Origin of the sequence: Paractinoplanes aksuensis, assembly GCF_024137025.1 — a bacterium.
Taxonomy (GTDB): Bacteria; Actinomycetota; Actinomycetes; order Mycobacteriales; family Micromonosporaceae; genus Actinoplanes; species Actinoplanes aksuensis.
On sequence record NZ_JAMYJR010000033.1, the window covers coordinates 168,434 to 224,314 of the forward strand.

At 70.8% G+C, this 55,881-nt stretch carries 53 protein-coding genes (2 of these 53 only partly in view); 24 read left to right on the plus strand and 29 right to left on the minus strand.

Translation table 11 applies throughout. The features are described 5' to 3' along the window. The 4 genes from M1L60_RS48565 to M1L60_RS30960 form a co-directional block, all read left to right on the plus strand. A protein-coding gene (locus tag M1L60_RS48565) for a hypothetical protein (protein ID WP_438862169.1) crosses the window boundary here: on the plus strand, positions 1 to 107 show its 3' portion. The gene continues 115 nt to the left of window position 1, outside the view; the window shows 107 of its 222 coding nt (coding positions 116–222); its start codon lies beyond the left edge, outside the window; it ends in the stop codon at positions 105 to 107. Between the two features lie 53 nt (positions 108 to 160). Further along, positions 161 to 1,300 carry an NAD(P)/FAD-dependent oxidoreductase gene (locus M1L60_RS30950; protein ID WP_253241068.1) on the plus strand — a complete coding sequence of 380 codons (1,140 nt, stop codon included), beginning with the start codon at positions 161 to 163 and terminating at the stop codon, positions 1,298 to 1,300. Next, complete coding sequence (locus M1L60_RS30955) at positions 1,297 to 2,154, plus strand: RNA polymerase sigma-70 factor (RefSeq protein ID WP_253241069.1); 858 nt, start codon at positions 1,297 to 1,299, stop codon at positions 2,152 to 2,154. The genes M1L60_RS30950 and M1L60_RS30955 overlap by 4 nt, the downstream gene beginning before the upstream one ends. 94 nt (positions 2,155 to 2,248) lie before the next feature. Further along, positions 2,249 to 2,533: a DUF885 domain-containing protein gene (locus tag M1L60_RS30960; protein ID WP_253241070.1), complete on the plus strand. Its 285-nt coding sequence runs from the start codon at positions 2,249 to 2,251 to the stop codon at positions 2,531 to 2,533. 1 nt (position 2,534) lies between these two features. Here the strand turns inward: M1L60_RS30960 and M1L60_RS30965 are convergent, their stop codons facing one another. Together M1L60_RS30965 and M1L60_RS30970 are read right to left on the minus strand one after the other, a co-directional pair. Further along, positions 2,535 to 2,927 (minus strand): TIGR03668 family PPOX class F420-dependent oxidoreductase, encoded by a 393-nt coding sequence (locus M1L60_RS30965; RefSeq protein WP_253241071.1) that lies wholly within the window; start codon positions 2,925 to 2,927, stop codon positions 2,535 to 2,537. After that, entirely contained in the window at positions 2,924 to 3,754 is an 831-nt protein-coding gene (locus tag M1L60_RS30970) for an LLM class F420-dependent oxidoreductase (RefSeq protein WP_253241072.1), read from the minus strand. The genes M1L60_RS30965 and M1L60_RS30970 overlap by 4 nt, the downstream gene beginning before the upstream one ends. 85 nt (positions 3,755 to 3,839) lie before the next feature. On the opposite strand from M1L60_RS30970, the gene M1L60_RS30975 reads away from it, so the two are divergent. Beyond that, positions 3,840 to 4,022 carry a hypothetical protein gene (locus M1L60_RS30975; protein WP_253241073.1) on the plus strand — a complete coding sequence of 61 codons (183 nt, stop codon included), beginning with the start codon at positions 3,840 to 3,842 and terminating at the stop codon, positions 4,020 to 4,022. 58 nt (positions 4,023 to 4,080) lie between these two features. On the opposite strand, the gene M1L60_RS30980 is transcribed toward M1L60_RS30975, so the two are convergent. From M1L60_RS30980 to M1L60_RS31005, 6 genes are all read right to left on the minus strand, one after another. Further along, on the minus strand, positions 4,081 to 4,332 hold the full coding sequence (locus tag M1L60_RS30980; protein WP_253241074.1) for a hypothetical protein: 252 nt from the start codon (positions 4,330 to 4,332) through the stop codon (positions 4,081 to 4,083). A gap of 75 nt (positions 4,333 to 4,407) precedes the next feature. After that, on the minus strand, positions 4,408 to 7,014 hold the full coding sequence (locus tag M1L60_RS30985) for an MGH1-like glycoside hydrolase domain-containing protein (protein ID WP_253241075.1): 2,607 nt from the start codon (positions 7,012 to 7,014) through the stop codon (positions 4,408 to 4,410). A gap of 39 nt (positions 7,015 to 7,053) precedes the next feature. Then, a complete protein-coding gene (locus tag M1L60_RS30990; protein ID WP_253241076.1) occupies positions 7,054 to 10,008 on the minus strand; it encodes a sensor histidine kinase in 2,955 nt (984 codons plus the stop codon). A gap of 205 nt (positions 10,009 to 10,213) precedes the next feature. Continuing rightward, positions 10,214 to 10,570: a hypothetical protein gene (locus tag M1L60_RS30995; RefSeq protein WP_253241077.1), complete on the minus strand. Its 357-nt coding sequence runs from the start codon at positions 10,568 to 10,570 to the stop codon at positions 10,214 to 10,216. Between the two features lie 114 nt (positions 10,571 to 10,684). Beyond that, entirely contained in the window at positions 10,685 to 11,500 is an 816-nt protein-coding gene (locus M1L60_RS31000) for a metal-dependent hydrolase (protein ID WP_253241078.1), read from the minus strand. Between the two features lie 59 nt (positions 11,501 to 11,559). Further along, positions 11,560 to 12,054: a DUF1707 SHOCT-like domain-containing protein gene (locus M1L60_RS31005; RefSeq protein WP_253241079.1), complete on the minus strand. Its 495-nt coding sequence runs from the start codon at positions 12,052 to 12,054 to the stop codon at positions 11,560 to 11,562. Positions 12,055 to 12,470: 416 nt separating this feature from the next. Here M1L60_RS31005 and M1L60_RS31010 point away from each other — a divergent pair, with 416 nt between their 5' ends. The 4 genes from M1L60_RS31010 to M1L60_RS31025 all read left to right on the plus strand — a co-directional run bounded on the left by M1L60_RS31010 (position 12,471) and on the right by M1L60_RS31025 (position 16,086). Then, positions 12,471 to 13,922: a sensor histidine kinase gene (locus M1L60_RS31010; protein WP_253241080.1), complete on the plus strand. Its 1,452-nt coding sequence runs from the start codon at positions 12,471 to 12,473 to the stop codon at positions 13,920 to 13,922. Beyond that, positions 13,919 to 14,593: a response regulator transcription factor gene (locus tag M1L60_RS31015; protein WP_253241081.1), complete on the plus strand. Its 675-nt coding sequence runs from the start codon at positions 13,919 to 13,921 to the stop codon at positions 14,591 to 14,593. The genes M1L60_RS31010 and M1L60_RS31015 overlap by 4 nt, the downstream gene beginning before the upstream one ends. A gap of 176 nt (positions 14,594 to 14,769) precedes the next feature. Further along, positions 14,770 to 15,819 (plus strand): glycoside hydrolase family 43 protein, encoded by a 1,050-nt coding sequence (locus M1L60_RS31020; protein ID WP_253241082.1) that lies wholly within the window; start codon positions 14,770 to 14,772, stop codon positions 15,817 to 15,819. A gap of 81 nt (positions 15,820 to 15,900) precedes the next feature. Continuing rightward, on the plus strand, positions 15,901 to 16,086 hold the full coding sequence (locus tag M1L60_RS31025) for a hypothetical protein (RefSeq protein WP_253241083.1): 186 nt from the start codon (positions 15,901 to 15,903) through the stop codon (positions 16,084 to 16,086). Here M1L60_RS31025 and M1L60_RS31030 read toward each other — a convergent pair. Next, a complete protein-coding gene (locus M1L60_RS31030; RefSeq protein WP_253241084.1) occupies positions 16,076 to 17,245 on the minus strand; it encodes a serine hydrolase domain-containing protein in 1,170 nt (389 codons plus the stop codon). The genes M1L60_RS31025 and M1L60_RS31030 overlap by 11 nt on opposite strands. Before the next feature lie 44 nt (positions 17,246 to 17,289). Further along, positions 17,290 to 17,742: a winged helix-turn-helix transcriptional regulator gene (locus tag M1L60_RS31035; RefSeq protein WP_253241085.1), complete on the minus strand. Its 453-nt coding sequence runs from the start codon at positions 17,740 to 17,742 to the stop codon at positions 17,290 to 17,292. Between the two features lie 67 nt (positions 17,743 to 17,809). Here M1L60_RS31035 and M1L60_RS31040 point away from each other — a divergent pair, with 67 nt between their 5' ends. The 3 genes from M1L60_RS31040 to M1L60_RS31050 all read left to right on the plus strand — a co-directional run bounded on the left by M1L60_RS31040 (position 17,810) and on the right by M1L60_RS31050 (position 20,146). After that, a complete protein-coding gene (locus M1L60_RS31040; RefSeq protein WP_253241086.1) occupies positions 17,810 to 18,745 on the plus strand; it encodes an NADP-dependent oxidoreductase in 936 nt (311 codons plus the stop codon). A gap of 70 nt (positions 18,746 to 18,815) precedes the next feature. Continuing rightward, entirely contained in the window at positions 18,816 to 19,631 is an 816-nt protein-coding gene (locus M1L60_RS31045; protein ID WP_253241087.1) for a DUF4142 domain-containing protein, read from the plus strand. Between the two features lie 29 nt (positions 19,632 to 19,660). Next, positions 19,661 to 20,146 (plus strand): hypothetical protein, encoded by a 486-nt coding sequence (locus M1L60_RS31050; RefSeq protein ID WP_253241088.1) that lies wholly within the window; start codon positions 19,661 to 19,663, stop codon positions 20,144 to 20,146. Here the strand turns inward: M1L60_RS31050 and M1L60_RS31055 are convergent. From M1L60_RS31055 to M1L60_RS31070, 4 genes are all read right to left on the minus strand, one after another. After that, positions 20,143 to 20,475: a gamma-glutamylcyclotransferase family protein gene (locus tag M1L60_RS31055; protein ID WP_253241089.1), complete on the minus strand. Its 333-nt coding sequence runs from the start codon at positions 20,473 to 20,475 to the stop codon at positions 20,143 to 20,145. The two genes, M1L60_RS31050 and M1L60_RS31055, sit on opposite strands and share 4 nt — an antisense overlap. Next, positions 20,475 to 20,831, minus strand: coding sequence for a rhodanese-like domain-containing protein (locus tag M1L60_RS31060; RefSeq protein ID WP_253241122.1), 357 nt, complete (start codon positions 20,829 to 20,831; stop codon positions 20,475 to 20,477). Before M1L60_RS31060 ends, M1L60_RS31055 begins: the two co-directional genes overlap by 1 nt. 83 nt (positions 20,832 to 20,914) lie before the next feature. After that, positions 20,915 to 24,562 carry a methionine synthase gene (gene metH / locus M1L60_RS31065; protein WP_253241090.1) on the minus strand — a complete coding sequence of 1,216 codons (3,648 nt, stop codon included), beginning with the start codon at positions 24,560 to 24,562 and terminating at the stop codon, positions 20,915 to 20,917. A gap of 388 nt (positions 24,563 to 24,950) precedes the next feature. Continuing rightward, positions 24,951 to 26,618, minus strand: coding sequence for a bifunctional 3'-5' exonuclease/DNA polymerase (locus M1L60_RS31070; RefSeq protein ID WP_253241091.1), 1,668 nt, complete (start codon positions 26,616 to 26,618; stop codon positions 24,951 to 24,953). 54 nt (positions 26,619 to 26,672) lie between these two features. Here M1L60_RS31070 and M1L60_RS31075 point away from each other — a divergent pair, with 54 nt between their 5' ends. Continuing rightward, positions 26,673 to 27,536 carry an NAD(P)-dependent oxidoreductase gene (locus tag M1L60_RS31075; RefSeq protein WP_253241092.1) on the plus strand — a complete coding sequence of 288 codons (864 nt, stop codon included), beginning with the start codon at positions 26,673 to 26,675 and terminating at the stop codon, positions 27,534 to 27,536. Between the two features lie 4 nt (positions 27,537 to 27,540). On the opposite strand, the gene M1L60_RS31080 is transcribed toward M1L60_RS31075, so the two are convergent. Together M1L60_RS31080 and M1L60_RS31085 are read right to left on the minus strand one after the other, a co-directional pair. Then, positions 27,541 to 29,166 (minus strand): methyl-accepting chemotaxis protein, encoded by a 1,626-nt coding sequence (locus M1L60_RS31080; protein ID WP_253241093.1) that lies wholly within the window; start codon positions 29,164 to 29,166, stop codon positions 27,541 to 27,543. Between the two features lie 108 nt (positions 29,167 to 29,274). Beyond that, positions 29,275 to 30,132 (minus strand): aldo/keto reductase, encoded by an 858-nt coding sequence (locus M1L60_RS31085; RefSeq protein WP_253241094.1) that lies wholly within the window; start codon positions 30,130 to 30,132, stop codon positions 29,275 to 29,277. A gap of 109 nt (positions 30,133 to 30,241) precedes the next feature. On the opposite strand from M1L60_RS31085, the gene M1L60_RS31090 reads away from it, so the two are divergent. Then, a complete protein-coding gene (locus M1L60_RS31090; protein ID WP_253241095.1) occupies positions 30,242 to 30,937 on the plus strand; it encodes a hypothetical protein in 696 nt (231 codons plus the stop codon). Here the strand turns inward: M1L60_RS31090 and mgrA are convergent. Both mgrA and M1L60_RS31100 read right to left on the minus strand, forming a co-directional pair. After that, positions 30,934 to 31,923 (minus strand): L-glyceraldehyde 3-phosphate reductase, encoded by a 990-nt coding sequence (mgrA, locus tag M1L60_RS31095; protein WP_253241123.1) that lies wholly within the window; start codon positions 31,921 to 31,923, stop codon positions 30,934 to 30,936. The two genes, M1L60_RS31090 and mgrA, sit on opposite strands and share 4 nt — an antisense overlap. 350 nt (positions 31,924 to 32,273) lie before the next feature. Further along, positions 32,274 to 32,705, minus strand: coding sequence for a hypothetical protein (locus M1L60_RS31100; RefSeq protein WP_253241096.1), 432 nt, complete (start codon positions 32,703 to 32,705; stop codon positions 32,274 to 32,276). Between the two features lie 245 nt (positions 32,706 to 32,950). On the opposite strand from M1L60_RS31100, the gene M1L60_RS31105 reads away from it, so the two are divergent. Next, the gene (locus M1L60_RS31105; protein ID WP_253241097.1) at positions 32,951 to 33,628 is read left to right on the plus strand and encodes a hypothetical protein; all 678 of its coding nucleotides are present in this window, start codon (positions 32,951 to 32,953) and stop codon (positions 33,626 to 33,628) included. Then, positions 33,625 to 34,746, plus strand: coding sequence for a 5-methyltetrahydropteroyltriglutamate--homocysteine S-methyltransferase (locus M1L60_RS31110; RefSeq protein WP_253241098.1), 1,122 nt, complete (start codon positions 33,625 to 33,627; stop codon positions 34,744 to 34,746). Before M1L60_RS31105 ends, M1L60_RS31110 begins: the two co-directional genes overlap by 4 nt. Here the strand turns inward: M1L60_RS31110 and M1L60_RS31115 are convergent. Further along, positions 34,743 to 35,468, minus strand: a complete 726-nt coding sequence (locus M1L60_RS31115) for a Rossmann-fold NAD(P)-binding domain-containing protein (protein ID WP_253241099.1) — start codon at positions 35,466 to 35,468, stop codon at positions 34,743 to 34,745. The genes M1L60_RS31110 and M1L60_RS31115 overlap by 4 nt on opposite strands. 38 nt (positions 35,469 to 35,506) lie before the next feature. On the opposite strand from M1L60_RS31115, the gene M1L60_RS31120 reads away from it, so the two are divergent. Next, positions 35,507 to 36,721 (plus strand): AraC family transcriptional regulator, encoded by a 1,215-nt coding sequence (locus tag M1L60_RS31120; protein ID WP_253241100.1) that lies wholly within the window; start codon positions 35,507 to 35,509, stop codon positions 36,719 to 36,721. A gap of 5 nt (positions 36,722 to 36,726) precedes the next feature. Next, complete coding sequence (locus M1L60_RS31125; RefSeq protein ID WP_253241101.1) at positions 36,727 to 36,918, plus strand: hypothetical protein; 192 nt, start codon at positions 36,727 to 36,729, stop codon at positions 36,916 to 36,918. 52 nt (positions 36,919 to 36,970) lie between these two features. Here M1L60_RS31125 and M1L60_RS31130 read toward each other — a convergent pair whose 3' ends face one another. From M1L60_RS31130 to M1L60_RS31160, 7 genes are all read right to left on the minus strand, one after another. Next, positions 36,971 to 37,876, minus strand: a complete 906-nt coding sequence (locus tag M1L60_RS31130) for a carbohydrate ABC transporter permease (RefSeq protein ID WP_253241102.1) — start codon at positions 37,874 to 37,876, stop codon at positions 36,971 to 36,973. 18 nt (positions 37,877 to 37,894) lie between these two features. Then, on the minus strand, positions 37,895 to 38,803 hold the full coding sequence (locus M1L60_RS31135) for a carbohydrate ABC transporter permease (RefSeq protein ID WP_253241103.1): 909 nt from the start codon (positions 38,801 to 38,803) through the stop codon (positions 37,895 to 37,897). A 38-nt stretch (positions 38,804 to 38,841) separates the two neighbouring features. Further along, positions 38,842 to 40,278, minus strand: a complete 1,437-nt coding sequence (gene ngcE, locus M1L60_RS31140; RefSeq protein ID WP_253241104.1) for an N-acetylglucosamine/diacetylchitobiose ABC transporter substrate-binding protein — start codon at positions 40,276 to 40,278, stop codon at positions 38,842 to 38,844. A 52-nt stretch (positions 40,279 to 40,330) separates the two neighbouring features. Beyond that, on the minus strand, positions 40,331 to 41,272 hold the full coding sequence (locus tag M1L60_RS31145) for a carbohydrate ABC transporter permease (protein ID WP_253241105.1): 942 nt from the start codon (positions 41,270 to 41,272) through the stop codon (positions 40,331 to 40,333). Continuing rightward, the gene (locus M1L60_RS31150) at positions 41,272 to 42,264 is read right to left on the minus strand and encodes a carbohydrate ABC transporter permease (RefSeq protein WP_253241106.1); all 993 of its coding nucleotides are present in this window, start codon (positions 42,262 to 42,264) and stop codon (positions 41,272 to 41,274) included. The genes M1L60_RS31145 and M1L60_RS31150 overlap by 1 nt, the downstream gene beginning before the upstream one ends. Positions 42,265 to 42,333: 69 nt before the next feature. Then, entirely contained in the window at positions 42,334 to 43,647 is a 1,314-nt protein-coding gene (locus M1L60_RS31155; protein ID WP_253241107.1) for an extracellular solute-binding protein, read from the minus strand. A gap of 42 nt (positions 43,648 to 43,689) precedes the next feature. Beyond that, positions 43,690 to 44,673, minus strand: a complete 984-nt coding sequence (locus tag M1L60_RS31160; protein ID WP_253241108.1) for a MurR/RpiR family transcriptional regulator — start codon at positions 44,671 to 44,673, stop codon at positions 43,690 to 43,692. Between the two features lie 434 nt (positions 44,674 to 45,107). Between M1L60_RS31160 and M1L60_RS31165 the strand changes: the two genes are divergently transcribed. Further along, complete coding sequence (locus M1L60_RS31165; protein WP_308208569.1) at positions 45,108 to 45,395, plus strand: DUF4253 domain-containing protein; 288 nt, start codon at positions 45,108 to 45,110, stop codon at positions 45,393 to 45,395. Positions 45,396 to 45,493: 98 nt separating this feature from the next. Here the strand turns inward: M1L60_RS31165 and murD are convergent, their stop codons facing one another. Further along, positions 45,494 to 46,843: a UDP-N-acetylmuramoyl-L-alanine--D-glutamate ligase gene (gene murD, locus M1L60_RS31170; protein WP_253241110.1), complete on the minus strand. Its 1,350-nt coding sequence runs from the start codon at positions 46,841 to 46,843 to the stop codon at positions 45,494 to 45,496. A gap of 63 nt (positions 46,844 to 46,906) precedes the next feature. On the opposite strand from murD, the gene M1L60_RS31175 reads away from it, so the two are divergent. Together M1L60_RS31175 and M1L60_RS47990 are read left to right on the plus strand one after the other, a co-directional pair. Beyond that, positions 46,907 to 48,214: a MurL-like N-terminal domain-containing gene (locus M1L60_RS31175; RefSeq protein ID WP_498370529.1), complete on the plus strand. Its 1,308-nt coding sequence runs from the start codon at positions 46,907 to 46,909 to the stop codon at positions 48,212 to 48,214. Continuing rightward, positions 48,211 to 48,711, plus strand: coding sequence for a cupin domain-containing protein (locus M1L60_RS47990; RefSeq protein WP_308208568.1), 501 nt, complete (start codon positions 48,211 to 48,213; stop codon positions 48,709 to 48,711). The genes M1L60_RS31175 and M1L60_RS47990 overlap by 4 nt, the downstream gene beginning before the upstream one ends. Before the next feature lie 61 nt (positions 48,712 to 48,772). Here M1L60_RS47990 and M1L60_RS31185 read toward each other — a convergent pair whose 3' ends face one another. After that, positions 48,773 to 49,903: an FAD-binding oxidoreductase gene (locus M1L60_RS31185; RefSeq protein ID WP_253241111.1), complete on the minus strand. Its 1,131-nt coding sequence runs from the start codon at positions 49,901 to 49,903 to the stop codon at positions 48,773 to 48,775. 3,154 nt (positions 49,904 to 53,057) lie between these two features. After that, positions 53,058 to 54,203, minus strand: a complete 1,146-nt coding sequence (locus tag M1L60_RS31190) for a MalY/PatB family protein (protein ID WP_253241112.1) — start codon at positions 54,201 to 54,203, stop codon at positions 53,058 to 53,060. Between the two features lie 149 nt (positions 54,204 to 54,352). Between M1L60_RS31190 and M1L60_RS31195 the strand changes: the two genes are divergently transcribed. The 3 genes in view from M1L60_RS31195 to M1L60_RS31205 are tightly spaced (at most 19 nt apart) and all read left to right on the plus strand, a layout consistent with a single transcriptional unit that may run on beyond the window. After that, positions 54,353 to 55,018: a hypothetical protein gene (locus tag M1L60_RS31195; protein ID WP_253241113.1), complete on the plus strand. Its 666-nt coding sequence runs from the start codon at positions 54,353 to 54,355 to the stop codon at positions 55,016 to 55,018. A gap of 19 nt (positions 55,019 to 55,037) precedes the next feature. Further along, a complete protein-coding gene (locus tag M1L60_RS31200; RefSeq protein ID WP_253241114.1) occupies positions 55,038 to 55,676 on the plus strand; it encodes a dihydrofolate reductase family protein in 639 nt (212 codons plus the stop codon). Beyond that, a protein-coding gene (locus M1L60_RS31205) for a TrmH family RNA methyltransferase (protein ID WP_438862172.1) crosses the window boundary here: on the plus strand, positions 55,673 to 55,881 show its beginning. The gene runs 613 nt beyond the window's last position; 209 of the gene's 822 nt are visible here — the first part of the coding sequence; its start codon is at positions 55,673 to 55,675; its stop codon lies beyond the right edge, outside the window. Before M1L60_RS31200 ends, M1L60_RS31205 begins: the two co-directional genes overlap by 4 nt.

Here is a 55,881-nt window from a genome sequence, read left to right on the forward strand (position 1 = left end):
TGAGCGCGGCCGGCGGCAACCCGGAGGGACTGCTGCTCTTCTCGGGCTACGCGCTGGTCGCGCTGGGCGTGGCGGCCTGGTTCATCCGCCGGGACCTCACCGACTAGTGACCCGGGTCACTCGGGGTCACAGTCGTCGCCGCCGGTCCCGTCCCGCGGGCATGACTGACATCGTGATCCTCGGGGCGGGCTACGCGGGACTGGCCGCGGCGAGCAACCTGGCCGGTCGGGTCCGGCGGCGGGACGACGTACGCCTGACCCTGGTCAACCCGGACGGCCGGTTCACCGAACGGCTGCGGCTGCACTCGACCGGCGCCGGCCGGGCCACCGCCGACCTGCGCCTGCCCGACCTGCTGGCCGGCACCGGCGTCCACCTCGAGTACGGGTGGGTGACCGCGGTCGACGCGGACGCCCGCACGGTACGCCTCGACGACGCTCGTGAGCTGCGGTTCGACACGCTCGTGTATGCCCTGGGCAGCACCGCCGACACGGCGTCGGTGCCGGGCGCGGCCGAGCACGCCTTCACGATCGACAGCCGCCAGCACGCCGAAGCCCTCGCTGCCCGCCTCCCCACCGGCGGCTCTGTGCTGATCTGCGGCAGCGGGCTGACCGGGGTCGAGGCCGCGGCCGAGATCGCCGAGCGGCACCCCGGGCTCACCGTCCGCCTCGTCGGCCGGGACGCGCCCGGATCCGGGATGACGGCCAAGGCGCAGGCTCACGTGACCGCGGCCCTGCGCCGGCTCCGGGTCGGCGTGCGGATCGGCGAGATCAGGAAGGTACTGCCGGGCGCGGTCGAAATGTCTGATTCTCGGCTCGAAGCCGACCTCGTCGTCTGGACGGCCGGCACCCGGGTCGCGCCCCTGGCCCCGGCCCTCACCGTCGACGAGCGCGGGCGCATCGTCACCGACCCCAGCCTGCGGTCCATTTCCCATCCACACGTGTACGCCGTCGGCGACGCGGCCGCCGTACGCCAGAAATTCGGTCTTCTGCACGGCACCTGCCAGAGCGGCATGCCGACCGGAGTGCACGCCGCCGCGTCGATCGCCCGCCGGCTCGACGGCAAACCGCCGCGGCCGTTCCGCTTCGGCTACTACCACCGACCGGTCAGCCTGGGCCGGGGCGACGCCGTCGTCCAGTTCACCCGGCCCGACGACAGCCCTCGCCGCGCGTGCCTGACCGGCCGGGCCGCCGTCTGGTACAAGGAGACGGTGACCGCCTCCCCGTGGCCGACCTACGCCCGCATGCTCAAGGTCCCGTCGCTGGCCTCCTGGTGGCCGCGCGGCGGCCGGTACACGCGATGACGGTCTTCGACGAGCACCGCCGCCTGCTGTTCGCGATCGCCTACCGCATCCTGGGTTCGGCCGCCGACGCCGAGGACGCGGTGCAGGACACCTGGCTGCGCTGGTCGGCGGCCGACCGCTCGGCGGTGGCCGACCCCAAGGCCTACCTGGCCCGCATGATCACCCACCAGGCCATGGACCAGTTCCGCTCGGCCCGCCACCGGCGCGAGACGTACGTCGGCCCGTGGCTGCCCGAGCCGATCGTGACCACAGGTGAGGACGTCGCCGACGACGTGTCGCTGGCCATGCTGGTCGTGCTCGAGACGCTGAGCCCGCTGGAACGCGCGGTGTTCGTGCTCAAAGAGATCTTCGATTTCCCGTACGCCGAGATCGCCACCGCCGTCGGCCGGGCCGAGCCCGCCGTCCGCCAGGCCGCGCACCGGGCCCGCGAGCACGTGCGCGCCCGGCGCCCCCGGTTCCCCGCCGACCACCGCCGCCGGCGCGACGTGACCGAACGTTTCCTGGCCGCGGCCTCGGGCGGCGACATCAACGGCCTGCTCGAGTTGCTGGCGCCCGACGTCACCCTGTGGACCGACGGCGGCGGCAAGGTGCGGCACGCCCGCCGCCCGGTCGTCGGCGCCGAGCGGGTGGCGGCCTGGATGGCCGGCGTCAGCCAGGTCCCGTACGAGGGAGTCGCCCCGGCCGACATGCGGGCCGACCTGGTCGACCTCAACGGCAGCCCGGCCCTGGTCTTCACCGCCCCCGGCCGCGTGATCGCCACCCTGTCCTTCGACTTCGACGACGAGAACCGAATCCGCGGCATCTACAACATCGCCAACCCGGACAAGCTGAGGGCCGTCGCCGCTTCGAGTTGATTTTGACGGACCGTGCCCCGTCTCATGGGGTACGCCCGAAAGCACTGCCGAGAATCTGACGCCCCGGCGCCTGGCCGACACATACGTCAGCGAGGTGTCCGACCTCAATCCGATCACCGCCGTCCAGCTGGGTCTGCACCTCGACCGCGACGACCTGCCCGACCTGTCGCCGGACGGGCTCGAGGCGGCCGCCGGCCTCTCCCGCCGGACGCTGGCCCGGCTCGACGCGGATCGGCTCGGGCAGGTCGAAATGGGTGCCCTGCAGGTGGCCCGGGCGGCCCGCGGTTCCGGCTTCGACCTCAAGGCCTGGCCCATGGCCGCCCTCGCCCAGGGCTCCCAGGGCCTGGACGACCTCTACCAGGCCCTGGCCGCCCTGTAGGTCAGGCGTTCCACACCACCCACCGCTCGACGGTGATCACGACGAACGGGCCCGCCGGGGGCTGCTCGCGATATTGCGGGTAGCGCCCGGCCAGGGCTTCCACCCCTTTCCCGTACGCCGGAAGGACGCGCGCCACCCCGTCCGCGCGCACCCACCACAGCCGCGACCAGTCAGCCTCGTAATGGTCGGCCAGCACGCTGACCCGCGGGTTCGCCTCGATGTTGGCCAACCGGCGCAGCGCCCGCGTGCGCTTGGGCTTGTGGTCGACCGCCGACACGATCTCGTCCGCGCCGAGCACCGCGAAGACCATCGGCACCAGGTGCGGCGTCCCGTCCGGGCCGGTGGTCGCCAGCCGGGCCACCGGCACGCTCGCGAACAACTCCGCCGGCGTCACCGCCCGGTCAGCTCCGCGATGGCCGCCTCCCACTTCTCCAGGGCCGGCTCGACCACGCTCCACGGCCCGGACGGCAGCCACACCGAGACCCGGTCCACGCCGGCCCGCTCGCACTGCTCCAGGGCCTTCGGGTCGGGCGGCACACTCAGCATCTGCACCTGCAGGTAGCGGTCGGCCCGGGCCCGCAGCTCACCGATCCGCTCGAACACGTTCTCGTCGCGCCACTGCGGGAACCAGCCGTCGCCGTGATCGAGCACCCGGTCGAGCACGGTCGGCCCGCCCCCGCCGATCAGCACCGGCGGATGGGGCCGCTGGGCCGGCTTGGGCCACGACCAGATGCGCTCGAAGTCGACGTGCTCGCCGTGGAAGCTGGCCTCGTCGTGGAGCCAGATCTCGCGCATGGCCTTGATCCGCTCGGTCATCACCGGCACCCGCCGCCGCGGATCCGTGCCGTGGTTGCGCATCTCTTCCCGGTTCCAGCCGAGCCCGACACCGAACTCGAACCGACCGCCGCTGAGATGGTCGACGCTGGCCACCTCTTTGGCCGTGATGATCGGATCCCGCTCGGTCACCAGGCACACGCCGCTGCCGATGCGCAGGCGGCTGGTCGCCTCGGCCGCCGCCGTCAGGGCCACGAACAGGTCGTACGTGTGCCAGTACTTCTGCGGCAGCTGCGCCCCACCCGGCCAGGCCGTCTCCCGGCCGGCGGGGATGTGCGTGTGCTCGGCGAAGAAGATCGCACTGTGCCCACGCTCCTCGGCCCGCCGCGCGATCTCACCCGGCCGCAGCCCGTCATGAGTAGGAAAATATCCGACACCGAAGTCCATGGGCCAAGTCTATGAACCCATCCGCTCCGAAGGCCGTGTGTGGGGAAAGCGCTTCGTCGCTGAGAGCACGGACGGGAGAAGTCCCATGGTCATCGGCATCGTCATCGGTATCGCTCTGCTGACAGGTTTCCTGGCCGGCTTCGTGTGTTTCAAGAAGACCAACGAGTTCTGCGGTCGCTGCGGCATCACCCGGCAGTGCCCGGTCTGCCCCGAGCCCCGGGCCGCCGTCCCGTCCCGCATTCCTTGTCGTACCGCCTCCGCGGCATAGAAAAAACTCCCCGCGCCGGCGGTGGGGGCCGGCGCGGGGAGCGTAGGAGGAGCCGGGGTCAGCTCGCGGCGTTGAGCACGATGGCGCCCAGGATGACGCCGATCACGCCACCGGCGACACCGGCCGCGGCGGCGTACCAGCCGAGCGGGCGGTCGCCGAGATAGCCGCCGACCAGGCCCAGCACGATCGCGGCCGGAGCGAAGACGATCGGCGCGAAGAGGATGGCCACGGCCGCGAAGACGAACGCGAGGATCGTGCACACGCGGGCGCCGGTCACACTTCCGGTGCGGCGGGTCGTCACCTGAGTCATCGGAATTTCCTTTCCCCGTGGGAGATTCGCTGGCGTCCTTTGTGTACCCGCCACTCCCCCGGGGCTAAACCGCAATCAGCGCCGCAGGGTCAGAATCAGGTCGACGACCAGGGCGGTCCAGCCGGTCTGGTGCCAGGCGCCCAGGCCGGCGCCGTTGTCGCCGTGGAAGTACTCGGGGAAGACGATGAGATCTTTCCAGTCGGGGTGTTCCTGCAGGATGCGGTTGGCGCCGTAGATCGGGCGGTGGCCGTTCTCGTCCGGCAGGAACAGCGAGATCAGCCGCCGCGACAGGTCGTCGGCCACTTCGGCCAGCGGCATCTTCTGTTGCGCGCCGGTCGGGTACTCGGCCTTCATGTCGTCGCCGAAGAACTCGGCGTACTCGCGCAGGGCCTCGATGAGCAGATAGTTGACGGGCATCCAGACCGGGCCGCGCCAGTTGGAGTTGCCGCCGAACAGGCCGCTGGTGCTCTCGGCAGGCTCGTAGCCGACGGTGAAGTCCGAGCCGCCGAGCGAAACGGTGAACGGTTTCTCGAGGTGACTTCGGGACAAGGTCCTGATTCCGTACGCCGAGAGGAACTCGTCCGGGTCGAGCATGCGGGCCAGGATCCGCAGCAGCTGGTCCTGCCCGACCATCGACAGCAGGCGCTGCTGCACCCCTTGGGCCGACAGCCGCCGGGCGCTGATGATGTCGGCGTACTCGCCCTGCGACGCCTGCAGCCAGCGCAGCCGCGCGTTCAGCTCGGGCAGGCGGTCGAGGGTGGTCTTGGTCAGCCGCGTGGTGGCGGCCAACGGCAGCAGGCCTACCACCGATCGTACTTTCAAGGGCAGTTTGTGGCCGTCGGGCAGGCGCAACTGGTCGTAGAAGAAGCAGTCCTCGTCGTCCCACAGGCCCTGGCGGTACGCGGCCTCGGCGATGTACGCGAAGTGCTCGAAGAACTTCGTCGCCATGTCCTCGTAGGTGCGATCGTGCAGGGCCAGCCGGATCGCCATGTCGAGCAGGTTGAGCGCGTACATCGCCATCCAGCCCGTGCCGTCGGACTGTTCCAGCACCCCGGCCACCGGCAGCGCGGCCGAGCGGTCGAACGGGCCCACGTTGTCGAGCCCGAGGAAGCCGCCCTCGAACACGTTGTTGCCGCCCACGTCCTTGCGGTTGACCCACCAGGTGAAGTTGAGCAGCAGCTTGTGCATGACCCGGGCCAGGAAGTCGAAGTCGCGCCCGCCGTCGATCTCGAAGACGCGCAGCGCGGCCCACGCGTGCACGGGCGGGTTCACGTCGCCGAAGGCCCACTCGTAGGCCGGGATCTGGCCGTTGGGGTGCATGTACCACTCGCGCAGCAGCAGCACGAGCTGGGCCTTGGCGAACGCGGGGTCGACCCGGGCGATCGAGACACAGTGGAACGCCAGGTCCCACGCCGCGTACCAGGGGTACTCCCACGAGTCGGGCATCGAGACGACGTCGAAGCTGTTCATGTGCCACCAGGCGTTGTTGCGCCCGTAGCGCCGGCCCGGGGGCGGGGGCGCCGAGCCCGGATCGCCGGTGAGCCACTGCTTGACGTCGAAGTGGTAGAACTGCTTGCCCCACATCAGCCCCGCGATGCCCTGCCGGGCCACGGCGGCTTCGTCCGGGGTTGCGGACGGCGGGATCAACTCGGCGAAGTAGTCGTCGGCCTCGGCCCGGCGCCCCCTCATGACGTACGAGAATTCGTCGCCCAGATCGAGGCCGGCGATCGGCTCGTCGTCCTGGGCCAGGCGCAACCGGATCGTCCGGCTCTCCCCCGGTCCGAGCGTGAGCACGTAGTGCAACGAGCCCTTGGTGCCCTCACCGGCCGGGTTGACCGTGGGCGCGCCGGCCACGACGTGATCGTTGATGCCGTCCTTGGGATACAGGCTCTTGCCCGGCTGACCCCACAGGCGCTGCGCGTTGGTCTCGTTGTCGCAGAGCAGCGGGGTGGGCTCGCCCTCGCCTTCGAGCAGCAGGTGGCCGAGGGTGCGATGGGCGCCGGCGAGACGGCCGGGGCGCCCGGCGAGGGTGGGCACAGGCCGGTTGGGCAGCCCCCATGACCACGTGTTGCGGAACCACAGCGTCGGCAGCACGTGCAGGGTGGCCTCGTCAGGGCCGCGGTTGGCCACCGTGACGGCGATGCAGAGGTCGCGCGGGGAGGCCTTGGCGTAGTCGACGGTGACGGCCCAGTAGCGGTCGTCGTCGAAGACGCCGGTGTCGACCAGCTCGTACTCGGGTTCGGACCGCGAGCGCTGGCCGTTCACTCGCACCAGTTGGTCGTACGGGAAAGGATCTTGGGGGTAGTGGTAGCGCCAGCTCATCCACGAGTGGGTCGGCGTCGAGTCCTGGTACCACCAGTATTCCTTGGCGTCCTCGCCATGGTTGCCGCCGTCGCCGCCGAGGCCGAACATGCGTTCCTTGAGGATCGGGTCCTGCCCGTTCCACAGGGCGAGCCCGAAACAGAACGTCTGCCGCTCGTCGCAGATCCCGGCCATGCCGTCGTCGTTCCACCGGTAGGCCCGGGACCGCGCGTGGTCGTGCGGGAAGTAGTCCCAGGCGGTGCCGTGCTCGCTGTAGTCCTCCCGGACCGTGCCCCAGGCCCGCTCGGCCAGGTAGGGGCCCCAGGCCCGCCACGGCTGCTCGCCCGAGTCGGCCTGCGCCAGCCGTAAGCGCTCCGCCATGCCCTTGATTGTGCACGAGAACAGCAGGTCAGCTGATGGCTACCGAGGGTCGAGGTCGGGGGTCGGCAGGGTCAGCGAGAACTCCGTGCCGCCGCCGGCCGCGGGGCGGGCCGTGAGCGTGCCGCCGTGGGCGTCGATGATCGCCTTGGTGACGGCCAGGCCCAGGCCTGTGCCCTTGATGCCCGACTTCTGGGCGTTGCTGGCCCGGAAGAAGCGGCTGAACAGGTGCGGGTACTGCTCGGCCGGGATGCCGATGCCGGTGTCGCTGATGGTGATCACCACGTTGTCGCCGTGGTGCCCGGCGTCGATTGTCACCGTGCCGCCGTCGGGCGTGTACTTGACCGCGTTGGAGATCAGGTTGTCCAGGGCCTGGCGCAGACGCTGGGGGTCGGCCAGCACCTCCAGCTCCGGCTTGATGGCCGCGTTGAGCCGCAGGCCCTTGGCCGCCGCGCTGAGGTGGTGGCTGTGGAGCACCTCGTGCAGCACGCCGTCCGCGGCCATCGGGGCCGGGTCGATGCTGATGTGGCCGGCGTCGAGCCGGGCCAGGTCGAGCAGGTCGTCGACCAGGCCCTGCAGGTGCCGGGTGGTGCGGTCGACGACGGTGGCGTGCTTGCGTTCGGCGCCGGCCAGCCCGGGGCTGTCCAGCAACACCTCCGTGTACGCCTTGATGACGCCCACCGGGTTGCGGAGCTCGTGGATGACCAGGGCCGACAGCTCGTCCTTCATCCGGTCGAGCTGACGCAGCCGCTCGACCTGCTCGCGCTCCTGCTCGAGCAGGCGCTCGCGCCGCTCGGAGAGCTCGTGCCGGTCGGTCACGTCGGTCGAGAGCCCGTCGACGAAGAGCCGGTCGCCCTCGAAGCGCGCGGCGGCCCGGGTCCAGATCCAGCGGACCACGCCGTCGAGCCCGACCACGCGGCACTCCATCTCGGCGTGTTCGCCGGCGAGCAACGCCTGGTTGAACTCGTCCAGGATCCCGGTGTCGTCCGGGTGGACCTGGTCGGCCAGGGTGGTCGGCTCCGTGACGGAGACCGGGCCACCGAAGACGGCGGCGCTGTTGGGGCTGGTGTAAACGAGGCGCGGTCCCTCGCCGGCGACCGCCTCGACGGTCCAGACGTAGTCGTTGACCTGGGCCACGATCCGGTCGAAGTTGCGGCGGGACTCGGCCAGGGCCAGCGACATGTCCTCGGCCCAGCGGCGCTCGACGAACCGGCCCAGGTGGGCCGCGGCCGCGTCCAGCATCTGCACGGTGTCGTTGTCGTACGGCAGATCCTGGTCGGTGTAGAAGGCGAGCACGCCGAGCGTACGGCGCCCGGAGCGCACGGGGACGCCGACCGCGACCTGGATGCCGACCTCGTGCATCTCGGTCCGGCCCTCGTCGACCATGTCGGCCGGCATCGCGCTGGTGTCCCACCACACCTCGCGGTTGCGGGCCCAGACGAGACCGGGCAGGCCTTCCCCGAGCACGAAGGTGAGCGGCGTGTCGCCCGTGAAGGCCGACAGGTCGCGGTCGCCGGTGGTGTGCGAGCTGTGCCGCACGATGCTCTTGCGGTCGTCGGTGACCTGCCAGTACTCGCCGCACGACCAGCCCAGCGTCTCGGCGATGGCGGCCACCGCCTCGATGCCGGCGTCCTTGGCGTTGGTGGCGTCGGAGAGCACCTGCGCCACCGCGTGCCGGGCCCGGCGCAGCTCCTCGGCCCGGTGGACCTCGGTGATGTCGTGGAACGCCACGACCGCGCCCAGCCGGCGGTTGTCGCCGGTCTCGATCGGCCGCCCGTTGGTGACGAACCGGCGCCAGGCGTCCGGCGTCTTGACCACCATGTGCTGACCCTCGACGCTCTCGCCGGCCTGGGCCCGGGTGAGCGGCATCCGGGTGATCGGCGTACGGCCGTCCGACTCGTGCACCTGGAAGCCGGCCAGCCACTCGGCAGCCGACGTGTCGGGCGTGATCTGCTGGCCGGTCACCTCGCGCGCGGCCCGGTTGAGCAGGGTCATCCGGCCCTCGGTGTCGCACGCCGCGATGCCGACGTCGACGCTGTCGAGCACGGCCTCGAGAAAGGCGTGCTCCTCGTCCAGCTTCTTGCGGTGCTGCTCCATCTCCGAGGTGGCGACCAGGCGGCCGGTGATGTCGTGCAGGAAGGCGTGGCAGACCGTGCCGCCGGGCTCGGCCACCACCTGCAGGGTCATCTCGGCCGGGAACTCGCGGCCGGTGCTGGTCAGCGCGGCGATCCGCAGGTGCTGACCGGAGAGCTGGGAGTCGCCGCTGACCCGGACGCGCTTCATGCCGGCCAGGTGGTCGGCCCGGAACCGCTCCGGGATGATCAGGTCGGCGATGTTGCGGCCGGCGACCTCGTCGGCGCGGTAGCCGAACATGCGCTCGGCGGCCCCGTTCCAGTCGATCACGTCGCCGTCGAGGTCGGTCGAGATGTACGCGTCGTGGGTCGCGCTCAGCACGGCGCTCAGCCGGGCCGCCGAGATCGCCTGCTCGGCCTGGGCCAGGCGCAGCGCCACCTCGGACTCGGCCGCCTCGGCCAGGTCGCGCAGCACGGCGATGTCGTCGAAGCTCCACTCCCGGGGCACCGAGTCGACCACGCAGAACGAGCCCAGGACGTGACCGTCGGGCGAGCGCAGGGGCATTCCGGCGTACGCGATGGCGTCGTACTCGCCGATGGCCGGGCTGTCGTGCAGCCGGGCGTCGAGGCGGGCGTCGCCGACGATGAGCGGGCTCTGGTCGTCGACGACGTACTTGCAGTACGAGTGGGACAGCGGGGTCTGCCGGGTCTCGGCCAGCTCTCCGGTGAGCCCGTACGCGCTGGCGAAGCGCTGCCGGTCCTCGTCGACCAGCGACACGAGCGCGGTCGGGGCGGCCAGCGTGCGGGCGGCCAGCTTCGTCAGGCGGTCGAGCGCGTGGACGCCCTCGGCCTCGAGCAGACCGGTGGCCCGCAGCGCACGGAGGCGTCCGGCCGCCTGCCGCGGCGTACCCGTTGAAGTCAGCACGGAGCCTGGTATCGGTCCGGCCGGGCCGTACTTGAGACAAGCGGCCGGACAAAAATGTCCGGCCTTTATCTCATTGCGGAAAGAATGGCGCGAATTCGCTCCACTTCCCATCGACGCCTTTTTCTCCGTGAATTCACTGTGAAAGAAAGCGAGGGCCGCACCCGTCGCCGGGGTACGGCCCTCGCTCCTATTTCAGGAAATCAGTTCACCGGTGACCGCGCGGACCGTGACCCTTCGGGCCGCCGTGGTGGTGGCCCCGGACGTCCCACTGCGCCTCGAGGGCGACCCAGCCGCGCTTGAAGCCGCGCTGCACCCGGTCGCAGTCGAAGTCGTCCCACTTGTTGCGGAACTCACCGATCTTGCCGGCCCGGTTGCAGGCCTTCATCGTGCGGTAATACCCGACGACGCGGTCCTTGCTCTTGAACTTGTGGTCCTGGACCTGAACGGCGGAGCCCTTCGCGGCCGGGGCGGCGGGGGCCGCCGAGGCCGGGCCGGCGCCCATCGCGAGGCCGGCGGCAACGGCCAGGCCGGTCATGGCGAACACGCGCGAGACCTTGTTCATGACAACGCCTTTCTCTCTTTGCACACAAGCTTGCGCTTGATGCAGGAGATATTAGGGACGCCGCCACAATTATCGGCCACAGAAACGCAACCACTAAAGGGTGACTTCAAATGATCAAGAAAACTTGTCCAGTTCGAATCTTTCCAGCAATCCGGGGGCGAAAATGCCGGCGACAGCGATCAGCGAGATCGTGACGAACCCGGTCCGCAGGACCACGGTCTCCACCTTGCCGCCGACCTTGACCGCCATCCCGTTGGGGACGCCGACCATCCGCCACAGCCGGCGTCCGGTCGGCACGGGCCACAGGATGGGCACCCCGGACTTGGTGATCATGTCGCCGAACAGGTGCACCACGCACCCCACGGCCACCGCGAACCCCAGCATCGGATAACCCCGGTCGCCGGGCAGGTTGGCCGCGGTGAACCAGGCGATCACGGCCGCGCAGAGGGTGACGATGACCCAGCCCGCCCGCTCGGCCCACTTGTCGAACAGGCCGCGCAGGGCGAGACCGGCCATGAAGAAGACGATCCCGATCAGGGCCCACTTGCCGTAGTGGCCGGCCAGCGACGTCGTGCCCCAGCCGACCAGCGCGGCGAAGGGCAGGGTGTGGGTGAACGTCCGGTGGCCGTTGGTCCGGCGTGGGTCCTTGCTGAGCCGGGTCGCCGTGTAGATGCCGAGCGACACCTTCTCGATCACCTCGGCCGCGAACAGCGAGAACACCCCGAACGTACGGGCGACGGTCGCGCCCCCCTGGTTGCGGGTGACCTTGCCCGAGAGGTCCAGGTCGGGTAGCAGCGCGCCGCCCGCGCAGACCAGGGTGCCGACCCCCACGGCGAGCGGCGACTGCTCGTACCCGGCGAAGTGGTCCAGGGCCCAGGTCCCGGCCAGCCAGGCGGTTGCTCCCGAAAGAGCGTGCGACGGACCCATCATGTGTGTGAAACCCTCCCCGAACTAATGTTCGAGGAGGGTGTCAAATCACGGCAGGTTGATCAACAACCTCGATGTCCACTGTGGAATCGCTGCGGGCCGCCCCAGCCCGGGCCGTTCCAGGGCGCGACGCCGTGACCGAGGCTGTACTCCATCTGCCAGCGGCGGTAGCGGGCGTGCTTGAAGAGGCCGATGACCAGGAACGTGAGCGGGATGGCGGGCCAGAAGAACTGCGCCCCCGAAATGATCCACAACCCGGTCAGGATCATGGCGATCGAGACGATGATCCAGGCGTGCCGGCGCAGGCTCCGGCGTGTCGCGATCTTGGCCTCGGGGGTGTTGGCCAGGGCGGTCCAGCCCCCGTTGGGCAGGTCGGCGGTGAGCGGGCCGAGCTCGTCGCGGAACTTGCTGGCGTACACCTGGGCCAGGCGCTCCTCACCCTCGGTGAGGTCGAGACGGCCCTCGGCCATCGCCGCCCGCAGGATCTCGGCGACCTGCTCGCGCTCCTTGTCCGACGTGCGGACGCGCTTGGTGCTCGTGCTCTCGTTGGGCTGCATCCCGGGTCCTCCTCGATCGGCGTCGTGTTCCCAGAATCGGCTTTCCGGGCCGCCACGGCGTCGGCCCGGCGGAGCATCTTCCGGGCGGCCTCCGGGTGGGTTCCGGCCCCTTGGCGTACGACCGGGGGCGCACGCCGTCCACCCGGGGTACGACGCCGGGAGTAGCCGAAACCAAACCCTGCTCCGATGCACCCGCCCCCACCGGTGCCGTAACTTCGGCACTGCACCCCGTTGCGCGGGCGTGCTCGCCAACCGACTCGCCGGCCTTACCGGACTTTCCAACGGCGGGGTGGCGTCTCGCTTCACACGGGCGGGGGCTTCCCGCTTCGCACGGACGACCTCGCCTCACACGGCGACGACACCAAGGAAGGGGCGGAGGCGTGAGCAGGGGTATGCGACACATGCACGGGCCGCCGATGCCCCCGTGGGCGCGCGAGCACCGCACCGGGCGGTTCCACGGCCCGCCGGTCCCGGGCCAGTTCCGGGGGCCGGGCGCCGGGGCCGCCATCGGGGCCGGGCTGTTCCAGGCCCTGGGGGCCAAGCAGCAGGCCGGCGACGGGCACGTGCTCGTGGCCATGCGCCCCGCGCTCTATCTGTTGCTGCTGGTCGGGCCCGTCGCGCTGCTGTTCCGCCGGCGCTACCCGGTGGTGGCCTTCGTGATCGCCGCCGCCGCGTCGCTCGGGTTCGCCACGGTCGCGCAGCCGCACTGGTTCTGGACGGTCGCCCCGATCATCGCGCTGTTCCAGCTCGGCGCGTGCGGGCGGCGCACGGTCGCGTTCGTGTGCGCCGGGGTGTCGTACGCGGCCTATCTGCTGATCTTCTGGGTCTTCGCCGACCCGATCGGCCTGCGGGCCGAGGTGCGCCCCGGCCTGCGCGAGACGCTGCTGCTCGGCGTCGCGCTGGCCGCGGCCATCTTCCTGGGCGGCATCGCCAAGATCAAGGGCGAGCAGATGGCCCAGGCCGTCAAGGTACGGGCCGAACGCGAACGGGCCGAGGAGGAGCAGCAGCGCCGCCAGGCCTCGGAAGAGCGCCTGCGCATCGCCCGCGAACTGCACGACGTGATCGGCCACCACCTGTCCCTGATCAACGTGCAGGCCGGGGTCGGCCTGCACCTCATGGACAACCGCCCCGAACAGGCCCGCGAGGCCCTGACGGCGATCAAGACGGCCAGCTCCGAGGCGTTGCGCGAGGTCCGCTCGGTGCTGGGCGCGCTCCGCACCGAGGACGAGGCCGCCCCACGCCAGCCCGCCCTGGGCCTGAGCCGCCTCGACGACCTGACCGCCGACGCCGGCCTGCCGGTCACGACCAAGGTGACCGGCGAGGTGCGCCCGCTGCCGCCCGAGGTCGACCGGGCCGCCTACCGCATCGTCCAAGAGGCCCTGACCAACGTCCGCCGCCACGCCGGCCCCGGCGCGACGGCCCTGGTCTCGGTCGACTACCTGCCGACAGCGTTGCACCTGGCCATCCGCAACGAGACGGCCAACGCCCCCGCCCCCGCCGAGGGCGGCCCACCCGGCACCGGCATCGCCGGCATGCGAGCCCGCGCCCAGAGCCTGGGCGGCACCCTGGAAGCCGGCCCGGTCCCCGACGGCTTCCTGGTCTCCGTCCTGCTCCCCGCCACCGACGACTCCCCGTCCAACTCCCCCCGAACGGCCAGCTCCTCGGGCGCAGCCGCCTCCTCGCGCACGACCGGCTTCCCGCGTGCTGACGAGTCCTCGGACGCGACCAGTTCCCCGCGAACGGGCGGCTCGTCAGGCGCCACGAACTCCTCCGCCGCCACCAGCTCCCCTCGAGCGGCCAGCTCCCCAGGCGCGGCCGGAGACGACGCTGACCGTGGGTACAGACCAGTTGAAGGAGCGGTGGAGTGATCTCGGTGGTGCTGGCGGACGACCAACTGCTCGTGCGGGCCGGTTTCCGGGCGTTGCTCAACGCCGAGCCCGACATCGAGGTGGTCGGTGAGGCCGGCGACGGCCTCGAAGCGGTCGCGCAGGCGCAACAGACCCACCCCGACGTGGTGCTGATGGACATCCGCATGCCCGGCGTGGACGGCCTCGAGGCAACCCGCCGCATCGCCGCCGACCCGACCCTGTCCGGCACCCGGGTGGTCATCCTGACCACGTTCGAGCTCGACGAGTACGTCTTCGAGGCCCTGCGCCTGGGCGCCTCCGGCTTCCTGGTCAAGGACACCGAGCCGGTCGAACTGATCCGTGGCGTCCGTGCCGTGGCCGCCGGCGACGGCCTGCTCTCCCCCGGCGTGACCCGCCGCGTGATCGGCGAGTTCGCCGGCGGCGCCCACGGCCGCTCACCCGCCACCCCTCCGGCCACCCTCGACCAGCTGACCGACCGCGAACGCGAGGTCCTCGTACTGGTCGCCGAGGGCCTCTCCAACGACGAGATCGCGGCCCGCCTGGTGATCAGCCCCGCCACCGCCAAGACCCACGTCAGCCGCACGATGATCAAACTGGCCGCCCGCGACCGCGCCCAACTCGTCGTCTACGCCTACGAGGCCGGCCTGATCCGGCCCGGTTGGCTGGCCTGATTGTTCCGGCCGACCCGTTCCGCCCAGGCTGGTTGCATGTACCTACGCGACGGGCCCTCCGCCAAGAAACCCCGCGAGCTCATGCCCGTTTCTGGCGGTTCCTGCCCGTAAGCGCATTGACAACGCTGTAAATGCGGTCGGATTCTCGGGAGATCCCCCAATCCCCGGGAGTCCCCATGAAGAAGAGATCCCTCGCCCTCGCCTCCGCGCTGCTCGTCGCCGCAGTGCTGGGGCTCGCCCCGCCCGCCGTCGCCGGGCAGACCTCGATGCGGGCCGCCGACCCCAGCGTGCTGCGCGTCGGCGGCACGTACATCTCGGTGCAGTCGACCGGCGGCGGCATCGCCGTCCGGCAGGCCTCGTCGACCGACGGGCTGGCCTCAGCGGCCGCGCGGCAGGTGTGGAGCGACACCCGCAACCTCGGTGAGGTGTGGGCGCCCGAGATCGCCACCGACAACGGCCGCTTCTACATCTACTTCTCGGCCGGGCGCGGCGCCGCGCACCGGATGTACGTCATCAGCTCGGCCTCGGCCGCCAGTGGCTACACGGCCGAGACGCGGATGGCGCTGCCCGACGACCGCTGGGCCATCGACGGCGCCATGTTCGTCTTCAACGGTCAGCGCTGGTTCGTGTGGTCGGGCTGGGCCGGCACCACCAACGTCGAGCAGAACCTCTACATCGCCCGGATGAGCAGCCCGACCACCACCACCGGCGCCCGCTACGTCATCTCGCAGCCGCGGGAGAGCTGGGAGCGCGTCGTCGGCAACCCGTTCATCAACGAGGGGCCGGAACCGATCCGCGACCCCAACGGCCAGCTCCACATCGTCTACTCGGCCAACGGCAGCTGGAGCGACCAGTACTGCCTGGCCGATCTGCGGCTGCGGGCGGGCGGCGATCCCACGTACGTCTGGGACTGGTACAAGTCGAACGGGTGCCAGTTCGGCTCGAACCGGGCCACCATGATGCCCGGCTGGGATCCCACGATCTCGGCCAACGGGCCCGGTCACCACACATTCGTCCTGCTCAACGGCGACATCGCCACGAGCCCGCCGGCCGGCCCCCGATTCCCGATGATGTACCACGCCGTTCCCAAGGGCACGCCGTACGCCTGGGCGAACCGCTACTGGTACACCGGGACCTTCGTTTGGTGGGGCAACAGCACATACACGCGAGCGAACGTTCCGGGCGCCACTTCGAACACGGGTTACGGGTTGAAGTTCTTCGAGTAAAAAGCAATCACCGGTTCGGTTGATGCGCCGCCGGTTCCCGGCGGCGCATCATGTTCGTTCCTGGATCAAGAAAGTGTGCCCATGTTCAAGACCGCCGACGCCGAAGCCCGCCTCGCCACCGCGAACGAGATTGCCGCGCTCCTGCGCGCGCAGTACGTCGCCAGCGGGGACCGCGCGTATCTGCACGCCGCCACCATCGCCCTCAGCAAGGCGGGTCCGGCGGCCACCTCGTCCACCGACGAGCTGATGGCGGTCTTCACCGCCTGAGGCAGAGCACGCCGTCGACGACCCGCAGAATGCGCTCGTCCACGGCGGCCGACTTCGCCGCGTCGGCGAGCCCCGTGGTGCGATAGAGCACCACGGCCCGGTCACCGGCGTCCGTCACCCCGTTGAAGGTGCTCGTGCCGGGCACGTCACCGGGGTGCCCCCAGTAGCCGCCGCACGCGTTCGGCACGTGGAAGATGCCGAGCCCGTAGCGGATGCCGGGCGCGATGTCCTGCATGCCCTCGGCCAGCACCGTGCGGTGCATCTGGGCGGCCTGCGCCGGGCGCAGCAGCTCGCCGCGCTGCAGCGCGCGCCAGAACCGGGTCAGGTCGGCCGTGGTGCTCACCAGGCCGCCGGCCGCCCCGGCCGCGCTCGGGTTGAACTCGGTGACGTCGACCAGCTCGGCGCCCGGGGCGAACTGCTGGTAGGACCGGGCGTACGGGCGGGGCAGGGTGGCCCTGTCCCCCGGGTACGACGTGTCGTGCAGACCCAGCGGGCGCGTGATCCTCGACCGCACCTCGGTCGCCCACGACCGCCCGGTGACCCGCTCGACGATCATGCCGGCCAGGATGTAGTTGGTGTTCGAGTACTCCCACCGGGTTCCGGGGGCGAACAGCGGCTCGTGCTTCATCGCCATGGCGACCAGGTCTTCGGGCTCGTAGTGGTCGTACCGGTGGGCCAGATAGTCCTCGGCCGAGCCCAGCGCGGCCAGGTCGTTGGTGTAGTTGAACAGACCGCTCGTGTGCTGGAGCAACTGCCGTACGGTGATGCGGCGGCCGTCGTTGCCGTTGCCCGACACCACGCCCGGCAGCAGGTGGCCGACCGTGTCGTCGAGCGACAACCTGCCCTCACCGACCAGTTGCAGCACGACGACCGCGACGAAAGTCTTGGTGTTGCTGCCGATCCGGAACCGGCCGTCGACCGGCATCGGCCGGGCGGTACGTCGATCGGCCACACCGCTACGGGCCACGAAGTCGCGGCGACCGGCCGAGATCTCGCCCTGCGCGCCGACCATGCCGAGGTCACGCAGGTCGTCGAGGGCCGTCTGCAGTTCGGCGCGAGGCGTGGCCGCAGCCGCCGCCGGCACCGCGCCCACCGTCGAGACGGCCAGCACGGCTGCGGTGGCGACCGCGCCCGCCCGCATCACAGCGTTCGCTTTCACGGGTCCTCCAGTTCCACTTCGGAATGAGAACCTCAACGTACGAATCAGCAGCTCACCGGCACCACGGGGCTGACCCCCGGGTTTTTCGGGGTGCTACCACCCTTGAGTTCGTCGTAGACGGCGCGTGCGGCGTGCACCTGGGCGATGTGCGTCTCGGCCCACGCCTTGATCGCCCGTTGCAGCGGCAGCAGCTCGTGGCCCAGCCCGGTCAGCTCGTAGTCGACCCGCACCGGGACGGCCGCCGTGACCCGCCGGGCGACCAGGCCGTCGCGCTCCAGCTTGCGCAGCGTCTGGGTCAGCATTTTCTGGCTGGCCCCGGCAACCGTGCGGGAGAGCTCGGCGTACCGCATCGGGCCCTCGGCGAGCGCGCTGACGACCAGGGTGACCCACTTGTCGCTGAGCGCGGCCAGCACCTCGTGACCGGGACACTCGGCCAGGTTCGCGTTGTAGGCCAGCCGCTCCTGCTCGCGCCGCTCGGCGGCGGTCCGCGTCGTCATGCCGGTATGTTACGCACCCCGAGGTGCCTCCTTACGATCCGCGACGGCCGCTCCTAGCGTCACGGACATGAGAGCCGCAGTCGTCCGCCGGTTCGGCGGCCCCGAAGTCCTCGAGATCGCCTCGATCGACGTGCCGGAGATCCGGGACCACCAGCTTCTCGTAAGGGTGGAGGCGGCCGCGGTCAACCGGATCGACCTGTCCACCCGCAGCGGCGCGCTGGCCGAGGCGGGCCTGATGCGCCCGGCGCCGGTGGTCGGGCTCGGCTGGGACGCGGCGGGCACCGTCGAGGCGGCCGGGGCGGCCGTCACCCGCTTCGCCGTGGGCGACCGCGTCATCGGCCTGCGGGACCGGTTGTCCGCGGGCGGGGCCCAGGCCGAGTTCGTGGCGCTCGACGAGACGGCGCTGGCGCCCGCGCCGCGCTCGGTGCCGGCGGCCGAGGCGTCGACCCTGCCGCTGATCGGGCTGACCGCCGACCTCGCCCTGCGCCGCACCGGGCTCCGGGCCGGACAGACGCTGCTGGTCACCGGGGCCGCGGGCGGCGTCGGCGGCCTGGCGCTGGAACTGGCCGCCCTGCGGGGCGTACGGACGGTGGCCGACGACAAGTCGGCCGCCGCGACCTGGACCGTTCCGCGGGGCGAGCCGGCCCAGGTCCGCGATCTGGTCCCGGGCGGCGTCGACGCGGTGATCGACGCTGCCGTCCTGGGCGTCGAGGCCCACGAGGCCCTGCGCGGCGGCGGCACGTTCGTGACCCTCGTACGCCCCTTCGCCCCGCCCCCGCTGCGGGACACCCGCGTGGTGGTGGCCGAGGTGGCCGCCGACGGCGCACGCCTGACCGAGCTGGCCGCCCTGGTCGACGCCGGCCACCTCACGCTCGGCGTGGCCGCGACGTTCCCGCTGGACGCGGTGGCCGAGGCCCACGAGCGTCTGGCCGCCGGCGGATTGCGCGGTCGCCTGGTGCTCACCCCCGGCGTTCGAGCCGCCAGGTCTGTGAACTTTCTTTGATCCGACCGGGGCCGCACTCCGTATATCCGCGCAACAGGGGGCCGCCGAACGCACTTAGGAGGAGGTTGACGTGTCCGCCGTCGATCGCTTGTTCCGCCGGAGCCACCTGCTGGGGGTGGTGGTCGCCGCGACGGCCCTGCTCCTGCTCGCCCCGGGCGCGGCGTACGCGGAACCCGGAGTGCCGGATCCCCCGAGCGGCCTGCTCACCGACACCGGCGACGGCGACATCGCCGCGGCCGACAAGGACTTCGCGGTCAAGGTGCGGCTGGCCGGCCTGTGGGAGATCCCGGCCGGCGAGATGGCCCAGGAACGCTCGAACGACCCCAAGATCAAGAAGATCGGGCGCGACATCGCCGACCAGCATGTCGTGCTGGACAAGATGGTCCGCGACGCGGCCCGCAAGCTGAGCATCAAGCTGCCCGACAAGCCCAACGAGGACCAGCAGGGCTGGCTGGCCGAGATGCGCGACGCCGAGGGCGAGGAGTTCGACCAGATCTACATCGACCGGCTGCGGGCGGCCCACGGCAAGATCTTCCCGGCCATCGCCACGATCCGGACGAGCACCCGCAACGACACGATCCGCAAGCTGGCCCAGCGGGCCAACCAGTTCGTGATGACCCACCTGACCCTGCTCGAGAGCAGCAGCCTGGTCGACTACGAGTCGCTGCCCACCGCGCCCCCGCCGGCCGTCACCCCGGTCAGCAACAGCGGCGGCGGCAGTGGCCCGGGCCTGGCCGCGGCCGGGTCGACCACCCCGGCCTCCTCGGTCAACCTGCCCCTGATCGGCGGCCTGCTGGTCGTGATCGTCGGCCTGGCCTTCTTCGTCGGCCGCAGCCTCCTCGGCGACCCGCGCCGCCGACGCCGGCGGTATCGCTCGCGGTATTGAGATCAGGGCGCTCGGGGTAATCGACCACCATGAGCGCCTTGACCCGGGGGCGGGCGATAGCCCTGCTCGCCGTCCTCGTCGTCGTCGCCTTCCTGGCCGGGCTGCTGGCCGGCCTCGGCGACGGCCTGTCCGGCCTCGACTGGGCCCTCCTGCTGCTCGTCGCCGTGGTCGGCCTCGGCATCCTGGTGTTCGTGGTCGAGAGGCCCTGGGTGCCGGCGACAGTCGAGCCGGCCGATCAGGAGGCCGTCGCGCGGGCGCTGGACGAGGGCGGCACCACCGATCCGCGCATCGACCGGTTGGCCCGGGAGGCGGCCGAGCGCGCGGCGAGCCGGATGTGGTTCGTCTGGCTTCTGGGCATCTGCGCCGCTTTGCAGATGGCGGCCGCGGTGACCCGGGCCGTCGTGGGTGGAAACTGGCTCCTGGTCGTCATGTCAGCCGTGCTCTGTGTCTCCCTCGGCCTGACCGGGTGGTCGACCTGGACCGCCCGGCGCCGCGCGGTCCGGTATCTGGCCTAGCGGGCGACGTAGACCCAGGCGGTGCCGCCCGAGACCAGGGGCACCTGGACGCGGTGGTAGTCGTCGACCTCGTAGTCGTCGGCGCGGCGCAGCTCGTCGTCGGTGAGTTCGAGGACCGAGCCGTCGACCGTGTCGGCGGGCGAGCCGGTGGCGACCAGGATCGGGTGGTGGGACTGGCCGCTGAGGGCCACCACCTCGGCGTCGGCGATCTCCAGGACGTCGAGCCGGTAGCCCACGATGCTGTCGTCGCGCCCGGGCAGCGTACGGCCGAAATTGGCCTCTTGGACGGCCGGGTCGCGCAGGGTTCCGTACGAGAAGAGCAGTGGCATCAGAAACGCACGTCCTCGGGGCCGGTGGTCGTCGGCAGGCCCGCGGCCACCCACGCCTCGAACCCGCCGGCCAGGTCGGTCGCGTTGCGCAGCCCGAGCGCGCGCAGCGAGGCGGCGGCCAGGCTGGAGCTGTAGCCCTGCCGGCAGACCACGATGATCACGCGGTCGGCGTCGGTCGCCTCCGGGATGCGGTGCGGCGACTGCGGGTCGAGCCGCCACTCCATCACCGTACGGTCGATGACGATCGCGCCCGGCAGCGAGCCCTGCTGAGCCCGCTGCCCATCGGTGCGCGTGTCGATGAGCAGCGCGCCGGCCGCGACGGCCGCCCGCGTCTCGTGCGGGTCGAACCGTCGCATGCCGTCGCGGGCCCGGGCCAGCAGGGCGTCGACACCGGTCGTTTCTCGAAGATCGACGGAAGTCACCCGACGATCATGCCCGATCAGTCGATCTCGTAGGCCAGGTTGGGACGCAGCCAACGCTCGACCTCTTCCTGCGGCATCCCGCGGCGGACGGCGTAGTCGGCGATCTGGTCCTTCCCGAGCCGGCCGACCGTGAAGTAGCGCGACCCGGGGTGGGCGAAGATCAGACCGCTGACGGCGGCGGCCGGGGTCATCGCGAACGACTCGGTCAGCCCGATCCCGATCTCGGCCGTCCCCAGCAGCTCGAACAGGTCTTTCTTCTCGCTGTGGTCGGGGCTGGCCGGGTAGCCCAGCGCGGGCCGGATGCCCCGGAACCGCTCGGCGTGCAGGTCGGCCAGGTCGGGCTCGGAGCCGGGCTCGAACCAGTCGCGCCGGGCCTGCAGGTGCAGGTGTTCGGCGAACGCCTCGGCCAGACGGTCGGCCAGCGCCTTCACCATGATCGCGCGGTAGTCGTCGTTGTCTGCTTCGTATTTGGCGGCCAGCTCGGCCGCGCCGTGGATGCCGACCGCGAAGCCGCCCAGGTGGTCGCCGTCCCAATCGGTTTCTTTCTGTTCTCCGCCGCGGGAAGGCGCAGGCGCGATGTAGTCGGCCAGGCAGCGGTTGGCCCGGCCGGCCGGCTTCTGGGTCTGCTGGCGCAGCATCGGGAACTTGTACCCGTTGCCGAGCACGATGTCGTCGCCCTCGCTGTGCGCGGGCCAGAACGCGTAGCGGCCGCGCGCCTCGAACGAGCCGTCGGCGATGATCTGGTCGAGCAGCTCGTTGGCGTCGTCGAACAGCTCGCGCGCCACCGGCTGCTCCAGGATGGCCGGGTACTTGCCCTTGAGCTCCCAGGCCAGGAACAGGAACTGCCAGTCGATCATCTCGCGCAGCTCGGCGATGCTCGGGCGCACGTCACGGACGCCGGTGAAGGCGGGCGTGGGCAGGTCGGTGAAGTCGACCTGCTCGCGGTTGGCCCGCGCCTGCTCGACGGTGAGCATCGGCTGGGCGTGCCGGTTGGCGTGCTGCTCGCGCAGCCTCTCCTGGTCGGCCCGGTTCGCGGTGTCGAGCTTCTCGGCCCGGGCCGGTTCGAGCAGGTCGCTGACCACGCCGACGACCCGGCTGGCGTCGAGCACGTGGACGGTCGAGCCGTCGTAGGCGGGGGCGATGCGCACGGCCGTGTGCTGCTTGGACGTGGTGGCGCCGCCGATGAGCAGCGGCAGCTTGAGCCCGCGGCGCTGCATCTCGGCCCCGACCGCGACCATCTCGTCGAGCGACGGGGTGATCAGGCCGGACAGCCCGACGAAGTCGGCGCCCTCGCTGACCGCGGTGTCGAGGATCTTGGCGGCCGGCACCATCACGCCGAGGTCGATCACCTCGTAGTTGTTGCAGCCCAGCACCACGCCGACGATGTTCTTGCCGATGTCGTGGACGTCGCCCTTGACCGTGGCCAGCACGACCTTGCCCTGGCCCCGGCTGGTCTCGATCCGGCCCTCCAGGCGCGCCTGCTCCTTCTCGGCCTCCATGAACGGCTCGAGGTAGGCCACCGAACGCTTCATGACGCGGGCGCTCTTGACCACCTGGGGCAGGAACATCTTGCCCGAGCCGAAGAGGTCGCCGACGATCTTCATGCCGTCCATCAGCGGGCCCTCGATCACCTCGAGCGGCCGGGCCTTTGCGAGGCGGGCCTCCTCGGTGTCCTCCTCGATGAAGTCGACGATGCCGTGGACCAGCGCGTACGAGAGACGCTCGGAGACCGGGGTCTCGCGCCACGACAGGTCGACCTCGCGCTGCTTGCCCTTGCCGGTGACGGTGGACGCGAACGTCACGAGCCGGTCGGTGGCGTCGGGCCGGCGGTCGAAGAGCACGTCCTCGACCAGTTCGAGCAGCTCGGCCGGGATGTCCTGGTAGACCGCGAGCTGGCCGGCGTTGACGATGCCCATGTCGAGCCCGGCCTGCACCGCGTAGTACAGGAACGCCGAGTGCATGGCCTCGCGGACCACATCGTTGCCGCGGAACGAGAACGACAGGTTGGAGATGCCGCCGCTGGTCCGCGCGCCCGGGCAGCGCTCCTTGATCAGCGGCAGGGCCTCGATGAACGCCTTGGCGTAGCCGTTGTGCTCGGCGATGCCGGTGGCCACGGCCAGCACGTTGGGGTCGAAGATGATGTCGTCGGGGGCGAACCCGGCCTCGTTGACCAGCAGGTCGTAGGCCCGGCCGCAGATCTCGACCTTGCGGTCGCGGGTGTCGGCCTGGCCCTGCTCGTCGAACGCCATCACGACCACGCCGGCGCCGAAGTCGCGGATGCGGCGGGCCTGGGCCAGGAACTGCTCCTCGCCCTCCTTGAGGCTGATCGAGTTGACCACGCCCTTGCCCTGCACACACTTGAGGCCGGCCTCGAGCACAGTCCACTTGGAACTGTCGATCATGACCGGGATCCGGGCGACCTCGGGCTCGGTGGCGATGAGGTTGAGGAACGTGGTCATCGCCTGCTCGCTGTCGAGCAGGTCGGCGTCCATGTTGACGTCGAGCAGGTTGGCCCCGCCGCGCACCTGGTCGAGCGCGACGTCGACCGCGCCCTGGTAGTTGTCGGCCTCGATGAGCCGGCGGAACTTGGCCGAGCCGGTGACGTTGGTCCGCTCGCCGATCATGACGAAGCCGGTGTCGGGGCCGATCGCGAACGGCTCGAGGCCGCTGAACCGGGTCGTCTCGGCCGGCGGGTTGATCTCGCGCGGTTTGAAGGCCCGCACCGCCTGGGCGATTTGTCCAATATGCGCGGGTGTCGTGCCGCAGCAACCGCCGGCGATGTTGACCAGGCCGGCCGAGGCGAACTCGCCGAGCAGGGCGCCGGTCTGATCGGGGGTCTCGTCGTAGCCGCCGAACGCGTTGGGCAGCCCCGCGTTGGGGTGGGCGGCCACGTAGACGTCCGACAGGCGGGCCAGCTCGGCCACGTGGGGCCGCGCCTCGGTCGCGCCGAGCGCGCAGTTGACCCCGACGATCAGCGGCTTCGCCCGCTCGATGGAGCGCCAGAACGCCTCGACGGTCTGCCCGCTGAGCGTGCGGCCGGACAGGTCGACGATCGTCACCGAGATCCACAGCGGCAGGTGCGGCGCCACCTCGCGGGCGGCGGCGATGGCGGCCTTGGCGTTGAGCGTGTCGAAGATCGTCTCGATCAGCAGCAGGTCGACGCCGCCCTCGGCCAGGGCCGCGATCTGCTCGGCGTACGACGCCTTGACCTGGTCGAACGTGACCGCGCGGTAGGCCGGGTCGTCGACCTTGGGCGACAGCGACAGCGTCACGTTGAGCGGGCCGATCGAGCCGGCCACGAACTTGCCGCCGGCCTCGTCGGCGGCCTGACGGGCCAGTTGCGCGCCGCGGATGTTCATTTCCTTGACGTACGACTCCAGGCCGTAGTCGGCCTGGGCGATGCTCGTCGCGGTGAACGTGTTGGTGGTGGTGATGTCAGCCCCGGCCGCCAGATACTGTCGATGGACGTCGAGGATCACATCGGGCCGGGTCAGGATCAGCAGGTCGGGGTCGCCCGTGACGTCCTGCGGATGGTCGGGGCCGATCAGCTCACCGCGATAGTCCTCGGGTTGCAGCTTCGCGCCCTGCAGCATCGTGCCCCAGGCGCCGTCGAGCACCACGATCCGCTCGCTGAGCAGGCGCTTCAGCTCATCGATTCTGGACATGCTGGTTGTTTCCACACCGACCACCTCCGGTACAACGGAGGCGCCCTTGGTCGGTTTCCACCGAGCGAGCGTGGCGGGTGTCACCCCGTTGCAGCGCCTCTCGCTTCGGACAAACAAACTTACCCGATTTTCATTTCACCCCCGCGTACGAGGCCCAAGAGGTGAGACGTCCAAGGCCGGAGCCCCCGCCGTAAGCGAGCACGCCCGCCGGTGCCGCACGGCAGCCGGACGCGCGGCGGGCCGAGGCGCACGGCAGGCCGGGGGCGCACGGCAGGCCGGGGGCACGGCAGGCCGGGGGCACGGCAGGCCGGGGGCGCACGGCAGGCCGGGGGCACGGCAGGCCGGGGGCACGGCAGGCCGGGGGCGCGTGTCGGATCAGGATGCCGAGTTACTTGGCGTCGGCGTAGGCCTCAACGACGGCCACGTCGAGCGGGAACCGGACGGCCGTGTCGCCGAACAGCAGCCGACCGGCCATCACGGCGCTCTCCTGCACGGCCGCCACGACCCGCTCGGCCTCCTCCACCGGGCAGTGCACGACTACCTCATCGTGCACAAAAAGCACCATTTCCGCCTTGCTGCCCTCCAGAGCAGTGCGCAGGGTCGCGAGCAGCACCAACGCCCACTCGGCGGCCGTCGCCTGCACGACGAAGTTGCGGGTGAAGCGCCCCCGCGCCCGTCCGGAGGCGCCCACGGGCTCGGCCGCCTCTTCCGGCGGGTCGAGGCCGGCGTCGCGCAACGAGGCCGACGACGGCGGGCAGGTGCGGCCCAGCCAGGAGCGGACCAGCCCGCCCGCCTCACCGACCCGCGCCGCCTGCTCGACGAACTCGAACGCGGTCGGATAACTCTGACGCAGCACGGCCAGCGCCGGAATCGCCGCGCCACCCGTCTGCCCGTACATGGCCCCGAGCAACGCGATCTTGGCTTTGGCCCGGTCACCGTCGAACGAGTCGGTGGCCAGCGCGGCATAGAGATCACCGGCCGCCCCCGCCGCCGCCAGTCGCCTGTCCCCCGACACCGCCGCGAGCACCCGCGGTTCCAACTGGCCCGCGTCGGCCACCACGAAGCGCCACCCCGGGTCGGCCACCACGGCCCGCCGCACCGACTTGGGCACCTGCAAGGCGCCGCCGCCCCGGGTCGCCCAGCGGCCGCTGACCACGCCGCCCGGCACGTACTCGGGCCGGAACCGCCCGTTGATCACCCACGAGTCGCACCAGGCCCAGCCGTGCGCCGTCCAGATGCGGTAGAGCTCTTTGTATTCGAGCAGCGGCCGCACGGCCGGGTGGTCGACCGACTTGAGCACCCAGGCCCGCGTGTTCGGGATGTCGATGCCGGCCCGGGCGAAGGCCCGCACGACCTCGGCCGGCGAGTCGGGGTGCAGCCCCCAGGCCCCGAAGGCGGCGTTGATCTCGGCCGTCAGCTCGGCCAGCCGGCGCGGCGGCCCGACCGGCTGGGGCGGGCCGAGCAGCTCGCGCAGCTGTTCGTCGTGCAGGTCGGCCCGCCAGGGCAGGCCGGCGTGGCCCATCTCGGCCCCGACCAGCGCCCCGGCCGACTCGGCCGCGACCAGCAGCCGGAACCGGCCCGGATGCTCGGTGCGGCCCAGGCGGGCGACCTGGTCGGCGTACACCTCGCGTACGACATCGAGCTCGACGGCCGCCACCGGCGAACCCGCCGACTCGAACAGCGCCGCCTGAGCGAACCCGGGCGGCTCGGCGATGCGCGGCGGTGGATCAGCCGGAACGGGCAACCCGTGCCGGCGGGCATACGCGGCGGCGGGCGAGCGCGGCTCACCCCAGCGCCCGGCGTGACCGGAGAGCAGCGCCTCGGTCAGCTCGAGATCGTGGCAGCGGGCCACCCGCACCCCGGCCCGCAGCAGCCCCGGATAGACATCGGCCGTGGCCGGCCAGACCCAGCGGGGGTGATCGGCGGCTTCCCGTTCGCCGATCGCCCCCGCCAGGTCGCCGACCGGCCGCACCGGCCCGGCCGCAGTGCCATCGGCATGCAGGTCTTGCAGACGGCCCCCTCGACCGCCCGCCTCTGCCACCACCGCTGTCAGCACCTCACCATTCTGTCCCGGGGGTACGACACTTTCGGGCCGGGGAAGATAAGGGCCATGACTCTGACTGTGGGCGTGCTGGGCACCGGCATCATGGGCGCCGCGATGGCCCGAAACCTGATCAAGGCCGGACACACCGTCCGCGTCTGGAACCGCAGCGCCGACAAGGCCGAGCCGCTGGCGGACGACGGCGCCGTGGTCGCTCCGAGCCCGGCCGAGGCCGTGCGGGACGCCGACGTGGTGCTCACCATGCTCTACGACGGCGCCGCCGTCCGCGACGTCATGCGCGAGGCTTTCCCGGCCGTGAAGACCGGCGCCGCCTGGGTCCAGTCGACGACGGTCAGCCTGGAGGACGTGGACGCGCTGGCCGCCGCGGCTGCCGAGCACGGCCTCGCCTTCTACGACGCGCCCGTACTGGGAACACGGCAACCGGCCGAGGCCGGCCAGCTCACCGTGCTCGCCGCAGGCGCCGAAGACCGGCGTGACATCGTCACGCCGGTCTTCGAGGCAGTCGGGGCCCGTACGGTCTGGCTCGAGAGCCCCGGCGCGGCCACCCGCCTCAAGCTGGTCGCCAACAGCTGGGTCCTGGCCCTCACCCACGCCGGCGCCGAGACCCTCTCGCTGGCCGAGGCCCTCGGGGTCGACCCCGACAAGTTCCTCGAGCTCATCGCGGGCGGCCCGCTCGACAACGGCTATCTGCGGGGCAAGGTCGGCCTCGTGCGGGGCGACCAGTTGTCGCCGGCCAGCTTCGCCGTGACCACGGCCGAGAAGGACGCACGCCTCATCGCCGCGGCCGGCCGGCAGCACGGCGTCCGCCTCGACCTGGCCGAGGCCGGGGCCGAACGCTTCCGTCGTGCGGCCGAGCTCGGCCACGGCGACAAGGACATGGCTGCCTCGTACTACGCGAGCTTCGACAAGTGACTCGTCAGACTCGGTAGACCGAGATGGTCTGGTGCAGCTCCTCGGCCATCCGGGCCAGTTCCTGCGCGGTCGCCTGGGTCTCGGTCGCGCCGGTCGCGGTGGCGTCCGCGGCCTGGGCCACGCCCGCGATGTTCCCGGCGATGTCGTTGGCGCTGGTGGACGCCTCGGCCACGCTGCGGGACATCTCGTTGGTGGTGGCGGTCTGCTCCTCGACCGCGGCCGCGATGGTGGCGGCGTGGTCGTTGATCCGGGCGGTGACCTCGGTGATCTCGCCGATCGCGACCACGGCCTGCTCGGTCTCGGACTGGATGGTGGCGATCCGGCGCGAGATGTCGTCGGTGGCCCGGGCGGTCTCCTGCGCGAGGTCCTTGACCTCGGAGGCGACGACCGCGAAGCCCTTGCCCATCTCGCCGGCCCGGGCCGCCTCGATGGTGGCGTTCAGCGCGAGCAGGTTGGTCTGACCGGCGATGGCCGTGATGAGCTGCACCACGCTGCTGATCTCGGCCGAGGAGCGGCCGAGCTGGGCCACGATCTCGTTGGTCTTGTCGGCGGTCCGCGCGGCCTCGGCCGAGACCGACGCGGCCTGGGTGGCGCTGGTCGCGATCTCGCGGATGGCCACGCCCATCTCGTCGGCGCCGGCCGCCACGGTCTGCACGTTCTGCGACACCATGCCGGCGGCCGACGAGACCGTGCCGGCCTGGGCCGACGTCTCCTCGGCGGCCGAGGACATCTGCACCGAGACGGCCGAGAGCTCCTCGGAGGCGGCCGCGACGTGGTGCGCGTTGTCGGCGACCTGGCGCACCATCATCGCCATCGACTCGGTCGAGGTGTCCAGGGCCTCGCCCAGCCGGCCGACCTCGTCCTTGCCGTGCATGCCGGTGCGGACGGTCAGGTCGCCGTCGCGGATCGCCGTCAGCACCTGCACGGCCCGGGCCAGCGGCTTGGTGATCAGGCGGGCCACGCCGATGGCCAGGCCCACGCCGAGCAGCAGGCCGGCGATGATGAGGGCGATGATCAGCGTACGGGCGTTCTTGTAGGCCGCCGCCGCCTCGGCCTGCTCCTTCTGCGAATTGGTGATCGTCTGCGTCGACAGGGTGTCCATGGCCTCGCGGGCCTGGGCCACCACCGGGTCGATCTCGGCCTTGCGGATGGCCGCGACCTGGGCCTTCTTGTCGGCCCGGCTCAGCGGCAGCAGCCGGTTGTTGAGCACGTCGACGTATGTCGACCAGGCTTTGTCGAACTTGGCCAGCGCCTCGACGCGGACCGGGCCGAGCTCGAACGACTTGTAGCGGGCCTCGGCCTCGGACAGCGCCTTCAGGTCTTTGGTGATGGCCGCCTCGGCCTCGGCCTCGGTCGCGTTGTCGGTGGTGATGAAGTGGTTGAGCGAGTCGATGCGGACCCGGTTGAACGCGTTGCGCATCTCGGCGATCGTCTCGAGCTGGAGGCTGCCGGTGTAGACCTCATTGGTGTTCTGGTTGATGTGCGCCATCTTCACCACGGCGAACGAGGACACACCCGTGCCCAGCGCGGCCACGACCAGCACCGACGTCAAGATCTTGGTGCTGACCCGCAGGTCCGCGATCCGCCCGATCAGTCCGTGCCGCTGTCCCGGCTCCTCCGACGATCCCATGCGACTCCCCCTCGAGATGGCAGCCCCGAGGGCCGCGTTCGAAGGATCCAGTCGTCACCGAGGTCACCGAATCGGAGAAGTCGGGCACAGCGCACCGAATTGCAACCGTCAGACACCCAGTTCGGCCAGGTCGTCGGCGGTCAGCTTCAGCTCGGCCGCCTCGGCCGAGTCACGGATGGTCTCGGGGCGGCTGGCCCCGGGGATCGGCACCACCACCGGCGACTTGGCCAGGTGCCAGGCCAGGCAGACGCGCTGCGGGCTGACCCCGTAACGCTCGGCCACCGAGGCGAACTTCTCGGCCTGACCACCCAGCTCGGACGCCTTGCTGATGCCGCCCAGCGGCGACCAGGGCAGGAAGGCGATGCCCAGCTCGTCGCAGAGCCGCAGCTCGGGCTCGGACGACAGGAACGCCGGCGAGAACTGGTTCTGCACCGAGACCAGCCGGCCGCCCAGGATCTCTTGCGCCTGGCGGATCTGGTCCGGGTTCGCGTTCGAGATGCCGGCCATCCGGATCTTGCCCGCGTCGAGCAGGTCACGGATCGCGCCGACGGCGTCGGCGTAGTCGGTCTTCGGGTCGGGCCGGTGGTATTGGTACAGCCCGATCGCCTCGACACCGAGCCGCTTGAGCGAGGCCTCGCAGGCCTGCCGCAGGTAGTCCGGCGAGCCGTTCACCGTCCAGCTGCCGTCGCCCGGGCGCAGGTGCCCGCCCTTGGTCGCGACCAGCACGCCCGACGTGTCCCCGCCATAGGTGGCCAGCGCGCGGGCGATCAGCGACTCGTTGTGGCCGACCTCGTCGGCGCCGATGTGATAAGCGTCCGCGGTGTCGATCAGCGTGATGCCCGCGTCGAGCGCGGCGTGGATCGTGCGGATCGACCGCTCCTCGTCGGGCCGGCCCTCGATCGACATCGGCATGCCGCCGAGCCCGATCGCGCCGACCGTCACGTCACCGATGCGGCGACTCTGCATGATCAAAACCTTCTTCCCGTACGGGGGCCTCGCGCCCCCACAGAATTCTCCTACCCACACAGCACCGGAAAACCCGGCGGATCGACTAACATTGCCGCGATTTCCGGCGATGACCAAGCGAGGCGACATGCGGTGGTTCCGGCTCGGCTCCGGGCGGCAGAAGGATCCCGCCGCTGGTCAGGCGCTGGTCGACGACGTGCGGGGGCGGTTCGGGCCACACCTGCCGCAGTCGTTCCGCGAGCAGGCCGAGGCCGTGATCCCGTTGCTGAGCGGCGACGAGGGCGTGGTCGCGGCGGCCGCCATCCTGCGCGAGTTCGCCGATGACGCATACGCCGCCGTCCGGGCCCAGGCGCCGTACGCCTTCGACCGGGCCGACTACCGCTCGTTGTTCGCGGCGGCGCGGGGCAGCCTGCGCTGGCCGCTGTTCGAGCTGCCATGCCGCCTGCACCCGTACATCCAGGTCAGCGCGGCCGCCGCGGTGATCAGCGCGGAGGCCAAGCGGGCGGCCAAGCAGACCGACCCGGCCCCGCTGCTGGCCCACATCCTCGAGATCCTCGACCTCACGATCGACGGCTGGGAGTTCGCCCGCGTCCGCCCCGACACCGACGGCGCGACCCTGGCCCACCGGTTGATCGGCGCGGCCCGCGACCTGCGCGGCGCGATGAGCGACGAACCGCCGCTGCCGCAGCCGGTTCGTGAGCTTATGCGCCGCAACCACACCGTCGACGTCTACGACCCCCAGTCGCCCCAGGTCGTCGGCGGCTTCAACCCGGGCAAAGAGATGCGCGAGGCCCTGCTCGCCTAGGAGTCGCTGGAGCGAGCCCAGAGGTTGATGCCCGACTCGGTGGCGTACTTGTCGATCTCGGCCAGCTCGTCGGCCGTGAATCTCAGGTTGCCCACCGCGGCCACGTTGTTCTCGAGCTGGGCCACGCTGCTCGCGCCGAGCACGACCGAGGTCATCCGCGGGTCGCGCAGGGCCCAGGCGATGGCCATCTGGGCCAGCGACTGACCGCGGCGCCGGGCGATCTCGTCGAGCGCCCGGATCTTGCCCAGGTTCTCGTCGTTGATCCAGTCCGGGGTCAGCGACTTGTCCTCGGTCGCGCGCGAGCCCTCGGGCACGCCGTTGAGGTAACGGTCGGTGAGCATGCCCTGGGCCAGCGGCGAGAACGCGATGCAGCCGGCGCCGTCCCGCTCCAACCGGTCGAGCAGGCCGCCCTCGATCCAGCGGTTCAGCATCGAGTACGACGGCTGGCTGATCAGCAGGGGCGTGCCGAGCTCGCGCAGGATGACCGCGGCCTCGGCCGTCTTCTCCGGCGAGTACGACGAGATGCCCGCGTACAGGGCCTTGCCCGCCTTGACGGCGGCGGCCAGCGCGCCCATCGTCTCCTCGATCGGCGTCTCCGGGTCGTGCCGGTGCGAATAGAAGACGTCGACGTAGTCCAGGCCCATCCGCTTCAAGGACTGGTCGAGCGACGCCGTCAGGTACTTGCGCGAGCCCCAGTCGCCGTACGGGCCGGGCCACATGTCGTACCCAGCCTTGGTCGAAATGACGAGCTCGTCGCGGTACGGGGCGAAATCGGTGGCCAGCACCCGCCCGAAGTTGCTCTCGGCCGAACCGTACGGGGGCCCGTAGTTGTTGGCCAGGTCGAAGTGCGTGATGCCCAGGTCGAAGGCGCGGCGCAGGATGGCCCGCTGGGTCTCGAGCGGCCGGTCGTCGCCGAAGTTGTGCCACAGCCCCAGCGACACCACCGGCAGCTTCAGCCCCGAGCGGCCGGTGCGGCGGTACTCCATGGATGCGTAACGGTCCGCGTCGGCGGTGTAGATCTCAGTCACCTGCCCAGCCTTGCCCGAGATCAGCCCCCTGTCCACGGGCTTGGGGGATTCGGCGCGACGATCGGCCCACACTCTTCAGCAGATCGACCGAGCGCCATTACGTAGCGGCACCACTACGCCATCTACAACCATGCCCGCCGCCGGGCCGACGACGGGGTCCACGACATCGCCGGGCTGGGCTTCGGGCGGCCCTCCGCGCCGGTCGGGCCCGGCTATCCCCGGCCCACGGCCGGCATCGAGGGCCTGCCGGGGCCGTTCACCACGGGCATCGACGCGGCCGTCGACGGCTACTTGTTCCGGGGCGGCGACTATGTGCACGTCGTCGACCCCGGCGGAGAGCTTCGGGTGGACGGACCGCCGCGCGGCATCCAGGACGACTGGCCCGGCCTGGTCGAACTGCTGCCGGCCGGGAAGGCCAAGGCCCAGGTGCTGGTCTGGATCACCGACGCCGTGCGGCACCTCACCGTGCCGTTCGACCCGCTCCTCGCGACCGCGCTGTCCAGCCACTTCCACGTGGCCCCGATGGCCGGCGCGGCCGAGAAGGCGACCACCATCACGCCGGCCGAGCGGGCCGCGCTGCTGCTGCACGAGGCGGTCCGGGCCGTCGATCCGGCCGCCTCGGCACAGTCGCCCTCGGCACAGTCGCCCTCGCTCCAGTCGCCCTCGCTCCAGCCGCCCTCGGCCCTGCCCCCGAGTGGTATGTCTCCGACGCCGAGGCCGACCGCCTGCGCGTGCCGCACACCCGCGACGACCCACGCTGGCCCACCCGCTACGACCGCACGCCCACGGCCGCGGCGTTGCACAACCCTTCGGCGTACGCGGCCTTCGCGCGCCACCTCTCCCTCGGCCGCGACGTCCGACCGAGGCGCAAATCATGACCGTACGCGGCGCCCGGGTCGATCTTGCGGCGCCCGCCGATCTCAGACCGTAGTCCGATGTGCTCCGGCGGCGGCCCCGCCACACTTGCCGGGTGAGAAAACGGTGGATGGCAACCAGTGTGGTGGTTCTGCTGGCGGCGATCGTCGGCGGGCTGGCCTTCGCCTACCCGTCGGCCGCCGCGACCACCTGTCCCGGCTGCTACGGGCTGACGCGCGTGCAAGACGGCCTCTGGAGCGAGCGGGGTCTCACCGCGGCCCAGCGCGACCAGCTGACCACGCTCGTGGCCGACGCCCGCCGCCGCGTCGCCGATTTCTACGGCGGCCGCGAGTCCGACCCGCGCCTGGTCGCCTGCTTCACCGACGACTGCTACGACCGGATCGGGGGCGGCGGCGAGAAGGGCATCGCCATCCTCAACCGCGCCGTCATGCTCTCGCCACGCGGGCTCGACGCCGTCATCGCTTCCCACGAGATGTCCCACGTCGAGCTGCACGAGCGGCTCGACGGCGAGGTGCCGCAGTGGTTCGACGAGGGTCTCGCCGTCGTCGTCTCCGACGATCCGCGCTACCTGGGCGAGCGCTGCGCCGGGCCGGTCGACGCCGGCCCACTGCCCGAGACCCTGCCGGCCTGGCTGAAAGCCGCGAGCGCCGACCAACAGGTCTACTCCCGGGCCGGGTGCCGGGTCAGCCGATGGCTCGACGCCAACGGCGGCCCACCGGCCGTACTCAAACTCATCGATCAGCTCAACCGCGGTGAGGCGTTCGGAAGCGTTACGGTGAGGCCATGACGCTGCGCGAGACGCCACCGTTCCGGGCCGACCACGTCGGCAGTCTGCTCCGCCCGGCCCGCCTGCTCGAGGCGCGCGAGCGGCGCGCCACCGGCGAGATCGACGCCGACGAGTTGCGCGCCACCGAAGACGCGGCCATCCGCGACGTCGTGCGCATGCAGCGCGACGTGGGCCTGCGCTCGGCCACCGACGGCGAGTTCCGCCGCACGTCGTGGCACATGGACTTCATCTACCGCCTCGGTGGCATCCACCCGACCGACGAAAAGATCCAGGTCCACTTCCGCAACGCCGAGGGCAACATCGACTTCGAGTCGGCCGCGCTGGCCGTCGACGCGCCGATCCGGCTGACCGAGACCATCTTCGGCGACGACTTCGCCTACCTGCAGTCCATCGTGGACGAGGGCGTCAGGGCCAAGCTGACCATCCCGTCGCCCAGCATGGTCCACTACCGCGGCGGCCGGGCCGCGATCGATCCCGCTGTGTATCCCGACCACGACCAGTTCTGGGCCGACCTCAGCGCCGCGTACGCCGAGCAGGTGCGCCGCGTCGCCGGTCTGGGCTGCCGCTATCTGCAGCTCGACGACACCAGCCTGGCCTATCTCAACGACCCGGCCCAGCGCCGCCTGCTGACCGAGCGCGGCGACGACGCCGAACACCAGCACCTGCGCTACATCCGCCAGATCAACGCGGCGATCGCCGACCGCCCCGAGGGCCTGGCCGTCACCACGCACATGTGCCGGGGCAACTTCCGCTCGTCCTGGACGGCCGAGGGCGGCTACGACTTCGTGGCCGAGGCCCTGTTCAGCGAGCTGGCCGTCGACGGTTTCTTCCTCGAGTACGACGACGAGCGCTCCGGCGACTTCGCCCCGCTACGCTTCGTCCCGCCCGGCAAACAGGTCGTGCTGGGCCTGGTCACCACCAAGCGCGGCGCCCTCGAGACCAAGGACGCCCTGAAGCGCCGCATCGACGAGGCCGCCCGCTACGTCCCGCTCGAGCAGCTGTGCCTGTCCCCCCAGTGCGGCTTCTCGTCCACGGTCGAGGGCAACGTCCTCACCTACGACGAAGAGGTGGCCAAGCTGGCCCTGATCGTCGAGACCGCCGAGGAGGTCTGGGGCTAGGGCAGCCAGTCCCCCACTAGTTCCTCGCTCGCTTTCCACAGCTCCCGCCGACGCTGCACGTCCGGCCCGGGCAGCCGGACTCCGTCGGGGCCGTAGAAGCCCGGCTCCCGCCCGTTCACGGCCAGCGCCACCGGTGTCTGGGCCGCCCGCACCGGGTCGGTGCCGACCCGCTGCTGCACGGCGTTCAGCACGAACCGCAGCGGTGCCGGAACACCCGGCGCATCCCGGAAGACGCGGGTCTTCACCAAGCCGGGAAAGACACAGCTCACGGCGATCTCCGGCTGCCGCTCGGCCAGTTCCACGGCAAAAGCGTCGCAGGCGAACTGGGTCCGGCCCGCGATCCGCAGACCCCGGCCGCCGCGCCGCAGGTTCAGGTCGTCCATCGGCCCCAGCGTGTCGCCGTAGCGCCCGGCGTTGGCCACCAGCACCACCCGCCGGGGCAACAGCTTTCGTATGAGCAGATAGCGCGACAGATAGTTGAGCACGAAGGCCCGCTCCAGCCCCTCGCTGGTGTGCTCGGCGCGCAGCGTGAACACGCCCGCGCAGCACACGATCGCCGCCGGCCGGCCGCTCACCTGGTCGGCGACCCACGCGGTCTCGCTGAGCAAACTCAGATCGGCCCGGATCATCCCGTGCCGCCCGACTGTCAGCGCCCTCTCCCCCAGCGCGGCCGCGACCGCGCCGCCGATCCCCGTTGATCCCGTGACCAGCACATCTCTCATACCTCGACGCTAGGAACGGACAGCGGGACAATCCATGTGTGTTCGTCCCGCAGACCACACCGGACGTCCTGGGCTCGGTGCTGCGCGAAATCAGCTTCGCCAGCGCCGCCTACCGCTGGATCGAGATGGGCACCCCGTTCCGCCTCGTCTTCAACCGCCCCGGCTTGCGCGGCGTCCACCTGATCACCGCCGGCGCCTGCGACCTGGTCCTCCCCAGCAGCGCCGCAACCCCACTGACCGGCGGCGCCGCGCGGCCACTGACCGACAGCCCCACAACACCGCTGCCCGGTGGCTTGGCCAACCCGCTGCTCGGCGGCTCGGCAACCCCCATGACGGGCGGCGTGACCCCGTCGCCCGGCCGCTCCGCAGCCCCACCGGCCAGCGACTCCGTGACCCCGCCGCCCACCGGCTCCGAAGCCCCACCGGCCGGCAGCTCCGTGATTCCGCTGACGGCCGGCGACACGGTGATCCTGCCGCGGGGCGATGACCATGAGCTGCGCAGCGGGCGCGCCGCCACGGCGATCTCCGGTTTCGAGATGGCTGCCCGCACCCCGGGCGCCCGCCTGCGCGGTGGTGGACCGCAGGTCGCGGTCACCATCGTGTGTGGAGCGTTCATCGCCGGCGACCCGGACCATCCGGCGCTGCGCGGCCTGCCTCCGGTGCTCTTCGTGCCCGGCACGGACGGCCGCCCGCCGGCCTGGCTGGCACCGTACGTCGAGGTGCTCCGCCAGGAGGCGTTCGACGCCGGCCCCGGCAGCGACATCGTCATGGCCCGCCTGTCCGACGCGCTGGTCACCCGCGTACTGCGCGAACACGGCCCGCTGACCGACCACCCGGGCTGGCTCGCCGGTCTGGCCGACCCCCACCTGGCCGCCGCCCTGGGCGCGCTGCACACCGACCCCGCCCGCCCCTGGACGCTGGCCTCCCTGGCCGCGGTGGCGGGCTTGTCCCGGACCGCCTTCACGGGCCGCTTCGCCACCACCGTGGGCGAGCCACCGATGCGCTACCTGCAATCATTGCGCCTGCACCAGGCCCGCCGCCTCCTCCGCGACGAACGCCTCACGGTCGCGGCCGTGGCCGCCCGAGTCGGCTACACCTCGGGCGTAGCCTTCGCCGCCACCTTCCGCCGCGTCCTCGGCATCCCCCCAGCCGAATGGCGCCGACGGGCGACAGACTGCGCAACGGATCGGTGCGCTCACGAGCCGGGCTGGGCGCCACGACCACCCACCGCGTCGTGCCGGACCGCAGGGTGACCTCCGTGTCCTTCGACGGCCGGAACCTCGTGTGGTCGGATTGCGTGCGTGAAGGCGGCGAGGACAAGCAGTGCGTCATCCGGTACGTGGGGCGTTCCACCGCGTCCTACGCCGGGCAACGGGTGCACGACGTGCAGGGTGACTCCCGGTGGGTCTTCTACGCCAACTCCACCGGCGTGCACCGCCACGCCCGCTGAACATGATGATGCCCCGGGCGGCAGGTCGCCCGGGGCATCAAGCGTGTGCGTGTTACTTGACGGCGCCGGCCGTGAGGCCGGCCTGGATCTGGCGCTGGAAGATCGCGTACACAATGATCATCGGGAGGATCGTGAGGACCAGGGCGGCGAAGAGGGTCGACCACTCGGCCTGGTAGCCGGCCGACACGCTGATCTGGGCGATGCCCTGGGTCAGCAGCAGTTTCTGGTCGGCGCCGGGGCCGCTCATGATGACCACCGGCAGCAGGTACTGGTTCCACTGGCCGACGATGTTGAAGATCGTGATGCTGACCAGGCCGGAGCGCGCCATCGGCATCATGATCTGGAAGAACTTGCGGATGTGGGACGCGCCGTCGACGGTGGCCGCTTCCTCGATCTCGTACGGCAGGCTCTTGAAGAACGCGGCCAGGAAGAAGATCGTGAAGGGCAGCGAGTACGCGATGTACACCAGGATCAGGCCGGTGAACGAGCCCAGCAGCCCGATCCCCTTGAGGATGTAGAACAGCGGCGCCAGCGCCATGAACGTCGGGAAGGCCAGGCCCGAGACGAAGAGGTAATAGATCGCGCGGTTACCCGGGAACTTGTAGCGGGCCAGCACGTACGCCGCCATCGCGCCCAGCAGCATCGTGCCGGCCGTGCTGATGACGACCACGAAGACGCTGTTGATGAAGTAGCGCCCGATGTGGGCGTCGCTCCACGCGTTGACGTACGTGTCGAACGAGAACGAGTTGGGCAGCGCGAACGGCTTGCCCAGGAAGATCTCGGTGTTGCTCTTGAACGACGCGAGCAGCACCCACAGCAGCGGGCCGGCCGTGATCAGGGCCCACGCGACCAGGGCGACGTGCGACAGGCCGGTGGCGATCTTGAGGTCGCGCTTGGGTTCCGGCGCGCGGCCCGCGGAGAGGGGCTTGGTGCCGGGAGTCTTGGTGATGGTGGTCATCGTCTCGCCTCTCGCCGATCAGGCTTCGACGGATTCGCGGCGGGTGGCCGAGAGCGTCACCCAGGCGAACGTAAGGGTCAGGAAGAAGAGCACCACGCCCAGCGCGGAGGCGTAGCCGGCCTGCGAGAACTCGAAGGCGTTGCGATAGATCATGAGGCTGAGCACGGAGGTCGCGCCGTCGGGGCCGCCGCGGTCGACGGTCATGATGTTGACCAGTGCGAACGCGTCGAAGGCGGCGATGCCGAGGTAGACCCAGGCGACCTGCACCGTGTTCCAGAGCAGCGGGATCGTGATCTTGAAGAACAGGGTGACCCGGCTGGCGCCGTCGATCGCGGCCGCCTCGTACACCTCGGTCGGGATGTTGCCCATGCCGGCCGAGAACAGGACGACGTAGAAGCCCACGGCCTGCCACACCAGCACGACGAGGATGCAGCCCATCGCGTAGCGCTCGTCGGCCAGGAACAGCCAGGGCGACCACGAGTCCGGGAACAGGCCGTTGATCATGCCGCTCTTGTCCGGACCGAAGACCCGGCCGAAGATCACCGCGACGATGGCCAGGGCCAGCAGCTGCGGGAAGAAGAAGATGATCCGGTAGACCTTGGAGCCCCAGACGCCCCGGATCACGCCGCCCTTCTGCCCGCCGCCCACGTTGAGCAGGAAGGCGAAGATCAGGGCGAGGACGACCGTGATGATCGGCAGGAAGACCAGCAGGAAGATGTTGTGCTTGATCGACTGCCAGAAGGTGGTGTCGTCCCACATCTTCTTGAAGTTGTCGAAGCCGACGAAGTTCTCGACCGGGCCGAGGCCCGACCACTCGTAGACCGACAGGTAGAAGGCCTGGATGTACGCCCAGACCACGAAGGTCACGTAGAGCGCCACCGGCACGACAAGGAAGCCGATGATGAAGGGATACTTGCCGTGCCGCATGGCGCCTACCGTCCTGCCTTACTAGTTGCTATCGAAGATCAGCTGCGGGTGAACTTGGTGACCGAGGAGTCCTTGGCCACGGCCTGGGACGCCTTCTCCATGCGGTCGCAGAACTTGGCCGCGTCGTAGTCCTTGAACATGAGGTCGTTCGCGGCGGCGCGGGACTCGTCGTCGAGCTTCTTGTACCAGGTGTCGAACAGGTAGCCCATGAAGATGTCCTTGCCGGCCTTGGTCACCGCGTCGTTCGCGCTGGTCAGACCGGGAGAGATCGTCTGGCCGTCGGACGCGCCCGCCACCACCGTAAGCGACTTCGTGAGCTTCGTGAACTCCAGCGCCGCTTCCTTCGAGAGCATGGTCCGCAGGTACTCCTTGCCGCCCTGCGGGTTCTTGCCCTTGGCCGCGGCGAAGTAGATCTCGCCCGCGGCCGCGTTGATGGCCGTCGCCGGCAGCTTGTCGGCCGCGGTGACGCTCGGGTACGCCGCGATCGCGTACTCGAAGCCGGCCGGGGTGTCCTTGGCCTGCTCGTTCTCGAGCCAGGAGCCGCACGGGTAGAACCCGACCTTGTCCTGGTTCTGCTGCAGCTGGACCTCGGTGTGACGCAGGCCGAGGAACGTCTTGTTGATGTAGTTCTTGCCGATGCCGGCCCAGGCCTCGGCCGCCTGCTTGACGGCGTCGTTGGTCCAGGCGCCGGCCTTCAGGTTGTCGATGTCCTTGAGGACCTGCTCCGAGCCGATCTTGCCGGCGCTGGTCATGATGGCCCGCACCATGTAGTACGACGCGTTGGCGCCCGCGTAGCCGAACGGCACGACGCCCGCGGCCTTCATCTTGTCGCACAGCGCGGTGAACTCGGCCCAGGTGGTGGGCGGGGTCCAGCTGTTCTTCTTGAACAGCGCGGCGTTGTACCAGAGACCGAACACGGTGTACGCGTAGTTCACCGCGAACGGCTTGCCGTCGTAGCTGCCCTGCTCGATCGCGCCCGGCACCAGGGTGTCGGCCACGGTCTTGCCCTGGATGTCGAGCGACGGCGCCGCGAACAGGTCGGTCAGCTCGGCCGCCTGGCCCGCCTTGACGATCGCGCCGAAGTCCATCAGCTTCGAGCCCGAGTTGTTGATCATGTCCGGCGGGTTGCCACCGTTGATGCGGGGCTGGATGACCGTCGAGATCTCTTCGGTCTGCGAGTACGTGACCTTGGCCTCGGGCCACTTCTTGTTGAACAGCGGCGTGTCCACCTTGGTGGCGTAGTCCGTGCCCAGACCGCCGTTGAAGATCACGATTTCGACGCCGGCCTTGGGGTCGATGCCGAGCGGGTTGTCCGCCGACTTCGTACCGGTGGCCTGGTCCGGCGTGCCCTCGTCCGAGCTGCCGACACAGGCGCTGAGCATGCCCACGGCAGGGGTGGCCAGAAGACCGACAGCAGCCGCGCGACGCAGCAGCGTACGGCGGTCCAGTTCGGGCTTCGGGAATATGTCGGTCACAGCATCTCCTCAGTGCTTGCTGTATTGCTGCCTTACTGGTGTTGAGTCCTGATCATCCCTTGACCGCGCCGGCGGTGAGGCCGGTCGCGATATTGCGCTGAATGATCAGGAAGAAGATCACCACGGGGATGGAGGTGATGATCGCACCGGCCATGAGGGGCCCCCAGGCGGTACCGCGCGTTGTCTGGTTCTGCAGCAGCCAGGCCATCAGGTTCTGCTTGTCCGGGCTGTTGAGCGTGTTGATGATGATGAACTCGTTCCAGGCCTGGATGAACCCGTAGACGCTGGTGGCGACCAGACCGGGGCCGGTCAGGGGCAGGATGATCCGCCAGAACACCTGGGAGCGGGTGCACCCGTCGATCAACGCCGCCTCGTCCAGCTCCCGGGGGATGCCGGAGATGAAGCCACGAAGCGTCCAGACGGTGTAGGGCAGGATCAGCACGAGGTAGGTGATGCTCACACCGATCAAACTGTTGGTCAAGTTGAACGTCTTGAAACCAAGGTTGACGTTCTGCAGCATCAGGAAGAGCGGAATGAGCAGCGACAGGAACGGGATCAGCTGCACCACCAGGACGACCAGGATGATCGCCTTGCGGCCGTAGAACTGGAACCGCGCGATCGCCAGCGCCCCCAGGAAGCCCACGACCAGCGCGCCGGCCACCGCGAAGAGCGTGATGATGACGCCGTTGAGCATGTCCTTGAGGAACAGCGGGGCCTTGAAGGCGGAGATGAAGTTGTCGAAGGTCGGGTTGCTGGGCCAGAACCCGGGCTCCAGCGCCAGCACCTCGTCGGCCGGCTTGAACGCGGTGTTCAGCACCCAGTAGACCGGGAACAGCATGAACACCCCGAAGACGATGCCGGCCGTGTTGGCCAGGATCGTGCCGGAGCGGCTGCGGCCGACGGTGATCACGCCTTCGTCGGCCTTGGCCTTGCGCCGCTTGAGCGGGACGGTGGAGGCCGGCGCGGGCGCGGCGGGTCTCGCGGGGGCGACCATCAGTCCACCTCTCCGATCCGGAACATCTGCCGGATATAGAAGATCATCACGCCGAGCATGAGCAGCACCGTGATCACTGCGATGGCCGAGCCCAGGCTGTACCGGGACTGGCCGAAGGCCTGCGTGTACGAATAGGTCGCGAGCGTCTGGAACTGCGGTTCCGGGTGGCCGTCGCGCAGCACCCAGGCCTGCGTGAAGAGGCCGAAGTTCCAGATCACCGAGAGCGTGGTGACGATCGTGATCAGCGGCTTCAGGATGGGCAGGATGATGTTGCGCAGCGCCTGCCACGGGGTGGCGCCGTCGACCGTGGCCGCCTCGAGCAACTCCTTGGGCACCTGGGTCAGGCCGGCGTTGAGCGTGATGGCCAGGAACGGGATGCCCGCCCACACGACCAGCGTGGTGATGACGCTCCAGCCCTGCCACGGGTTCACGAACCAGCTGTGGTTCTGGTAGTCCACCCCGGGCAGCTTGTCGACCAGGTAGTTCACGACGCCGAAGTCGGAATCGGTCATCCACCGGAAGATCTGAGCCGCGACCAGCTGGGGCAGCGCCCACACGAACATCATGGCGACCACCATGAACATCCGGACGCCGCGGGTGACCCGGCGCATCAGCAGCGCGATGCTCAGACCGAACACGACCGAGATGATGACGGAGACGAAGGTGAAGGCGACCGTGCGCCCGACCACCGCCCAGAAGACCCCGTCGGTGAGCACCCGCGTGTACTGGTCGAAGCCGACCCACGGGGGCGTGCGCCCGCTGAGCAGCTCACGCAGGCGCATGTTCTGGAAGGACAGGACGAGCATCCGGATCAGCGGGTAACCCAGCAGTCCGGCGATGAGCAGGAGCGCGGGCAGGGCGAGCAGCCACGGGGTACTGCTGCTGCCACGCTGACGGCGGCGCTTGGGCGCGACATGACCGGGGACCCGGCCCTGCTGCGACCGGCCGGGGTCGTCCGGCCGCCGGGTCGCCGGGGAGTCGACGACAGACATCGGCTTTCCCTTTCTGAAGGGGCTGGCAAGCTGCCCGCCCCTTTCAGGAGGCGGGCAGCTCGGCGGATGTCAGCTCTCGTTGAGCGTGGAGTTGATCTGGTCGTCGGCCCACTTGGCCCCGTCGGCCACCGACTTCTTGCCGGTCAGGACGTCGGTCAGCATGGTCTGCAGGATGGCGCCCTTCTCGACGTCAGCCCACTTCTCGGCGTTCGGCGGGAACCAGCTGTTCTTCGCGGCCAGCGCGGCCGGCGCGATCTTCGGGTTGTCCGCGGCGGCCTTGTCCAGCAGCGCGGTCGCGTTCGGCAGCGCGTTGGCCTTGACCAGCCCGGCCATCGAGGTGCTGTCGGTGAACGCCTTGATCCACTGAGCGGCCAGCTCCTTCTGCTGGCTCTTCTCGGTGATGCCGAGGTTCGAGCCACCCAGGAACGAGGGGACCTCGGGCATCGGCGCGGCGGCCAGCTTGCCCTTGACCTTGGTCGCCACCATCGGCGAGTTCGGGTCGTTCGGGTCCTTCTTGATCTCCTCGGCCGCGCCCTGCTCCCACGCGTTGCCGTAGAACATCGCGGCGGTGCCCTGGGCGAACGTGTTGGCCTGGTCGTTCTCGTTCTTGGTGGGGTCGGCCTTCGAGTACTTCTTGGCCAGGTCGACCCAGCGCTGCAGGCCCTCGATCGAGGCCGGCTGCGAGAGCTGGCCGACCCACTTGTCGCCCTCCTGCTTGGCGATGTCGCCACCGGTCGACTTGACCCAGCTCATCGCCGCGTACCAGTACTGGCCGGGCATGTAGACGGCGCCGAACTTGCCGTTGGCCTTCTCGGAGGCCTGCACCTTCTCGGCCGTCTGCAGGAACTCGTCGTACGTCTTGGGGGCCTCGGCGCCGACCTTCTTGAGCAGGTCGGTGCGGTAGATCAGCACGCGCGCACCGGCGTAGTAGGGCACGCAGTAGGTCTGGCCCTCGAAGTCACAGGCGCCCTTGAGGCCCTGCAGCCAGGAGCCCGAGTTCTCGTAGTCGGCCGGGTTGATCGCGCCGAACGCGCCACTGAAGACGTACTTGGGGAACTCGGTGTTGCCCAGCTCGACGACGTCGGGGACGTCGCTGCCGGCCAGGGTCGCGTCCAGCTTGGTCAGGTGGTTGGCCCACTGCTGGTACTCGACGTTCACCTGGGCGCCGGTGGCGTCGGTGAAACGCTTGCTGGCGTCGTCGACCACGCTCTTCCACGCGCTCTGCGCGTCGACCATCAGCCAGACCTTGAGGGTCTTGCCGGCGCCGTCGACCTTGCCCGAGGCCGAGGTGGTGGGGGCGTCTTCGTCCGAGTTGGAGCCGCAGGCTGCGGCGCCGAGCAGCGTCGCGGCGATTGCCGCGGCGGCAGCGATCTTGCGCTTCACGCTTCCTCCTGGGGAGTTTTATTCAAAGGGGATGATGCGATTTCAGGTGGTGCTGCCGTCCTTGGCCGCCTTGTGGCCATGTACTGCCTGGGCGGTGCGCTGGAAGGCGGCGTGCGAACGTTCGTGGGTCCGCTGCGCGACGGCGATGTAGAGAAGATCGAGGACAACCAGTTGGGGATGCCGGGCGCTGAGCGCGTCCGGCCGGAACGTCGTGGCCTGAGTGGCCGTGAGCAGGTTGATGTCGGCCAGCTCGGCCAGCGGCGACCGCGGGAAGCTGGTGAGGGCGATGGTGGTGGCGCCCCGGCTGCTCGCCTCGGCGAGCATCTCGATCGTCTCGCCGGTCTCTCCGCTGTGCGAGATGCCGAGCGCGACGTCGCCGGGCCGCGAGAGGGCGGCGCTGGCCAGACCGTTGTGCACGTCGGTCCAGGCCCAGACCGGCACCCCGATGCGGTGCAGGCTGAACTGCATCTCCTCGCCGACCAGCGCGCTTCCGCTGGCCCCGAAGATGTTGACCCGGCTCGACGCGGCGATCGCCACCGCGGCCCGCTCGACCTCGGCCAGGTCGAGCAGCGCGGCCGTGTCGTGCATGGCCTGGGTGTCGGCCGCCATGATCTGGCCGAGGACCCGGTCGAGCGGGTCGTTGGGCTGGATCTCGCGCCCGATGTCGATGGTCCACCCGGCGGAACGCGCCCGCCCGGTCTCCGCCGCGATGCCCAGTCGTAGGTCCGCGTATCCGTCGAACCCGAGGGCGCGGCAGAAGCGGGTGATGGTCGCCGGCGAGGTGCCGCTGCGCTCGGCGAGTTCGACGATGGTCGCCCGCGACGCAGCGGCCGGGTCGGTCAGGACGTGTTCGGCGACGCGTCGCAGCGCCCCCGTGAACTCCGGCAGCATCGACCGCACGCGGGCCAGAACCCCGTCCGAGTTGTGCTGCCCGCCGTTGTTATGGCTGGTGGCGACCCCCGGCCGCGGAACCAGGGAGTCGACGACCGCGGTCGACGCGGCGCCGTCCATCTCCGGCTCGCTCATTGGCCACCCTTTCAGGAAACAGTGTTTACTGTCGCGGTAAAAGTTCTTACTAACCGCCCCTCCGTGTCAAGGTTCTGGGCGAAGTTTTCAAACCGTTACCTGACCTGCGCCGATGAACGCGTGTTACGCCGCCACCGCTTGACGGTCATCAATCCGGAAATGTTCTTTACGGCGTGACCGCCATCACATGCGACGCTTTGCCCGAGTTTGAGATCCGCCGTTCAGCCGAGCCGGAGCTGACGATCGGCCTGCTCCGGATAACCGTCAGGACCATCCGGTGGCGTATTTGAAACGTGACTTTTACTCGGGAAACCAGATCAACATCTTTCCCGTACGAGCCATGGCCCCTGCCCGAGCAGCCCGGCGTCCCCGCCCGGCAGGCCCTGCCGTCCACCGCGCCGCCCCGATTCCATCCCGGCGCTCACTGCTGACAGATCGCTCCGACCGCCACGCCCCACCCGGCCGAGCACGCGGCGATCATGCGCTACCGGCACGACCGTTACGGCGCCGACCTCGTCTCGATGACCGGCACCACGACCGAGTTCGCGGTGAGCCGCCCACCGCGCACCCACCCCGACGCCCTGCAGCTGGCCTGGCAGTACAAGGCCTACAACGACGGCTACTACGACTTCTACTTCGCCGACAACCTCACCGACCTGCCGCCAGCCTGCACGAGGCCCCGGTCTGGCGCTGCTGGTGGGACTGACCCGGCCCCCGAGTGAGACATGCGTGCCAGCCCACCCTCAGGCGCGCCGGCTCCCGGGCTGCCGCCACTCACCCCAGGCCACCACTCGCGTGGCCGGCCGGGGGCAGCCGCCCCTCAGGCGGTCGCTTTGATCGCTTCGGCGAAGGCCTCGGAACGGTGCTCGAAGTTGCGGTACTGGCCGTAGCTGGGCGCGGCCGGCGACAACAGCACGACGCCGCCGGCCGGGGTGAGCTCGCGGGCCCGGCGTACGGCATCGGGAAGGTCTTCCGCGGCCACCGTCCTGACCTTCTTCAGGCCGGAGAGCTCGGTCAGGATCCGCGGCCCGCTGTCCGGGATGGCGATCACCGTCAGCTCGCGGTCGGCCAGGAAGTGCCGTAGCGGGGAGTAGTCGAGCCCGCGGTCGGTGCCGCCAAGTAGCACGGTCAGCGGCCGGTCCGAGTAGGCCTCGATGGCGTGGATGGCCGAGTACGGGCTGGTCGAGAGCGTGTCGTCGACGAACGTCAGCCCCGACGGGTCGCTGATCTCGGTGAGCCGGTGCGGCAGCCCCTCGAACGACGCCACCGCCGCCGCGATCCGCTCCTTCTCCCCCGGTACGTCGATTCCCAGCCCGTCGAGCACGGCCAGAGCCACGCACAGGTTGCGGCCGTTGTGCCCACCCTTGAGCCGCAGCTTCGCGCGCGGGAAGAGCGGCTCGTCCGAGCAGTACACGACATCGTCGGAGACCCGGAAGCGCGAGTCGTCGGCCGCGGCCGGCACGGGCGGGAAGCCGTTGGCGTCGGTCACCCCGCGGATCTCGTTCCGCAGCCGCTCGTCCGACCCGTTCACGACGATCATTTCCGGACTGTGGCGGAGCAGGTTGAGCTTGTCGCGGTAGTACTCCTGCTCGCCCCCGTGCGCGTCGAGGTGCTCGGGGAAGAGCGACGTGACGACGGCCACCCGCGGCGAGTCGGTCAGGTCGGAACACTGGTAGCTCGACAGCTCGAGCACGTACTGCTCGGCCGGCGGCAGGTCGAGCAGCGGCACCCCGATGTTCCCGCCGAAGATGTTGGGCCGCCCGAGCGCCGCCAGCAGGTGACTGATCAGACTCGAGGTGGTGCTCTTGCCCTTGCTGCCGGTGACCCCGATCGTGCGCGCGGCGTGATCGGCCATCCAGAGCGCGCTACCGCCCGTGATGGTGACCCCGCGACGCCTCAGCTCGGCCATCCACGGGTGCGTCTGCGGCACACCCGGCGACCGCACCACGACATCGGCCGTGACCAGCGCCGGAAAAGCGTGGTCACCCCCGGCCAGCGGCGCCGCCGCGGCCAGCGGCCCCTCCCACGCGACCGACAGGAAGTTCGCACTGTCATCGACAGCGATCAGCCGTGACGGCGCGTGCGGGGCGATCGCCGTCACTGCGGCCCGCCCCTCGCGGCCCGTGCCCCAGACCGCCACGGACCGATCCTTCAGGTCTGCCAGGCGCACGTTCTCTTCCCTTCGACGAGTGGAACTAGTATTGCCCGTCGGCCCTCAGACAGGAGTTCCCGGGTGCAGTTCGACGTCATGCGGTTCCCTTCGTACGCCTTCGACCCCGCGACCGGGGTGGCGACGTTCGACTACGTGCTCGACGGCCCCGAACCGCTGCACTTCACCGAGACGATCACGCTGCCGGTTCCCGACGGCGACCGCCCGGTGCCGGCCGCGCTGGGCCGGGTGCTCGACCTGCTGCACGTGGTGGCCGGGGTCAGCTACTTCAAGGTCGGCGCCCCGCCCCGGGTGGTGGCGCCCCGGCCGGTGGCACCCGCCGTGGCCTCGTACTTCACGGCGGTTTACACCAAGGGCATGGCCGAGTACGCCTACCGCAACCAGCTTCCCCACGTGCTCTCCCTGGTCGTGGAGGTGCCCGCGGGCGAGGTCGAGCCGGCCGCAGCGGTCGACAACAGCCAGGCCCGGCCGCTCTCCGCGGTCGGCGGCGGCAAGGACTCGATCGTCACCCTGGAGATTCTGCGCGCGGCCGGGCTCGACCCGGTGCCGTTCTCGGTGAATCCGAACCCGGTGATCAAGAACGTCAACGCCGCCTCGGGCCTGCCCGCGCCGGCCGCCCGCCGCCAACTCGACCCGCGCCTGTTCGAGCTGAACAAGGCGGGCGCGCTGAACGGCCACATCCCGGTCACTGCGATCAACTCGCTGATCGCCGTCGCCACCGCCGTCTGGCACGGCCTGGGCCCGGTGGTGATGTCCAACGAGCGCTCGGCCTCCGACCCCAACCTGATCTGGAACGGTCACGAGGTCAACCACCAGTGGTCCAAGGGCATCGAGGCCGAGGGCCTGCTGCGCACCGCCGTGACCACCCACGCCGGCCTCACCGAGCCGTACTTCTCGCTGCTGCGCTCCCTGTCCGAGCTGCACATCGCGCAACTGTTCGCCCGTCACACCCAGTACGACGACGTGGTGACCAGTTGTAACAAGGCCTTCAAGCTGCACGACCCCACAGCCCGATGGTGCGGCGACTGCCCGAAGTGCCGCTTCGTCTACCTGGCGATGGCCCCCGCCATGCCCCGCACCCGCCTCAACCACATCTTCGGCCACGACCTGTTCGCCGACGAGTCCCAGGTCCCCGGCTTCCTGGAGCTGCTGGGCATCGACTCCCACAAGCCCTTCGAGTGCGTGGGCGAGGTCGAGGAGTCAGTGGTGGCCCTCGCCATGCTCGACGACGACGCCCCCGTCCTGGTCGCCCTGCGCGCCGCGGTTCCCGCCGAGGCCTGGGCCACCGCCAGCCGCGACGACGTCCTCACCCCCGGCGGCCCCACCTACGTCCCCGCCCCCTACGCCAAAATCCTCACTGACGCCCTGTGACCGCTCATCACCCCGCTGCCGCCGGCCCCGAGCCGCCCCCCACCGACGCGGCAGCTGAGCCCGGCGCAGTCAAAGCCGACCCACCCGACCACAGCGCGGCGACTGCCTTTCCGGCCGAGCCCGGCGACGGGAAGGTCTATGTCGGCCAGGCCGATCTCGACGCACCAGGCGAGCAGGGTTGGCTGCTGGGACACTTCCGCCCACCCGACGACCCGCGGCACAGCGCCGCCGTCGAGATCAAGTGGGGCCGCCACCCCAAGGGCGACCGCCGCGCCAAGTGGGTGACCGGCGAGGAGCGTACGGCCCTGCTGGTCTTGATCAAGGGCCGCTTCCACATGGAGTTCCCCGACCGCACGGTGATCCTCACCGAGCCCGGCGACTACGTGGTCTGGGGCCGCGGCGTCGACCACTCCTGGCTGGCCGAGGAGGAAGACACAGTCGTCCTGACCGTCCGCTGGCCCTCCATCGCCGGCTACAAGGTCCCACCCCCGGAGTAGCACCCGCCGACCGCCGCACTCGGCCGGGCGGGCGGGAGGCCGGGCCGAGGGCGGGGTCGGCCTACTCCGCTGGGTCGTGGTGGATGCGGTCGGGGGTGACGCCCAGTTGTTGCAGGGCGCGACTGGTGGCGGCGAGCATCAGGGGCGGGCCGGCCAGGTAGACCTCGTGGTCGGACCACTCGCCGTAGGCCGCGACGGCGTCGGTCACCAGGCCGGAGGCGTACGGGCCGGGGTCGCCCTCGGACACCACGGGCACGACCGTCGCTCGCCGGGCGGCGCGGGCGGTCGCGGCGATCTCGTCGATGTCGTACAGCTCGGTCAGGTCGCGGACGCCCCAGAAGAGCACCGCCGACCGTGCGTCGCCGGTGTCGGCCAGCTCGGTCAGCAGGGCCTTCAGCGGGGCCACGCCCGTGTCGCCGGCGATCATGAGCAAGTTGCGGGAAGGGTCGGCCGGGAGGGTCATTCCGCCCTCGGCCCGGCTGATCCGCAGCGTGTCGCCGACCCGGGTCCGGTGGACGAGGGTGCCGCTCACGCCGGCCGTCGTCTTGGCCCGCACGTGCAGCTCGACCAGGTCGTTCCGGCGCGGCGCCCCGGCCAGCGAGTAGGGCCGCCAGACGGCCGGCAGCTCCGGCACCTGGATGCGCGCGTACTGCCCGGGCGTGAACGGCATCGGCAGATCCGGCCGCAACCGCACCACGGCCAGGTCGGGCCGCCGCAGCTCGTGCTCGACCACTGTCGCGTCCCACACCGGCGGGTCGTAGCCCGCCCGCACCGCGCCGTGAGAAATCCATTCGTACACGTGCTGCCAGGTCGACCGCCAGGCCAGGTCGAAGTCCTGCCGCCACTGCCCCGGAGCCATCCCGGCCCGCATCGCCTCGGCCAGCGCCGCCCCGACCAGCTGCATCCGCCCCGGCTCGACCCCGCACGCGGCCAGCGCCGCCCCCAGCCGCCCGGTGCCCTCGACGAGCAGCGGCGGCCGGTCCAGATGGTGAACCAGCCAGGTCAGAGCCCGCGCGAGCTGGGCCGCATGGGACGCGGGCCCGCCCGGCAACGCCGCCATCAGCCCCGGATGGGCCTGCATCAGCGCCGCCCGCAACCGCTCGGCCACCTCGACGGGCCCACCCGCGAAGGTCAGGCTCGTGCTCAACAGCCGCTGCGTCTGCCGCAGCAGCGCGTCGTCGGACGGATCCATCCCGTCCCCCGCACCCCGATCCCGCGACACCATCGGCGGCATGACGTGCGGCAGATCAAACCCCGGCAACCGCGGCGCCGGCGCTCCCCGAGTGCCCTCGCGCTGACCTTCGCCTCGCAAAAACCCACCTTCATCCCGTACGCGGCCCCCGCCGGCCCACTCAGGCCGCGGCCCCGCCTCCAGCTCCGGCCCCTCCGGCGCCCACGGCTCAGCCCCCGGCCGAACCACCCGTTCCACCCGTTCCACCCGCCGCACCGGAAGCCCTCCGAACTGGTTCCGGCTGGGCCGCCCGACGGCCTCGACGTCAGCGAACCGCCCCGCCTCATCCGGCGTCATCAGGGCCCGCCCCGGCACGTCCCCACCGCGACCCGCCGGCTCGCCCGCACCGCGCAGCTCAACCGCACGCCCCGCTTCCGCACCGCTTTCGACGTCCCGCAGAGCCTCGGCATACCGCCCGGCTTCCTCCGGCGTCATCACCGCGCCACCAGCCAGGTCCACCCCCCGAAGCGCCTCAGCCAGAAGCCGAACCTCCTCCGGCGTCACCACCCCGTCCGAAGCCGCATTCCGAACCGCCTCGGCATACCGCTGAACCTCAGCCGGCGTCATCACTCCGGCCCGGTCCGCCTCCCGCAGAGCCTCAGCAATCCGTCTGACCTCGTCCAGCGACATCGCCGGAACGGTCGCCCCGGCCTCGTCCGGCGTCATCGCCGAAACGGTCGCCCCGAGATCCTCCCCAGGGCCGCCCGCGATGCCATTGCCACCCGCGGCGTGCGGCGCCGCCGAAGCCGGCTGCCTCCGCGTCGTGTCGATCGCCGGCATCCAGGGCCGCCCGCCCGAGTTCCCAGCCCTGTCACCGCCCGAGCGCAGGCCGGATCCCGTCGCCGGAGGCTCCTGTGTGCGCCCCGGAGGCACCGTCCGCACCGACCGCCTGTCCCAGAAGGAACGCCCCGGCACAGGCCCAGCCCTCTCGCCCGGTGCGGCACGCCCGCCCTCATCAGCCGGCCCGACCGTCTCCGCGAAAGCGCCCGAAGCCCCGCCCGCCCGATCACCACGAGCAGACCCTTGACCCGCATCCGGCACCCCCGGAACAACCGCCTCACCCGGTCCACCCGAATCACCGGGAACGCCCGGAACGCCCGACCCGTTTAGCGCGCCGCGCCCGTCACGCACCCCAGACGCCCCACCCGGCCCGCTCGAGAAGCCGCGCTCCCCCACCAGCCCACCCGACCCGCCCGACGGCCCGCGCTCCTCAGCCGGCCCACCCGGCCCGCTCGACAAGCCGCGCTCCCCAACCAGCCCACCCGATGACCCGCGCTCCTCAGCCGATCCACCCGGCTCGTTCTCCGGCCTGCGGCCCCCGCTCAACCCGCCAGGAACATCCGGACCGCTCGACCGCAGATAACCCGCGCCCACGGGGCCGACTGGCGAGGTCGGCACCCCGCGATCCTCACCCGGCCGGGCCGAGGCGGGCGTAGCCCAGCGCGGCCGCATCGGCTGCCCAGCAGGCGCCTGATCGTCGTGGTGCGACGGAGCGGGCGGCAGACCAGGCCGAGCCACACCCGGCGGCAGAGCCTCATGAACCTCACCCGGCGGCAACGGCTGTGGCTGCCCCACCTCGCCCTGCTCGCGGAGCGCCTCTACCGTGTCGGCGATCCCAGCCGCCACCGCGTCCGGAGCAGCCTGGCGCAGGCGGATCGCCCGCAGCAACGCCATCAGATGCTGGTCAGCAGCAGAACCCGACCCAGATCCGGACGACACTGAAACACCCCCGCTCGCGGATCACATCGGCCACATCAACCGTACGTCCGCACACGCCCCCGCGCCCGCGCTACCGACGAGACAGAGATACCCCGTCCCCACCCACAAGCACCTAGACAAAGAAGAATCCCAACCACCACCAACCGACACCCCCAGCCGACGCATCGGGCCGCGCGATAGGTTCGGTGGGGTCAGGCGACGCAGCGCCCGACGCCGCGGTCGAAGTAGGTGGCGGGCGGAATGGATCGCCGCGGTGCGCCGACGCAGGCGTCGGAGTAGATGGTGGGTGGGATGGGTCGACACAGCGTCCAACCGTCGGGCCGACACGGTGGGTTCGACGCGGCGGTCCAAGTAGTTGGTGGCGAGATCGGTCGACGCAGCGCCCCAACGGAGTGGCCCGACCCCTTGGGTTCGACGCCGTGGGCCGACGCGGCCGAGGCGGTGGTCGCAGCAGGTGGTGGGTGGGATGGGTCGACACAGCGCCCAACCGTCGGGCCAACACAGTGGGCTCGACGCAACGGTCGACGCGGCGGTCGCAGCAGGTGGTGGCTGGGATGGGTCGACACAGCGCCCAACCGTCGGGCCAACACAGTGGGCTCGACGCAACGGTCGACGCGGCGGTCGCAGTAGTTGGTGACGGGACCGGTCGACGCAGCACCCAACGGAGTAGGCCGACCCTGTGGGCTCGACGCGGTGGGCCCACACGGCCGACGCGACGGTCGCAGCAGGTGATGGACGGGACCGGTCGACGCAGCACCCAACGGAGCGGGCCGACCCTGCGGGTTCGACGCGGTGGGCCGACACGGCCGAGGCGGTGGTCGAAGTGGGTGGTGGGCAGATGCACCGCACCGCAGCCGCCTGGACCGCACCGTGACCACCGCTGCCGTACTTCGTTCCGAGCGCAACCGGCACGGTACGAACGGGCACCCCACCACCAAGCCCGGCCCGAGTGACAAACAGTCCCGGCTTCATCCACAACGCGGCAGCCAGACCCCGAACCCGCACGGATTCCCGCAGCTCAGCCGCCCACGAGGAGAAGCGCCGACCACGACGAGACCGCAACGCGGACCCCACGCGAGGACGGGGCCGAGGGCGACCATGCAAGGCATAGCTGCTTTTCAGCCTGGCATGGTCGCCCTCGGCCCCGTCCGTCCCAGCGCAGGAGAAACTCGCCTTCCACCAGCGCGAGAGAAACCCGACCCGGCCCAGCGCGGGAGAAACCCGGCCCAGCGCGGGAGAAACCCGGCCCAGCGCGGGAGAAACCCGGCCCAGCGCGGGAGAAACCCGGCCCAGCGCGGAATGCCAGCCAGTGCGGAAGAGGCCCTTCCGGCCCCAGAGAAACCGGCCAGCGAGGAAACCGGACCCACCGCCCCGAGAACCCCAGCCCGCCGACCTGTCATCGGGCAGCTGCGGTGACACCCGACATGCGATTCACCGCCTCGGAAAGGATCTCAGGACTGGTGGCGAAGTTGAGCCGCACAAAGCCGGACCCGACCGCCCCGTACCGTGGACCAGGCTCGAGGGCCACCCGCCCCTCGGCCAGGAACCGATCGCACGGCTCCGCGTCACGCCCCAGCGCCGAGGCGTCGAGCCAAGCCAGATAGGTGGCTTCAGGCGGCACCCACCGCACCCCCGGCAACCGCGCGGCCAGCAACGACGCCAGCTGATCACGCCGAGCCGCCAACGTGCTGACCAGCGCCCCGAGCCAAGCGTCCCCCTCGGTGAAGGCAGCCACAGCGGCCAGCACGCCCAGATGACCCGTACGCTCGGTGACCTCGACGACCAGCGAGTCGACCACCCCGGCCATCCGCGGCGAGGCGCTGACGATCGCCGCGCACTTCAGCCCGGCCAGGTTGAACGCCTTGCTCGCGGAGACCACGGCCACCGCGACCTCTGCCGCCCCCGGCACGGTGAGCAGCGGCGTGAACGTCGCCCCCGGCAGCACCAGAGCCCCGTGGATCTCGTCGCTGATGATCGGCACGCGGTAGAGCCGCGCCAGCCGGACGAGTTCGGCCAGCTCATCGGCGGTGTGCACCCGCCCCACCGGGTTCTGCGGGTTGCACAGGACATAGGCGGCAGGATGCGCCGCGAAGGCGACCTCGAGCGCGGCCAGGTCAAGCTTGGTGCCGGCCAGTGGCACCTCGACCACGCGCCCGCCCGCCTCGGGCACCCAGTCGAAGAACGGCTGATAGACCGGCGGACTGATCACCACCGGATCGCCCGGCCGGACCAGCCGGCGCAGCAGCTCGACCACGCCCACCCCGACGTCGGTGACCTGCGTGACCTGGGACGGGTCGGGTTCCCAGCCCCACTGCCGCCCGGCGAACCCGGCGAACGCCCGGCCCAGCTCGGGCCCCGGCGTCGAATAGCCGACGTCGCCCCGCGTGACCGCCTCGGCCAGCACCGCGGCGACCGGCGGGGCGAGCAGATAGTCCATCTCGGCGACGAACAGTGGCAGCACGTCAGCCGGGAACCTTCGCCATTTGACACTGCGCCGGCGGCGAAGATCTTCGAGGGCGGGGACGGTCAGTTCTGCGGTCATGCCGACATCTTCGCGCGACCCCCCGACAGTTTCCCGGCCGGCGATTTCTGTGAATCTTCTGCGAGCTCAGCCGCCCTCTGGAAAGCTGCACCCAGGATCCCGACGGTTGCCCCCGAGCCGCTCGGCTTGAGCCCACACGAGGCGGAGCCATGAGCATCAGCCACCGTCAGACAGCCAGCGGCCGACCGCTGCGGGTCGCCCCCGCCTGGGTCGGTGGTGCGGGCACGGCCAAGAACGAACACCTTCTTCCCGTACGGGAAGCAGTGTGGGTCTGGAGCGTGCGGCGTTATGCCCGGCTGGCTCTGTGGGCGCTGCCCGCGGCGGCCGTGCTGCACGGCTGGACGACGCTGGGCATCGACACCCCGACCGGCGCCCTGCTGGTGACCGTGGCCGCGGGCTGGCTGGCCGCCATCGCCATGATCGCGCTGGCCGGTCTGCTGGCCGGTTCCCGGACCCGCCGCTCCGCGCTGTTCGGCCTGCTGCTGGGCCTGGCCGGGATGGCCGTGACGCTGCCGCTGGCCGCTCTGCCCGAGGGCGCCGTGGCCGACGGCTCGCCGCTCAGCGCCGACCAGTTGCACCTGGTCGAGGTGGGTGCCACCGCCGCCGTCGGGGCAGGCTGGGTGCTGCTGGGCTGGGCCGTCTTCCGCTCGCGGCTGGTCAACCCGGCCGACGGCGTGCTGCTGATGCTGGCCGCGGCGGCGATCGGGGCCGGCGCTCACGCGGACCGCCCGCTGCCCACCGTCGGGGCGTTGTTGCTGCTGGCCGCGGGCACGGGGCTGGCCTGGACGGGCGGACGGCTCATCCCCAAGCACTGAATCGTCGTACCCCAGTGGCATGCTCGCAGTCAGTCCCGGGAACGTCCGGGCGCTGGTGGAAGGAGCAGCCATGGCCAAGGTGGTCGCCGACATCTCGGTGTCGCTCGACGGTTTCGTGACCGGTCCCGAGCCCGGTCCCGGGCAGGGGCTGGGCCGCGGTGGTGAGGGGCTGCACGTCTGGGCGATCGACGGCGACGCGATCGACAAGGCCGTGCTGGCCGAGGCCACCGACGCCACTGGGGCGGTCGTCATGGGCCGGGCTCTGTTCGACGTCGTCGACGGGCCCGAGGGCTGGAACGACGACATGGGGTACGGCGCCGGCCTGGCCGCGCAGCCGCCGGTGCTCGTGGTCACCCGGGTCCCTCCGGCCGAGGTCCGCCTGGCCGACCGGTTCACCTTCGTGGTCGACGGCATCGCCAGCGCGGTCGAGAAGGGCGTGTCCCTGGCCGACGACCGCGACGTCGTGATCATGGGCGGCGGCGCGACCGTCCGCAGCGCGATCGAGGCCGGGCTGGTCGACGAGCTGCGGCTTCATCTGGCCCCGGTGCTGCTCGGCGGCGGCGTGAAGCTGTTCGACGGCGCCGCGCCCCGCAACCTGCGCCAGATCCACGTGCGGGCGTCCGGCCACGCCACCCACCTCACCTACCGGGTCGACTGAGCGCCGTGCCCGAGGTTCACCTGATCACCGATCCCGGCGACGACCGGCTCGGCGACTACCGCGCCCTGACCGATCTCGAGCTGCGCACGAGGTGGGAGCCGCCCAACGGGCTGTTCATCGCCGAGGGCGAACTGGTGCTGCGCCGCGCGCTTCGGGCCGGCTACCGGCCGCGGTCCTATCTGATCGACGAGAAGCGCACCGACCA

Excerpts from the sequence above, each read along its gene's own strand:
- M1L60_RS30950 (WP_253241068.1), top strand. The coding sequence starts at position 161 with ATGACTGACATCGTGATCCTCGGGGCGGGCTACGCGGGACTGGCCGCG.
- M1L60_RS30955 (WP_253241069.1), top strand. The coding sequence starts at position 1,297 with ATGACGGTCTTCGACGAGCACCGCCGCCTGCTGTTCGCGATCGCCTAC.
- M1L60_RS30970 (WP_253241072.1), bottom strand. The coding sequence starts at position 3,754 with ATGGACTTCGGTGTCGGATATTTTCCTACTCATGACGGGCTGCGGCCG.
- M1L60_RS30975 (WP_253241073.1), top strand. The coding sequence starts at position 3,840 with ATGGTCATCGGCATCGTCATCGGTATCGCTCTGCTGACAGGTTTCCTG.
- M1L60_RS30980 (WP_253241074.1), bottom strand. The coding sequence starts at position 4,332 with ATGACTCAGGTGACGACCCGCCGCACCGGAAGTGTGACCGGCGCCCGC.
- M1L60_RS30985 (WP_253241075.1), bottom strand. The coding sequence starts at position 7,014 with ATGGCGGAGCGCTTACGGCTGGCGCAGGCCGACTCGGGCGAGCAGCCG.
- M1L60_RS30995 (WP_253241077.1), bottom strand. The coding sequence starts at position 10,570 with ATGAACAAGGTCTCGCGCGTGTTCGCCATGACCGGCCTGGCCGTTGCC.
- M1L60_RS31000 (WP_253241078.1), bottom strand. The coding sequence starts at position 11,500 with ATGATGGGTCCGTCGCACGCTCTTTCGGGAGCAACCGCCTGGCTGGCC.
- M1L60_RS31005 (WP_253241079.1), bottom strand. The coding sequence starts at position 12,054 with ATGCAGCCCAACGAGAGCACGAGCACCAAGCGCGTCCGCACGTCGGAC.
- M1L60_RS31010 (WP_253241080.1), top strand. The coding sequence starts at position 12,471 with ATGCCCCCGTGGGCGCGCGAGCACCGCACCGGGCGGTTCCACGGCCCG.
- M1L60_RS31020 (WP_253241082.1), top strand. The coding sequence starts at position 14,770 with ATGAAGAAGAGATCCCTCGCCCTCGCCTCCGCGCTGCTCGTCGCCGCA.
- M1L60_RS31025 (WP_253241083.1), top strand. The coding sequence starts at position 15,901 with ATGTTCAAGACCGCCGACGCCGAAGCCCGCCTCGCCACCGCGAACGAG.
- M1L60_RS31035 (WP_253241085.1), bottom strand. The coding sequence starts at position 17,742 with ATGACGACGCGGACCGCCGCCGAGCGGCGCGAGCAGGAGCGGCTGGCC.
- M1L60_RS31040 (WP_253241086.1), top strand. The coding sequence starts at position 17,810 with ATGAGAGCCGCAGTCGTCCGCCGGTTCGGCGGCCCCGAAGTCCTCGAG.
- M1L60_RS31050 (WP_253241088.1), top strand. The coding sequence starts at position 19,661 with ATGAGCGCCTTGACCCGGGGGCGGGCGATAGCCCTGCTCGCCGTCCTC.
- M1L60_RS31055 (WP_253241089.1), bottom strand. The coding sequence starts at position 20,475 with ATGCCACTGCTCTTCTCGTACGGAACCCTGCGCGACCCGGCCGTCCAA.
- M1L60_RS31060 (WP_253241122.1), bottom strand. The coding sequence starts at position 20,831 with ATGCGACGGTTCGACCCGCACGAGACGCGGGCGGCCGTCGCGGCCGGC.
- metH (WP_253241090.1), bottom strand. The coding sequence starts at position 24,562 with ATGTCCAGAATCGATGAGCTGAAGCGCCTGCTCAGCGAGCGGATCGTG.
- M1L60_RS31075 (WP_253241092.1), top strand. The coding sequence starts at position 26,673 with ATGACTCTGACTGTGGGCGTGCTGGGCACCGGCATCATGGGCGCCGCG.
- M1L60_RS31080 (WP_253241093.1), bottom strand. The coding sequence starts at position 29,166 with ATGGGATCGTCGGAGGAGCCGGGACAGCGGCACGGACTGATCGGGCGG.
- M1L60_RS31085 (WP_253241094.1), bottom strand. The coding sequence starts at position 30,132 with ATGCAGAGTCGCCGCATCGGTGACGTGACGGTCGGCGCGATCGGGCTC.
- M1L60_RS31090 (WP_253241095.1), top strand. The coding sequence starts at position 30,242 with ATGACCAAGCGAGGCGACATGCGGTGGTTCCGGCTCGGCTCCGGGCGG.
- mgrA (WP_253241123.1), bottom strand. The coding sequence starts at position 31,923 with ATGGAGTACCGCCGCACCGGCCGCTCGGGGCTGAAGCTGCCGGTGGTG.
- M1L60_RS31105 (WP_253241097.1), top strand. The coding sequence starts at position 32,951 with ATGGCAACCAGTGTGGTGGTTCTGCTGGCGGCGATCGTCGGCGGGCTG.
- M1L60_RS31110 (WP_253241098.1), top strand. The coding sequence starts at position 33,625 with ATGACGCTGCGCGAGACGCCACCGTTCCGGGCCGACCACGTCGGCAGT.
- M1L60_RS31115 (WP_253241099.1), bottom strand. The coding sequence starts at position 35,468 with ATGAGAGATGTGCTGGTCACGGGATCAACGGGGATCGGCGGCGCGGTC.
- M1L60_RS31130 (WP_253241102.1), bottom strand. The coding sequence starts at position 37,876 with ATGACCACCATCACCAAGACTCCCGGCACCAAGCCCCTCTCCGCGGGC.
- M1L60_RS31135 (WP_253241103.1), bottom strand. The coding sequence starts at position 38,803 with ATGCGGCACGGCAAGTATCCCTTCATCATCGGCTTCCTTGTCGTGCCG.
- M1L60_RS31145 (WP_253241105.1), bottom strand. The coding sequence starts at position 41,272 with ATGGTCGCCCCCGCGAGACCCGCCGCGCCCGCGCCGGCCTCCACCGTC.
- M1L60_RS31150 (WP_253241106.1), bottom strand. The coding sequence starts at position 42,264 with ATGTCTGTCGTCGACTCCCCGGCGACCCGGCGGCCGGACGACCCCGGC.
- M1L60_RS31160 (WP_253241108.1), bottom strand. The coding sequence starts at position 44,673 with ATGAGCGAGCCGGAGATGGACGGCGCCGCGTCGACCGCGGTCGTCGAC.
- M1L60_RS31185 (WP_253241111.1), bottom strand. The coding sequence starts at position 49,903 with ATGGATCCGTCCGACGACGCGCTGCTGCGGCAGACGCAGCGGCTGTTG.
- M1L60_RS31190 (WP_253241112.1), bottom strand. The coding sequence starts at position 54,203 with ATGACCGCAGAACTGACCGTCCCCGCCCTCGAAGATCTTCGCCGCCGG.
- M1L60_RS31195 (WP_253241113.1), top strand. The coding sequence starts at position 54,353 with ATGAGCATCAGCCACCGTCAGACAGCCAGCGGCCGACCGCTGCGGGTC.
- M1L60_RS31200 (WP_253241114.1), top strand. The coding sequence starts at position 55,038 with ATGCTCGCAGTCAGTCCCGGGAACGTCCGGGCGCTGGTGGAAGGAGCA.